The organism is Paenibacillus piscarius (genome assembly GCF_022234545.1).
Lineage (GTDB): Bacteria > Bacillota > Bacilli > Paenibacillales > Paenibacillaceae > Paenibacillus_AQ > Paenibacillus_AQ piscarius.
Genome location: NZ_JAIEUI010000002.1, coordinates 286,327 through 343,997, shown reverse-complemented (window position 1 = coordinate 343,997; position 57,671 = coordinate 286,327). Strand labels below are relative to the sequence as shown.

Annotated in this window: 45 protein-coding genes (1 of these 45 running past the window's edge); 26 read left to right on the top strand and 19 right to left on the bottom strand. The window is 55.0% G+C overall.

Features of this window, described 5'->3' with window-relative positions:
* From K1558_RS05185 to K1558_RS05175, 3 genes are all read right to left on the bottom strand, one after another.
* A protein-coding gene (locus K1558_RS05185; protein WP_238650328.1) for an RNA polymerase sigma factor crosses the window boundary here: on the bottom strand, positions 1–15 show its start. It extends 579 nt beyond the left edge of the window; the window shows 15 of its 594 coding nt (coding positions 1–15); its start codon is at positions 13–15; its stop codon lies beyond the left edge, outside the window.
* 156 nt (positions 16–171) lie between these two features.
* Positions 172–1,761, bottom strand: a complete 1,590-nt coding sequence (locus K1558_RS05180) for a response regulator (RefSeq protein ID WP_238650497.1) — start codon at positions 1,759–1,761, stop codon at positions 172–174.
* 255 nt (positions 1,762–2,016) lie between these two features.
* Positions 2,017–3,825, bottom strand: a complete 1,809-nt coding sequence (locus K1558_RS05175; RefSeq protein ID WP_238650327.1) for a sensor histidine kinase — start codon at positions 3,823–3,825, stop codon at positions 2,017–2,019.
* Positions 3,826–4,017: 192 nt separating this feature from the next.
* Between K1558_RS05175 and K1558_RS05170 the strand changes: the two genes are divergently transcribed.
* From K1558_RS05170 to K1558_RS05130, 9 genes are all read left to right on the top strand, one after another.
* Entirely contained in the window at positions 4,018–5,364 is a 1,347-nt protein-coding gene (locus K1558_RS05170) for an ABC transporter substrate-binding protein (protein WP_238650326.1), read from the top strand.
* Positions 5,365–5,445: 81 nt separating this feature from the next.
* Positions 5,446–6,336 (top strand): carbohydrate ABC transporter permease, encoded by an 891-nt coding sequence (locus tag K1558_RS05165; RefSeq protein ID WP_238650325.1) that lies wholly within the window; start codon positions 5,446–5,448, stop codon positions 6,334–6,336.
* Positions 6,337–6,348: 12 nt separating this feature from the next.
* Positions 6,349–7,173 (top strand): carbohydrate ABC transporter permease, encoded by an 825-nt coding sequence (locus tag K1558_RS05160; protein WP_238650324.1) that lies wholly within the window; start codon positions 6,349–6,351, stop codon positions 7,171–7,173.
* Positions 7,174–7,237: 64 nt separating this feature from the next.
* Complete coding sequence (locus K1558_RS05155) at positions 7,238–9,247, top strand: beta-galactosidase (protein WP_238650323.1); 2,010 nt, start codon at positions 7,238–7,240, stop codon at positions 9,245–9,247.
* A gap of 45 nt (positions 9,248–9,292) precedes the next feature.
* A complete protein-coding gene (locus K1558_RS05150; RefSeq protein WP_238650322.1) occupies positions 9,293–10,627 on the top strand; it encodes a glycoside hydrolase family 30 protein in 1,335 nt (444 codons plus the stop codon).
* Positions 10,628–10,926: 299 nt separating this feature from the next.
* On the top strand, positions 10,927–11,574 hold the full coding sequence (locus K1558_RS05145) for a FusB/FusC family EF-G-binding protein (protein WP_238650321.1): 648 nt from the start codon (positions 10,927–10,929) through the stop codon (positions 11,572–11,574).
* Between the two features lie 486 nt (positions 11,575–12,060).
* The gene (ltrA, locus tag K1558_RS05140) at positions 12,061–13,461 is read left to right on the top strand and encodes a group II intron reverse transcriptase/maturase (RefSeq protein WP_238650320.1); all 1,401 of its coding nucleotides are present in this window, start codon (positions 12,061–12,063) and stop codon (positions 13,459–13,461) included.
* A 216-nt stretch (positions 13,462–13,677) separates the two neighbouring features.
* Positions 13,678–14,094 carry a hypothetical protein gene (locus tag K1558_RS05135; protein WP_238650319.1) on the top strand — a complete coding sequence of 139 codons (417 nt, stop codon included), beginning with the start codon at positions 13,678–13,680 and terminating at the stop codon, positions 14,092–14,094.
* A gap of 256 nt (positions 14,095–14,350) precedes the next feature.
* Positions 14,351–14,887 (top strand): hypothetical protein, encoded by a 537-nt coding sequence (locus K1558_RS05130; protein WP_238650318.1) that lies wholly within the window; start codon positions 14,351–14,353, stop codon positions 14,885–14,887.
* Positions 14,888–14,931: 44 nt separating this feature from the next.
* On the opposite strand, the gene K1558_RS05125 is transcribed toward K1558_RS05130, so the two are convergent.
* On the bottom strand, positions 14,932–16,266 hold the full coding sequence (locus K1558_RS05125) for an MFS transporter (RefSeq protein ID WP_238650317.1): 1,335 nt from the start codon (positions 16,264–16,266) through the stop codon (positions 14,932–14,934).
* Positions 16,267–16,441: 175 nt separating this feature from the next.
* Between K1558_RS05125 and K1558_RS05120 the strand changes: the two genes are divergently transcribed.
* A complete protein-coding gene (locus K1558_RS05120) occupies positions 16,442–17,650 on the top strand; it encodes a helix-turn-helix domain-containing protein (protein WP_238650316.1) in 1,209 nt (402 codons plus the stop codon).
* A gap of 97 nt (positions 17,651–17,747) precedes the next feature.
* On the opposite strand, the gene K1558_RS05115 is transcribed toward K1558_RS05120, so the two are convergent.
* The 5 genes from K1558_RS05115 to K1558_RS05095 all read right to left on the bottom strand — a co-directional run bounded on the left by K1558_RS05115 (position 17,748) and on the right by K1558_RS05095 (position 24,917).
* Complete coding sequence (locus tag K1558_RS05115; protein WP_238650315.1) at positions 17,748–19,502, bottom strand: ABC transporter substrate-binding protein; 1,755 nt, start codon at positions 19,500–19,502, stop codon at positions 17,748–17,750.
* Between the two features lie 77 nt (positions 19,503–19,579).
* Positions 19,580–20,479 carry a carbohydrate ABC transporter permease gene (locus K1558_RS05110; RefSeq protein WP_238650314.1) on the bottom strand — a complete coding sequence of 300 codons (900 nt, stop codon included), beginning with the start codon at positions 20,477–20,479 and terminating at the stop codon, positions 19,580–19,582.
* Positions 20,480–20,491: 12 nt separating this feature from the next.
* The gene (locus K1558_RS05105) at positions 20,492–21,430 is read right to left on the bottom strand and encodes an ABC transporter permease (protein ID WP_420800413.1); all 939 of its coding nucleotides are present in this window, start codon (positions 21,428–21,430) and stop codon (positions 20,492–20,494) included.
* A gap of 105 nt (positions 21,431–21,535) precedes the next feature.
* Positions 21,536–23,134, bottom strand: coding sequence for a response regulator transcription factor (locus tag K1558_RS05100; protein WP_238650312.1), 1,599 nt, complete (start codon positions 23,132–23,134; stop codon positions 21,536–21,538).
* Positions 23,127–24,917 carry a sensor histidine kinase gene (locus tag K1558_RS05095; RefSeq protein ID WP_238650311.1) on the bottom strand — a complete coding sequence of 597 codons (1,791 nt, stop codon included), beginning with the start codon at positions 24,915–24,917 and terminating at the stop codon, positions 23,127–23,129. Before K1558_RS05095 ends, K1558_RS05100 begins: the two co-directional genes overlap by 8 nt.
* A gap of 555 nt (positions 24,918–25,472) precedes the next feature.
* Here K1558_RS05095 and K1558_RS05090 point away from each other — a divergent pair.
* Both K1558_RS05090 and K1558_RS05085 read left to right on the top strand, forming a co-directional pair.
* Positions 25,473–26,774, top strand: a complete 1,302-nt coding sequence (locus K1558_RS05090) for a GntP family permease (protein WP_238650310.1) — start codon at positions 25,473–25,475, stop codon at positions 26,772–26,774.
* Positions 26,775–26,797: 23 nt separating this feature from the next.
* Entirely contained in the window at positions 26,798–27,940 is a 1,143-nt protein-coding gene (locus K1558_RS05085; protein WP_238650309.1) for a glycerate kinase family protein, read from the top strand.
* A gap of 62 nt (positions 27,941–28,002) precedes the next feature.
* On the opposite strand, the gene K1558_RS05080 is transcribed toward K1558_RS05085, so the two are convergent.
* Together K1558_RS05080 and K1558_RS05075 are read right to left on the bottom strand one after the other, a co-directional pair.
* Entirely contained in the window at positions 28,003–29,031 is a 1,029-nt protein-coding gene (locus K1558_RS05080) for a CdaR family transcriptional regulator (RefSeq protein WP_238650308.1), read from the bottom strand.
* A 99-nt stretch (positions 29,032–29,130) separates the two neighbouring features.
* Entirely contained in the window at positions 29,131–30,042 is a 912-nt protein-coding gene (locus K1558_RS05075; protein ID WP_238650307.1) for a dihydrodipicolinate synthase family protein, read from the bottom strand.
* 94 nt (positions 30,043–30,136) lie between these two features.
* Between K1558_RS05075 and K1558_RS05070 the strand changes: the two genes are divergently transcribed.
* The 3 genes from K1558_RS05070 (at position 30,137) to K1558_RS05060 (ending at position 34,508) form a co-directional block, all read left to right on the top strand.
* Positions 30,137–30,895, top strand: coding sequence for an IclR family transcriptional regulator (locus K1558_RS05070; protein WP_238650306.1), 759 nt, complete (start codon positions 30,137–30,139; stop codon positions 30,893–30,895).
* A 74-nt stretch (positions 30,896–30,969) separates the two neighbouring features.
* Positions 30,970–32,925: a YjhG/YagF family D-xylonate dehydratase gene (locus tag K1558_RS05065; RefSeq protein ID WP_238650496.1), complete on the top strand. Its 1,956-nt coding sequence runs from the start codon at positions 30,970–30,972 to the stop codon at positions 32,923–32,925.
* Complete coding sequence (locus tag K1558_RS05060) at positions 32,922–34,508, top strand: glycoside hydrolase family 43 protein (protein ID WP_238650305.1); 1,587 nt, start codon at positions 32,922–32,924, stop codon at positions 34,506–34,508. The genes K1558_RS05065 and K1558_RS05060 overlap by 4 nt, the downstream gene beginning before the upstream one ends.
* A gap of 404 nt (positions 34,509–34,912) precedes the next feature.
* Here K1558_RS05060 and K1558_RS05055 read toward each other — a convergent pair whose 3' ends face one another.
* Together K1558_RS05055 and uxuA are read right to left on the bottom strand one after the other, a co-directional pair.
* Positions 34,913–36,529, bottom strand: a complete 1,617-nt coding sequence (locus K1558_RS05055) for a mannitol dehydrogenase family protein (RefSeq protein WP_238650304.1) — start codon at positions 36,527–36,529, stop codon at positions 34,913–34,915.
* Positions 36,530–37,606 carry a mannonate dehydratase gene (gene uxuA / locus K1558_RS05050; protein ID WP_238650303.1) on the bottom strand — a complete coding sequence of 359 codons (1,077 nt, stop codon included), beginning with the start codon at positions 37,604–37,606 and terminating at the stop codon, positions 36,530–36,532.
* A gap of 227 nt (positions 37,607–37,833) precedes the next feature.
* Here uxuA and K1558_RS05045 point away from each other — a divergent pair, with 227 nt between their 5' ends.
* On the top strand, positions 37,834–38,487 hold the full coding sequence (locus K1558_RS05045) for a GntR family transcriptional regulator (protein ID WP_238650302.1): 654 nt from the start codon (positions 37,834–37,836) through the stop codon (positions 38,485–38,487).
* A 98-nt stretch (positions 38,488–38,585) separates the two neighbouring features.
* Here K1558_RS05045 and K1558_RS05040 read toward each other — a convergent pair whose 3' ends face one another.
* Entirely contained in the window at positions 38,586–39,491 is a 906-nt protein-coding gene (locus K1558_RS05040; protein ID WP_238650301.1) for an AraC family transcriptional regulator, read from the bottom strand.
* 316 nt (positions 39,492–39,807) lie between these two features.
* On the opposite strand from K1558_RS05040, the gene K1558_RS05035 reads away from it, so the two are divergent.
* Positions 39,808–41,892 (top strand): alpha-glucuronidase family glycosyl hydrolase, encoded by a 2,085-nt coding sequence (locus K1558_RS05035; RefSeq protein WP_238650300.1) that lies wholly within the window; start codon positions 39,808–39,810, stop codon positions 41,890–41,892.
* Positions 41,893–41,983: 91 nt separating this feature from the next.
* Complete coding sequence (locus tag K1558_RS05030; protein ID WP_238650299.1) at positions 41,984–42,778, top strand: Nif3-like dinuclear metal center hexameric protein; 795 nt, start codon at positions 41,984–41,986, stop codon at positions 42,776–42,778.
* 352 nt (positions 42,779–43,130) lie between these two features.
* Here K1558_RS05030 and K1558_RS05025 read toward each other — a convergent pair whose 3' ends face one another.
* Entirely contained in the window at positions 43,131–44,153 is a 1,023-nt protein-coding gene (locus tag K1558_RS05025) for a sugar phosphate nucleotidyltransferase (RefSeq protein WP_238650495.1), read from the bottom strand.
* Positions 44,154–44,169: 16 nt separating this feature from the next.
* The gene (locus K1558_RS05020; RefSeq protein WP_238650298.1) at positions 44,170–44,970 is read right to left on the bottom strand and encodes a DUF6492 family protein; all 801 of its coding nucleotides are present in this window, start codon (positions 44,968–44,970) and stop codon (positions 44,170–44,172) included.
* Positions 44,971–45,194: 224 nt separating this feature from the next.
* Between K1558_RS05020 and K1558_RS05015 the strand changes: the two genes are divergently transcribed.
* The 6 genes from K1558_RS05015 (at position 45,195) to K1558_RS04990 (ending at position 52,289) form a co-directional block, all read left to right on the top strand.
* Entirely contained in the window at positions 45,195–45,953 is a 759-nt protein-coding gene (locus K1558_RS05015) for a YheC/YheD family protein (RefSeq protein WP_238650297.1), read from the top strand.
* A 269-nt stretch (positions 45,954–46,222) separates the two neighbouring features.
* Positions 46,223–47,242 (top strand): LacI family DNA-binding transcriptional regulator, encoded by a 1,020-nt coding sequence (locus tag K1558_RS05010; protein ID WP_238650296.1) that lies wholly within the window; start codon positions 46,223–46,225, stop codon positions 47,240–47,242.
* Between the two features lie 107 nt (positions 47,243–47,349).
* Positions 47,350–48,345, top strand: coding sequence for an ABC transporter permease (locus K1558_RS05005; RefSeq protein WP_420800405.1), 996 nt, complete (start codon positions 47,350–47,352; stop codon positions 48,343–48,345).
* A 27-nt stretch (positions 48,346–48,372) separates the two neighbouring features.
* Positions 48,373–49,248 carry a carbohydrate ABC transporter permease gene (locus K1558_RS05000; protein ID WP_238650493.1) on the top strand — a complete coding sequence of 292 codons (876 nt, stop codon included), beginning with the start codon at positions 48,373–48,375 and terminating at the stop codon, positions 49,246–49,248.
* A gap of 32 nt (positions 49,249–49,280) precedes the next feature.
* On the top strand, positions 49,281–50,918 hold the full coding sequence (locus tag K1558_RS04995; protein WP_338019670.1) for a type 2 periplasmic-binding domain-containing protein: 1,638 nt from the start codon (positions 49,281–49,283) through the stop codon (positions 50,916–50,918).
* Between the two features lie 15 nt (positions 50,919–50,933).
* A complete protein-coding gene (locus tag K1558_RS04990) occupies positions 50,934–52,289 on the top strand; it encodes a glycoside hydrolase family 30 protein (RefSeq protein WP_238650294.1) in 1,356 nt (451 codons plus the stop codon).
* A 196-nt stretch (positions 52,290–52,485) separates the two neighbouring features.
* On the opposite strand, the gene K1558_RS04985 is transcribed toward K1558_RS04990, so the two are convergent.
* On the bottom strand, positions 52,486–53,508 hold the full coding sequence (locus K1558_RS04985) for an ABC transporter substrate-binding protein (RefSeq protein ID WP_238650293.1): 1,023 nt from the start codon (positions 53,506–53,508) through the stop codon (positions 52,486–52,488).
* Between the two features lie 175 nt (positions 53,509–53,683).
* On the opposite strand from K1558_RS04985, the gene K1558_RS04980 reads away from it, so the two are divergent.
* Entirely contained in the window at positions 53,684–54,199 is a 516-nt protein-coding gene (locus tag K1558_RS04980; RefSeq protein WP_238650292.1) for a hypothetical protein, read from the top strand.
* 68 nt (positions 54,200–54,267) lie between these two features.
* On the opposite strand, the gene K1558_RS04975 is transcribed toward K1558_RS04980, so the two are convergent.
* Positions 54,268–55,542: an MFS transporter gene (locus K1558_RS04975; protein ID WP_238650291.1), complete on the bottom strand. Its 1,275-nt coding sequence runs from the start codon at positions 55,540–55,542 to the stop codon at positions 54,268–54,270.
* 10 nt (positions 55,543–55,552) lie between these two features.
* Positions 55,553–56,191: a TetR/AcrR family transcriptional regulator gene (locus tag K1558_RS04970; RefSeq protein WP_238650290.1), complete on the bottom strand. Its 639-nt coding sequence runs from the start codon at positions 56,189–56,191 to the stop codon at positions 55,553–55,555.
* Between the two features lie 207 nt (positions 56,192–56,398).
* Here K1558_RS04970 and K1558_RS04965 point away from each other — a divergent pair, with 207 nt between their 5' ends.
* On the top strand, positions 56,399–57,445 hold the full coding sequence (locus K1558_RS04965; RefSeq protein WP_238650289.1) for a LacI family DNA-binding transcriptional regulator: 1,047 nt from the start codon (positions 56,399–56,401) through the stop codon (positions 57,443–57,445).
* Positions 57,446–57,671 lie beyond the last annotated feature (226 nt).

Below are 57,671 nucleotides of genomic sequence, written 5' to 3'. Positions count from 1 at the left end.
GGTTTCATTGTCCAAGCTTCTCCCCCCTTTCAATGAGTACAACGGATGACGCAGCCGGATTGTGACCATGACCTTCAAAAAGCTCAACCCAAACAAACCCGCCACAAGCCCCTGCACCCATATGAAGCATCCGGTGCAGAGAGCGGGGCGGGCCGTATGAACTGTTATCCATTACTCCGTATTGCTGCGGAACTGGTTGGGCGTAACGCCTTTATACTTTTTGAATACTTGATAGAAGTATTTCGTGTCGTTGTACCCGGACTGGAGGGCGATGTCCTCGATCCGCATCCCGGGGTCTTTGAAAAGCTGGCAGGCGTGCTCGATGCGGACCTTGTGCAGATAGTCGATGAAGCTGATCTTAAGCTGCTGCTTGAACAGCAGGCTTAAGTAGCCAGGAGTGATATAGATTTCCCTGGCGACAATCTCGCGGTTGATATCCTTCATGAAGTGCTCGCCGATATAGCTCTTGGCCGCTTCCAGCAGCTTGTTGCTGTTCTTCTTCGAGGTCAGATGCTCGCTGACCCGCTCTGCTGTCTCCAGCAGCGACTGGAACAGATTATCCAGGCTGGAGCGGGACAGGACATGAATCAGCTCGGTCAGATTCTGTCCGAACACCTTGTTCACATTGACGTTGTTCTCGATGCACAATTTATAGAGCGCGAAGAACAGGGCGAAGCTGGACTTGATCACCTGGTCCCGGGATACGGTCTCCGGCTGCAGAGCCACGTTGAATTGCGTCAGCTTCGCGGCAATATCCTCCGACGAGCCGCCGCGCACGGCCTTCAGCACCTCCTGCTCCTCATGCAGGGGATAGGAGGACTGGGAGGAGTCGGCGTCGAATTCGCCGCTGTACTCCACGATTTTGGCGATGCCGGTGTAGTTGGTGGTATTCAGGGCCTGGGAGGCCTCCTGGAACGACTGGCGCAGATGCTCAATACTCTTGTCGATGCTCCCGATCCCGGCGGATACGGTGAACCTCAGGAAGCTGGCGATATTCTCCTGAATAATCCGGATATACCCGCTTAATTCCTCCTGGTCCGGCAGCTCGTCCATATTCAGAATCAGCACAATATCGTCCTGATGCTCGAAGGCAATACACAATACTTCCGCCGGCAGCGATTCCTCGCAAATATTCTTCAACCCGTACTTCAGCAGCTCCGTATCCTCATGCTGGTATTTCTGATGAAGCTGCTGGAAGTTGTCAATCCGCAGCAGAATGACGCCATACAGCAGATAAGGAAACACCAGATTGTTCATCTTCAGATTAGCCAGCAGGCGGGGATAGGAGGGACTCTCGGCCAGGATGAGCTGGCTTAAGGTTTTCTCCTTCAGCAGGGGCAGGCTCTCGCGGAAGCCTTGGCGCAGATGCTCCAGGGTGCTAAGCTCCAGCTTCTCCGACTGAATCTGCTCGGTGATGGCCAGCACCGTATCCAGAATCTCCTGCCTGCGGCTCGGCTTCAGCAGATAGTTGCTGACCCCGGAACGGATGGCCTGCTGGGCATAGGCGAAATCATCATAGCCGCTCATAATCACCGACTTGATCTGCGGATACTCCCGGGAGACGATGGAGATTAACTCCAGGCCGTCCATTTGCGGCATCCGGATATCCGTCAGCATGATATCGACATCCCATTTACCCAGAAACTCTAATGCCTCCAGGCCGTCTCTGGCCTCGGCAACAATATTGATCCCGTGCGCCTGCCAGTCAATCAGGGTGCGGATGCCGACCCGGGCCCGCTCCTCATCATCCACAATCATCATATTATACAAGGGCTTTCCCTCCGATTCTGTTCACTATATAAATTGAACTTGTATATTTTCTGTTACGGGATAGCCGTGACTCCAGAGAATGTTTGGACTTCCGGCCGCTGTTGTCTGCAGATTTCTTGATTGTATACCGCTGTTCGCGGTGGAAATCCGCATACAAAGGCGGACGCTACCGCTCCTCCAGTTCCAAAATTCCCCTCCGCCACTTTTCCCTATGCTTAAGCTCTCAAGTTCAATCTATATAGTCAGTTATTCCTGCACTTCATTCAATATCACCGGAACAACAATCTCCACCCGGGTGCCCTCTTCAGGGACACTGGTATAGTTCAGAGCGAAGTCCCCTTTATAAAAATGCTTCAGCCGCGCATACACATTCTGCACTGCATATCCGCCCACATCCCGCGCTGTGTACACATCCGTGTCATCGGGCATGGTGAGAATTTTCTGCAATGTCTCTTCGCTCATGCCGCTGCCGTTATCCTCAATTACGAAGATCAGGTTCTCTCCGCTGCGTTGTCCGCTGATGCTGACCCGTCCGCCGCCGCGCTTGCGTTCAATCCCATGGATCAGCGCGTTCTCGATGAACGGCTGCAGGCTGAGCTTCAGAATGACATAGTCGTGCAGCTCTGCAGGAATATCTATGACATACTCCAGCGTCTCCTGGAACCGCATCTTTTGCAAAGTCAGATACAGCTCGATCAGCTCTTTCTCCTTGGCCACGCTGGTGAAGCTTTTCCCCTGATTAAGGCTTAACCGGAACAGCCGGGAGAGGTTGATCACCATCTCGCTGATCTTGTCCTGCCCGGATGCCTCCGCCTCCCAGAATATCGTATCCAGCATGTTGTAGAGGAAATGGGGGTTGATCTGGGACTGGAGCGCCTTCAGCTCCGCTTCCTGCTCCTTCAGCTTCAGCAGATAGGCATCGTCCACCAGCGCTTTGATATTGCCGACCATATTGTTGTAGCCCCGGCTTAACTGGCCGATCTCATCCCAATACTTGATCTCGACCTTCTCGTCGAACTGCCCGTTCTGGAAGCGGCGCATCGACAGCAGCAGCGTCTTGATCGGCGCGGTCAGGAATGAAGAAAAAAACATCAGCAGGGGTATACTAAGCACCAGGCTGGCCAGCACCATCACCAGCACGGCCGACTTGATGGAATTAAGCTCCTGCGTCAGCGAGCTGAGCGGAACACTGTAGACCGTAATCCAGCCGCCCTCGTTGATATTGTAATTCAGCAGCGTGTCTTTTCCCTGGAGATTGACAATGTTGTTGCCGGCCGTAATGCCGTTCCGTGCCTGCTTCATAACGTATCCGACGGCTTCAGGACTGTAGGTCTCTTTACCGGCGGACAGCAGCTCTGCGCCCTGTTCATTCAGGATAAGAATACCGTGATCCTTGTCATACAGATTCGTCAGATAGGTCCGGCGGATCGTCTCCAGATTGATGCCGACGAACACGAAGCCGATGCGGTTTCCGTTCACAATATCGCGGATAATCCGGGTCATGCCAAGCTTGTCGTTGCGGTTACTCTGAATGAAAACATTGTTCTCTTCCGTCAGGGGGAACCAGTAGGAGGCGCCGTTCAAGGCAACCGACTCTTTATAAGTATTGTTTGCCTTGATTTTGTCCAAGCTATACGCACCGCTGCTGTCATCCGTGGCGACCTGAAACAGCGGTTCCTGCAGGCTGCCGTACAGGGCGAGATAATCGAAGCTTCCGGTGACCAGCATCTGGTTCATGATAGACGCGGTGGGCCCGTTATAGAACCGGTTCTCGATCTTCACCGAATCTGAGGGGTTGCTGCGCAGAGTGTCCTGAACCACCGGTGCGAGGCTGAATACAGTGACCCAGTCGGCCAGCGTTTTTTGCATCCGGCTCAAATTGCTGTCAATCTGCTTCAGCACGCTCTGGTTAGAGTTGCTCACTTTATTGATGATCTGCCGCTTCGAGATCGTATAGGAGTAGCCGCCCAGCGTGCAGGCCACTGCGGTAATCAACAGGAAGATCAGAATGGTTATCTTGTATCGCAGGTTCATATTCAAGTAATAGCGCAGCACAGGATCACTAACCTTTTTGTTTTTTATCTTATGCGTAATGCCGGACAGACACAAGAGAGCAGGTCCTGGAAGTCGACAATTTTCAACATTACTCTCTTTTTCTCTACTGACCCTGGCTCAGGGACTCTGGTACGATGTGTTCAGAACACAGAAGACAAGCGAGAGAAACACAACATTTAGGGGGATGATTACATGAATAAAAAGTCCACACGGAACATTTTGCTGGTCACTGCACTGGCTGCGGTCTCAGTCCTCAGTGCATGCGGAGGCGGCAACGACAAGAATAATGCTGGCACCAATGCCGGAGGCAATACAACTGGCGGCAATGCGGGCAAGGAAGTAACGCTGCGCCTGTTCTCGAACCTTCCTGACCGTAAATCCGGACAAGGCTTGGCGGAGCAGATGGTCATTGATAATTATGTCAAGGCGAATCCCAATGTCAAAATCGACATCGAAACCCTCGCCGAGGAGCCGTTCAAAAACAAGCTGAAAGCATACATGGCCTCCAACGAAGCGCTGGATGTAACTATGGTTCACGGCGGAGCGGAGCTGAACACCCTCGTTCAGGCCGGATATGTGAAAGAGCTGGACCCTAAGGAATATGAAGGCGACACCTTCAACTTCCTGCCGGGTGTGTACAAATCCTTCACCTTCAATGACAAGCTGTACGGCTTGCCGCGCAACAGTGACTACGAAGTGATCTATTATAACAAAAAGCTGTTCGATGACAATGGCATCAAGATTCCGACAACCTACGCCGAGCTGCTGGAAGCGGGCAAGCAATTCCGCGCCAAAGGCATTGAGCCGATGTCGATGAACGGGAAGGACCTGTGGAGCTTCGCCGCCTTCTTCCAGGATCTGGTGATCCGTGTGAGTGGGGATCAGAATCTGACGCTGGACGCAGTGGCCAAGAAAAAGAACTTCACAGGTGACGAGAACTTCACCAAGGCTGCTGAGCTGCTGGCCCAGGCCAGAGACAGCAAGCTGTTCCAGGAATCGTTCATGACAGCCGACTACGGCGCATCGCAGAACCTGTTCACGCAGGGCCGGGCAGCGATGTGGTACATGGGCTCTTGGGAAGCGGGGATGGCTACGAATGACAAGCTGTCGGAGGACTTCCGCAACAATGTGAATGTGCTGAAATTCCCGGTTGTAGAGGGCGGCAAAGGCAAGGACACCGACCTGCTAGCCTGGAACGGCGGCGGATACTCCCTGGTGAGCAGCTCGAAGCATCCTGAAGAAGCTAAGAAGTTCTTCGACTACATGATGTCTGCCGATCAATGGGCCAAAATTGTATGGGATACCGGCGCGGCTGTGCCTGCACAGAAGTATGAGCTGTCCGGCAAAGAGAGTGCGCTGCAGAAGCAACTGACCGACGTTCTGACCGGAGCCACCAGCACAGCAGGCGCGATCGCCCTCGACTCCGGCACACCGAAGTTCAAGGATGATGCCCAGAACGTGTTCGGCAAATTCTTCGCCGGCGGATCAACACCTGAACAACTGCTGGCAGAGCTGCAGAAAGCCGCAGAAACACAATAACCAATATAGAGAATGGAAGGAGACGGGGCGGGAAGCATTTTCTTGCCCCTCTCTAATCTTAAGGATGGAGCTGTGACTTCCATGCAAAAAGTATTCAATAACAAACTGGCCATCTTCCTGTTCGTCTTTCCGGGAATTCTCCTGTTCGCACTGACCTTTCTCGTGCCGATTGTGCTCAGCGGCTACTACTCGTTCAGAGATACGCTGTCACCGGGTACCCCTTCTGCATTCATCGGATTCGCCAACTATACGGAGCTGCTGTTCCACGATTCACGGTTCTGGCTGGCACTGAGAAATGCCGTGCTGCTTGGACTAGGCTTCATCCTGATCCAGCATCCGGTCGCGATCTTTTTTGCCATTATGCTGGACCGCCTGGGCGGTAAAGCAGAGAAGTGGTTCAGAACGATTTTCTTCATCCCATGCGTTATTTCTGTCGTTGTTATCTCGAAAATGTGGCTGTCCCTGCTGGACCCGACCTTCGGCGCCTTCAATAAAATGCTGGATTCCCTGGGACTCGGCTTCCTGAAGCATGCTTGGCTGGGGGACAGCAGCACTGCGCTCGTCTCCATGTTATTCATTCTGATCTGGGCCGGCTTCGGCTGGGGCTTGCTGTTCTATTACGCAGGACTTAAAGGCATTCCCGATGATATGTATGAAGCCGCTTCACTCGACGGAGCCTCCGGCTTCCGATTACACTGGCGGATTACCGTTCCGCTGCTGTCACCGGTCATTACGGTGCAGATTACATTGGCTATGATTACCGCCCTGAAGCAGATGGAGACCGTCTTCCTGACCACCAACGGCGGACCCGGCGACTCCACCCAATTCCTGGCTGTGTATCTCTATAACAAGGCATTCTCGGCGAGCCAATACGGTTATGCCAATGCCATCTCAATTCTTTTCATCGTCGTCTGTCTGCTGGCCACTTATCTGAGCAACAAGCTGACCCGCAGCGATGCGACCGAATTCTAAGGAGGAGCCACCATGAGCAAAAGCACAAAAACCATACTATGGGTGTTCTTCCTGATCGTCGCCCTGGTTCAGCTGTTCCCGTTAATCTGGCTGGTTGATTTCTCATTCTTGAGCAGCAATGAATTCTATTCTTCCAGCGTGCTGAAATGGCCCAGCGATCCCCAGTGGCAGAACTATGTCAATGCCTGGGTCGACGGCAAATTCCTGCGCTACTTCATTAACAGTGCCTTCGTGACTACAGTGACAATTCTCTTGACAGTTATTTTGTCCCTGACGCTGGGTTATGCGTTTACCCGGATGCAGTGGAAGCTGCGGTCCGTCTTCTTCACGATCATCCTGCTGGGCATCATGATTCCGATTCATGCGACCCTGCTGCCGAACTTTGCAATCTTCAAGGCGCTGGGCCTGACCAACTCCTATCTGGGGCTGATCCTGCCTTATACCGCCGTATCTGTACCGCTAGGCACCTTCATCCTGACCGGCTTCATGCGGAGCATCCCCAAGGCGATGGAGGAATCTGCGGTTGTGGACGGAGCGAATATTTACCGGATTGTGTTCCAGATCATCGCGCCGCTTACCGCGCCTGCGCTGGTGACGGTTATCGTAACAACGTTCCTGAACTGTTGGAATGAGTTCATTATGGCCTCGACCTTCCTCAGCAAGGATTCACTGAAGACGCTGCCGTTCTCAGTCATGAACTTTGCCGGCCAGTACTCCTCGGACTACGGCTCACAGTTTGCGGTCATGGTGCTGACCTCGATCCCGGCCATTATCATCTATGCCATCTTCAATGAGCAGATTACCAAGGGTGTTACTGCCGGAGCGGTAAAAGGCTAAATTACAGTCGCATATGTTACGATCGTTTCAAGCGTATGCTACCAACTTCTCAGGAGGACTATCAATGGATCACTTGTTATATGGTGTTGCTTATTACGATGAATATATGCCTTACGACCGCTTGGCCCAGGACATTCAGATGATGAAGGATGCGGGCATCAACACGGTGCGGATTGCCGAATCCACCTGGAGCACCCACGAGCCGCAGAACGGGGTATTCAACTTCAGCTCTGTGCAAAGAGTGCTGGATGCGATGCATGAGGCAGGGATTCATGTCATTGTAGGCACGCCGACCTATGCCGTCCCGGCCTGGATGGTCAAAGAGCATCCCGAGGTGCTGGCGGTCACTGTGAACGGGCCGGGCAAGTACGGAGCCAGACAGATTATGGATATCACCAGTCCCGCGTATCTGTTCTACGCGGAGCGGATCATCCGCAAGCTGATGGCTGTTGTACATAAGCATCCGGCGGTCATCGGGTATCAGATTGATAACGAGACCAAGCATTACGAGACAGCCGGACCGAATGTGCAGCTCCGCTTCGTGAAGTATATGAGAGAGACTTACGGTACGCTTGAAGCGGTCAACCATCAGTTCGGACTGGATTACTGGAGCAACCGGATCGACAGCTGGGAGGACTTCCCGTCCATGGTAGGCACGATTAACGGCAGCCTGGGGGCGGAATTTGCCCGGTTCCAGCGGGGACTGGTCAACGAGTTCCTGGCCTGGCAGGTCGGGATCGTGAACGAGTATAAGCAGCCGGGCCAGTTCACCACGCAGAATTTCGATTTTGAGTGGCGGGGGCATTCGTTCGGCGTCCAGCCTTCGGTGGATCACTTCAAGGCGTCACAGCCGTTCGACATCGCCGGAACGGATATTTATCACCCGTCCCAGGATCAGCTTACAGGTGCGGAGATTGCTTTTGGCGGAGATATGACCCGCTCGCTGAAGCAGGACAATTATTTCGTGCTGGAGACTCAGGCTCAGGCGTTCCCGGAGTGGACCCCGTATCCCGGCCAGCTGCGGCAGCTGGCGTTCAGCCATCTGGGCTCAGGAGCGTCGATGGTCGCTTACTGGCACTGGCATTCCATTCATAATTCCTTCGAGACGTATTGGAAAGGGCTGCTCAGCCACGACTTCCTGCCGAACCCGGTCTATAAGGAAGCGCAGACAATTGGCGCTGACTTCAAGCGGTTAAGCGATCAGCTGATCGGCCTGAAGAAGACCAGCAAGGTGGCCGTAATGGTCAGCAATGAAGCGCTGTCCGCGATGGAGTGGTTCAAGCTTCCCGGCGGTCTCAATTACAATGATGTGGTCCGCTGGATGTACGATGAATTGTACCGGATGAACATCGCCTGCGATTTCATCCAGCCCGGCAGCCCGCGCCTCAGCGAGTATGAGCTGGTTGTGGTTCCTGCGTTATACGCAGTCTCGGATGAGGCGCTGCAGCAATTGAATGATTACGTCCGCAGCGGCGGCCATGTGGTCTACTCCTTCAAAAGCGGGTTCACCGACGAACAGGTGAAGGTGCGCCATACCGCGCAGCCGGGAGTGATTCATGAAGCCTGTGGTGTTACCTACAGCCATTTTGCCACGCCGAATGCCCGTACAGGACTTAGCGGCAAGCTGTTCCCTCAGGGAGAAGCAGCAGGCGTTAACACCGTCAATACCTGGATGGAGATGCTTGTACCTGGACCGGCGGAGGTGCTGGCCCGCTACGATCATCCCCAGTGGGGCGAATTCGCGGCGGTTACACGGAATGCATACGGCGAAGGTACAGCCACTTATATCGGCTGCATGACAGAGCCTGCCGCGCTTGCCGTTATCCTGAAGGATACGCTGCAAACCGCCGGGCTGTGGGGTATGGATCAGCAGCTCTCGTTCCCGCTCATTGTCAAGTCCGGTGCGAACCGGCAGGGCAGCACGATCCGTTACTTTTACAATTATTCGGCTGAGCCGGTAACCTTCAAGTATCCGCATGGTGCAGGGCAGGAGCTGTTGAAGGGTACTCAGGTGGCTCAAGATGAGGAGCTTACCCTTGAGGCATGGGGTGTACAGATAATCAAGCAGGGATAGCATTCAGGCAACATTCATTCAGGCAGCACTCAGGAGGCTGAAAGCATGGACGTGACTGGACAAGTCTGGATATCGAGTACAGAGCATGAGCCGTGGGTATCCCGGACGGTGGAGAGCACCACAGGCGGGGCAGCGGAGCTGGCCTTCACCGGACAGGTGCATCAGGATGTGGAGGGGTTCGGCGGCTGCTTCAACGAGCTGGGCTGGGAGGCGCTGAGCCTGCTGCCGGAGGAAGAGCGGAAGGATGTGCTGCACGCGCTTTTTCACCCGGAAGGTGACCTCCGGTTCAGCATCTGCCGACTGCCGATCGGGGCCAGCGACTACGCGCTGGAATGGTATAGCCTGAATGAGACAGACGGCGACCTGGCGATGGAGCATTTTTCGATTGAGCGGGACCGTAAATTTCTCATTCCGTACATCCGGGAAGCACTCAAGCTGAACCCGGACCTGAAGCTGTTCGCATCCCCCTGGAGCCCGCCAACCTGGATGAAATTCCCGAAGGCCTATAACTATGGCACTCTGCGCTGGGATAAGGATATTTTGGAGGCATATGCACTGTACTTTGTGAAATTCGTACAGGCCTATGCCGAAGAAGGCATTACCATCCATCAGATCCATGTGCAGAATGAAGTGGTGGCCGACCAGAAATTCCCCTCTTGCGTATGGACGGGCGAACAGCTGCGCGAATTCATCCGCGATTATCTGGGACCCGCTTTTGAACGGCATGGGCTGGAGACAGAGATCTGGCTGGGCACGATCAACGCGCCGGAGCCTTGGGATGAGTGGCTGAAGCAGAAGGACAGCGGGTTCGATGCTTATGCCCATACGGTATTAAGCGACCCGGAAGCTTACAAGTATGTGAAGGGCGTAGGCTACCAGTGGGCGGGCAAATACGGCATTCAGCGTACCGTGCAGGCTTATCCTGAGCTGCGTTACATGCAGACGGAGAACGAGTGCGGAGACGGGGAGAATACCTGGTTTTATGCCAAATATGTGTTCAATCTGTATCAGCACTATTTTACTAACGGCGTGAATGCCTATATTTACTGGAATATGGTTTTGCAGCCGAAAGGCCGCAGCACCTGGGGCTGGGAGCAGAACGCCATGCTGACGGTAGACCCGGGGGATCGGAAAGCAGCGCCGAACCCTGAATTCTATGTCATGAAGCATTTCTCTCATTTTGTCCCTCCCGGCTCCCGCAGAATTGGACTGAAGGGCAGATGGTCGGGTAACGGGATCGCCTTCGAGACGGCGGAGGGCAGACGGGTGCTGGTCATCGCCAATCCGTTCAAGGAAGAGCGGACGATTGAGCTGTCCTGTGAGGGTTCGCAATACAGACTGGGGCTGGCTGCGGAATCTTTTAACACCATTGTTCTCTGAAAATGTTCTCTGAAAAAGCAGCCTCCCGCCGCTAACCGTCCAGCCGCCGCAGTGCAGAAGTGGAATTGTCGCCTTCGTCATTTCCTGCTATAATTCTCGCATGTAAGTGGATAGGGGGTTACAATGATGGCAATGAATTGCTCATTGGCTAGGAAGTCCTCATGCAGAGCCTGATCCGGGGCGATACTTTGCGTGGGGTGCGGCAGGATATTCTTGATCGCCCAAACTGATTTTATCGTTTCTAATCGCAGGCTCTGCCCTTATTGGATACACCAATATATATAAGGGGCTGAAGAGCTGTGAAGACAACATTTATTAGAAACCATCAATATAATTATGTGAAGAAACAAGCGGATTTCGTACTGAAGACACTGCGTACAGTAGCGGACCGGCGTGTGCTGGAGACCGTGCGGGCGGATGCCGAGATGAAGGTGACCGGAGCTTTTGCTTCGCTGAGCACCGAACAGGAGCAGTTGCTGCGTCCAATCTCGACGCTTGAGACGGCGGAGGAATTCCAGGAGTATATGAAGAACCTGGAGCCGCATCTGGAGCCGTTCCCGCCGATTACACTGAAGCAGATTCAGAAGCTGTTTCCGAAGAATAAGAAGATGAAGCTGCCTGATCTGCAAGCCATCGATTTCCGTTATGTGACGTATCTGGCCTGGGTCGATATCTCGACGAACAAGCTGTTCATCGTCTACCCGCATGAAGGAGAATTCATCGGGGTAGAGGGCCGCATCGTGCCGACCCACAAGAAGGGCTACTGCCTGTTCTGCAACCGGCAGCAGGAGCTCGCCTTCCTGACGGTTAAGACCAGACCGGAGGTGGCTGCGGCGGATAATTACGCTTCCGTCGGCCAATATGTGTGTATCGATAACCGCGGCTGCAATCAGAGCATTACCGATATCAGCGCATTAGAGAAGTTTGTATTGTCTGTGCGCAAATAGTCTGGAATACAATAGAGCAGCAATCCCCGGGTGGGGGATGCTGCTCTATTTTTGTATGTGCGCCCGGCATGGGCGATAACTTGGCGGTGAAAGTCCGCTACAGGCTTGGCAGTAGGAACTGTTAGCCAAAGGCAAGGGTGTCCGCCGCGAGGCGGAATCTGAAGGAAGCCGGAGGCAAACCCTCGGTCTGACGAACAGAAATCACATACGAGGCATGCCAGGACGGACGAGCTTGCATACCAAAGCGAAGTCCAATACTGCCCGAATCCTGGCATGTAAATGTGGCAGATAGATGAGGGGAAGGTTATCGCTCTTACCCGGGGAGGTCTCACAGACGTCCGGTAGGAAAAAAAAAAATCCGAACGATGGAGTAAAGCTTGCTGTGAGAAGTCAGCAGAGGCCATAATACCGGAAAGTTTTTTTTTTTTTCGGGAAGGGCCGAACAATCGTAAGTCTCAAGTACAAACCGGAAGGAGAATCGGCACGATGAAAGCAGAATACCGAAAGGGCTGCCTGCAAAGGGATAGTGTGGAACGCGAAAAGTATGCGGGAGCGCGGAGTGCCGGCACTCGGGAACGTAGAGAAAGAGACGGTGCAACGGATCTGCTTGAGCAGATTCTGGACAGAGACAATCTGAACAGAGCCTACAAACAGGTCAAGAGCAATCATGGAGCACCAGGAATCGACGGAATGACCGTAGAAGACGCGCTGCCATGGCTGCAGGAACACAAGGACGAACTTTTGCAAAGAATCCGGGAAGGCGAATACAAGCCTAGTCCGGTACGGCGCAAGGAAATTCCCAAACCAGATGGAAGCGGAATGCGGAAGCTTGGCATCCCCACGGTCATTGACCGGGTGATTCAACAGGCGATAGCCCAGCAGCTGCAGCCCTTATTTGAGCCACTTTTCTCAGACGGAAGCTACGGCTACCGCCCTGGGCGGAGTGCGCAGCAGGCCATCCGCAAAGTGAAAGAATATGCAGAGCAAGGCTACAGCCATGCCGTAGAAATCGACCTCTCCAAATATTTTGACACCCTGAACCATGAGCTGCTAATGAACCTCTTGCGTAAACAAATTCAAGATAAGCGCGTAACCGAGCTGATTAAGAAATATCTGAAAAGTGGGGTTATGGAGAATGGGGTTCACTGCAAAACAGAGGAAGGCTCTCCGCAAGGAGGCCCGTTATCTCCACTGCTTGCCAATATATACCTGAACGAATTCGACCAGGAAATGAGCAGCCGGGGAGTGAATGTCATCCGTTATGCCGATGACATTGTAGTACTAGCCAAGAGCAAACGGGCAGCGGCGCGGCTTCTGGAATCCTGCCGAAAGTATTTGGAGGATAAACTGAGACTCCAGATGAATAGGCAGAAAAGCAAGGTCGTCAGTGTAGTGGCGCGGAAGCATTTCAAATTCCTGGGCTTTGCGATGGGAAAGAATAGAAATGGGCTGTATATTCGAGCACATGGTCAATCCCTTGTTAAAGCAAAGAAGAAATTGAAAGAGCTGACGAGTCGCAGTCAGGGCAGAAATGTCAGGCAAGTGATGGAGAAGGTGAAAGTCTACATTCGCGGCTGGATTGGCTACTTCTATGTAGCGGATATAAAGCGAATCTTGCAAAGCTGGAGCCAATGGCTGCGTAGAAGACTGCGGATGTACATCTGGAAACAGTGGAAGAAGCCCAAAACAAAGGTGCAGAACCTGCAAAAACTGGGAATACCGGAGTGGCAGGCTTACCAATGGGGAAACTCACGCCTAGGCTACTGGCGAGTGGCCGGAAGCCCAGTACTGTCCCGTTCCATAACAAACGAAAAGCTCGCACAGGCCGGGTATTACGACTTCCCAGCACAGTACGAGCATTTACGAAAATTGCACTTAAGCGGTTGAACCGCCGTATACCGAACGGTACGTACGGTGGTGTGAGAGGTCGGCTGCTCAGTTAATGAGCAGCCTCCTACTCGATTAGTTTAGGGTATTAAGCCCCCGTCTGCTGCGAGTCTGGAATGTATTTTTTCTACGTATGGTATACAGGGTTAGGGAATGTACATACTGTACATTATGTACGTTTTTCGTTACGATAGGAGGTGAAGGAGGCTGATGATCATGAATACTGTTTTGAATGCGACAGAGGTACGGCAATCCTGGGGCAGCTTTATCGATGCGGTTACCCATGAACGCCCACAATTTGTGAGACGCAACCGAGACACCTTTGCTGCACTTTCGCTCAGTGAACTGACCACAATTTTGTCCGCCTATACATTTACATCTAACATCACAGAAGAGAAGGATGGTTCATTCACCGGTTCATTAAATGAGATTCCTGATATCCTTGCAATGGGGCCAACCCGTGAAGAATTGATGGAGGAACTGGCAAACAACCTGCTAGAATATGCCAAGGAGTATTTTGAGGAATATCCATTGTACAGCAAGTCCCCCAACCGGAAGTCCCACTCCCCCTACATTCTTCATGTTTTGACTAAAGATAATCTGGATGAGGTAATCAAATTAATCGATGCCTAGATGGAAAGAGCTCAAGCGTTTCTGTGACAATGACGGATGGGAGCTTTACAAGACCACGGATCACTATTTTTACCGCAAAATATTACCGGACGGCCGAATTCTAAGAACTAAGGTGTCTATGGGCAGCGGGGAGATCCATACTGGATTATGGCGTGAAATTCTAAAAAAACAATTAGAAGTAACACAAGAGTACTTCAATGAAAAAATATAAGCGCGGGAAGATTCCCGCGCTAACTGTTGGTAGAGCAGAAGGCAGGTGACTAATATTCAAACTATATATGTTAAAGTACGACATTGGTTATTCTGGTACGGGGTTTATGGTCTCTTCAGCAAGAGCAGAAATGATGAAATTACCCTTTATTCTGATGAAAATCAAGCAAACTTCTTGGGGTACTTTGAAATTACTACCGTGGCATCCCTAGTTAATCTTTTGAAGTACGATATGGATATCATTGGAGATGACAAAGAATACTGTGATGAAATTGAAAGCTTTATTCATGGAGATGAAGATATTCATTATAGTTACATATATCCAAGAGGCATAGAAGATGTAGATGACCAGGTACCTCATTCTGCTCCATTAAATATAGATGGTTATAAACCCGTGTATATTTATATGTGGTCAAGACTGTCTCAATCTTGGGACTTGGACGAGATTAGGAAGAGTGTGAAGATCATTGCCAGAGATTTCTTGGATTTAAATGCAGACCATATTGAATTTATAGATGTTCCATCGTACGAGGAAACAAAATTATCGTACGAGCGAGATTTCAAGCCTTATATAAACGAATAATTGAATTCGTTCAACAATGGTTATCCACTTTTCTTCCATTACCTCTAAGCCCCCGCCTCCCTAACCTCCACCCGTTGCTGCTCGGCGGTGTTGCTGCTGATTAAGCCTCTGCGGCGGATCAGGGTAACGACCAGAATCGCTGCGCCGGAGACGAGCAGGATCACTGAGCCTGGAATCCGGTCAAGCAGCACACCATAGAGCAGCATCCCCAGCGGGGCGATGGAGCCGGCGATGCCTTCCACCAGCCCGAAGACGCGGCCACGGTATTCCTCTTCGATGGTCTGTTGCAGGTAGACCTGCACCGGAATATTAATAACCATAATTAAGGCTCCGATCAGAATCAGCAACGGTATATAAAAGAAGAAAGTGGCGGATGGGCTAAACTGAAGCAGCAGCGGCAGCGCCAGCGTGAGGAACAGCATCCCCAGCGCGCTTAGACCGCCGATAATCGGCTTCACCGGGCTCTTGCTCTGGCGGAGAACCGTCAGCAGCAGCGACATGAGCAGCACGCCAGCCGCCAGCATCGCTTCCAGTATGCCATATTGTTCTGACGAGAGTCCCAGTGTCTGCACTGCGACATACGGCAGCACGACATTCAGCGCCACGAAGAAGAAATTTATCCAGAAAATAACGACCAGCAGCGAGCGGATCACGGGTCGGCGGATGGCATACGCGAAGCCGTCCTTCAGATTTGCGCGGACCTCGCCGGCTACACTGCCCAGACGTTCACGCAGCGGCTGGCGGCCTTCGGGTTCAGACTCACACTCGTTTGCGGTCATGGCCTCAGGCATCGGCTTGAATCTCAACATACAGCCCATAATCGTCGAAATGGTGAAGCCTGCTGCGTTCACCAGCATGAAATCCTGGAGCGGGAGGAAAGCGTACAGGATTCCCGCGAGAACAGGAGCCAGCAGATGACCGGCCGAGCCTGCCGTCTGGTTCAGCGATCCGGCCCGTTGTATGGAGCTGCTGTCCACGAGCAGCATCATCGAGGAGGAGACCGCGATGCTGTAGAAGGTTGCGCAGACAGACAAGAGAATGAGCGAGGTATAGATAACCGGCAGGGACATTCCCTCCAGCCATACAACCACAAAGGACAGGGACATAATCAGGGCGCTGGCCAGATCCGAGCCGATCAGCAGGCGTCGTCGGTTCACCATATCGGCGAGCACACCGGCAAACGGCGACAGTACAATCCCGGGCAGCAGGCCGCAGAGCAGCGTAACAGCGAAGCTGCTGCCTGAACCGGTCTGCTGGAGAATATACAAGCCGACAACGAAGGTGTACATGCTGGAGCCCAGAACAGAAGCGAGCTTGCCGGAGAAGAACAGGAAGATATTACGGTTCGAGGCTGCCGGGTCTGATGGATGATGGGTCATGAATAACACTCCTCTTCATACAAAAGTTAAATTTAATTAAACTTATTGTATGATCAATTAATCCGAATAGCAACAAAAAGTTAAATTAAATTTAACTTTATTTGAAATTCAGCTTTTGCTTACCCTTCCATTAGGCTATACTTGATAGAAAAGCTACGGAAAGTTGGCATCACAAATGACATCCAAACAAACTACCATCGGCGACAAGGTCAAGCAGCTGCGTAAGGCCAAAGGGCTCACGCAGACCGACCTGGCCGGAGACCATATGACCAAAAGTATGCTGAGCCAAATCGAGAACGGACGGGCCTTGCCCTCGATGAACAGCCTGCAATTCCTGGCCGGGCGGCTGGGGGTGGACCCGGGCTATTTCCTGGAGGGTGAGGATGAAGCAGAATTGGCTCCGCTTGTCCGTGAGCTGGAGATCCTGTTCAAGGAGAAAAAGTACGCAGAGATCATCAGCCGGGTGGAGCCGCTCACCGGACGGACACTGCCGATGACCATTGATGCAGCGCGTCTGCTCGAATTCTATGTCAGCTCTTGCTTCTATACGGGCAGGGGAGGAGGGGAGGCGGAGCTGGAGCGGGCCGCTCTAATCTATGAGCGCTTCGGTTTATTCGTGGAGCGGGCCAAGCTGCAGTATATCTCCTATGCCTTGATGTTCGCGCAGAGCAAATATGCGGAGGGGCTGGAGCTGATCCGCCGGGTGCGCAGGGAGTATGAGGAGAACAAGGTAGGTAATGATTTTATTTTTGAAATCGAGCTTCATTATGCGGAGAGTATTTGTTTATCTGCCCTGGGTGACTATGCAGGCAGCCGGGAAGCGGCCCTCGCGGCCCTTCATGTGTCTCGGGAGGAAGGGATCTATTATATGACCGATCATCTGCACCGGGTGCTGAGTACACTGGCGATTGCTGAAGGAGATGCTGAGACTGCGCAGGCGGCGTTGCAGAAAGCGAGAGCGTTCGCGGAATTTACGGAGATGCAGGAATCACTGCGGCTGGTGGAGCTTGGGGAGATCAGACTGGCGGTAGCCAGGGGTAATTATGCCGAAGCAGTGACCATGGCGGAGGCGTACCCGCTTGAAGACGCCGGGCATACCGCGAATGTGCAGCTTCTATCCGGAATTGCACTATATCACTTGGGCAAGGAAGACGAGGCGCTGGAAGCCCTAAGCAAGGTGGAGCTTGGCGGCCAGGTCTACCATCCGCTTGACCGTGCCAATCTGTTCACCGCCTATGCGTACCGGGCACAGATCAGTCAGCGTCAGGGCAAGGGGGATGAAGCACTACAGCTGTCACAATTCGCCTATGATCAGGTGAAAGAATACCCGCCTTCTGTATACACGGATATGATAAAGAAGACATATCACGAACTGCATGTTTGACTAATTTTATAATTGTTACGCCTTAGCATGAAGACACCCGTGCAGCTCCCCGCACGGGTGTCCTAATGCTTTAATGAATATAGGTTGAACTCTAAATCTACTTACTACTCCACAATTCTACACGGTCCTGCACATACTTGGTGTAGCCTGCTTCCATTTTTTTGACGCCGGCTTTTTCCAGGTCGGCCATGTAATCATCCCAGATTTTATCGAATTCTGCCGGTTTGGCCAGAATCGCCTGCGGGATGCGTTTCCAGGTAATATCCTTCATTTTATTGCCCAGAATGGACACTTCGTCCTCACCGGGAATTGAAATGTTCCAGGCGGCGCCGTAGGCTTTTTCCTTGAATTCCTCTTCTTTCGGGAACAGATCCTTCCAGGTTGTGGCGTTGTAAGCCTTCAGTGTCTCCTTCTCCACATCGCTATAGCCGACAACCAGCTGCTCAGGGAAGTTCTTGGTGTAATAATTGCCGGTCGAATCCTTGGCTCCGTCGCCGTAGTGGACCATCATGTTCCAGTAGAAGCCAATCCCTGTTTCCTTGGTAAAGGCAGTATTGTCATTGTTGATACGGTCCTGGACTTCCTTAGGCACCACGCGCTTGCCGTTCTCAACGACATAATGCTTGCCTTCGATGCCCCAGTTGTTCAGGATCTGTCCTTCATCGGAGGCCAGATAGTCCAGGAACTTGATGGTCCGGACCGGATCAGGGTTGGTGGTGGAGATGGAGATCCCGTAGCCGCCCATGAAGCCGGTAGGCCAGAAGCTGGTCTCTTTGTAATCCTTGGTTAAGGTGACTGGATAGTGTCCGTAGGTCTGATCGAATTTGCCGGCAGTTTTGAGTGCCTGCTGCGCGTCATTGTAGTCCCAGTCCTGATCAATCAGGCCCAGTACGCGTCCAGTCGCCACTTTGGCCTTGTACTGGTCATATTTCTGCACGAAGCTCTCCTTGTCAAGCAGGCCGATATCGTTCATATGGTTCAGCCAGCGGAAATATTCCTTCTCTTCCGGGCGGCGGAAGTGATAGATCGCTTCATGCGTCTCCTGATCGATGTAATACTCGCCGTCATCGGAGCCGCCGGTCGTAGCTACCGCAGGGTTGGTAACGGAAATGTACATATGCCAGTCATCCGCATTGAGGGATACGCCGATATTTTTGTTGCCGTTCTCATCGGTCGGATGCTTCTCCAGATAGGCTTTGATCACGTTCTCATAATCCTTCACCGTGCGGATCTCCGGATACCCGGCTTCCTTCACGACCCGGTGCTGCAGCTCGAAGCCGCCGCCTGCTACGAATTTCTTCTCATCTACAGCCGCCCAGGTCGGGATAGCATAGATGGACTGGTCTTCGTTCGTGTATTTGGCACGGGCCAGATTGTCGCCCAGTACCCGCTTGATATTAGGAGCATGTTTATCAATGAGATCGGTCAGGTCAATGACAGCGCCTGCATCCACCAGCTTGCCGATATCGCCCTTGGCAGAGATGATGTCGGGATATTCACCGCCGGCTGCGATCAGGGCGATCTTCTGCTGCGGATCACCGACTGCGAATTCAGCATCAAGAGTCACGCCTGTTTTCTGCGTAATCACCTTGCTGACCTCATCCTGCATATTGTTCCAGTTCGGATTGGGGTCTTCTGCGAAGAAGGATAAGGTCAGCGGACTGAGATCCTCTGCTGCTGGCGTAGCTTCGCTGCTGGCGGCAGGGGTGCTGCTGTTCGTGGCCTTGGCTCCGGTATTCTCGGCGGCATTCTTGGAATTGCCGTTATTGCTTCCGCCGCAGCCGGCCAGCACACTGAGCAGCAAGGTCAGAAGCATCAGCGCCACATACGGTTTCGCCGTCTTTCTTGTCATGAATAGAAACCCTCCCTTTGTCTGGTAGAAACATATTGTATGCACAGGCCTCAGCCTGGAGATACCGTTTAAGCAGACTAGCTTTTAACCGAGCCCAGCGTCATGCCTTTGACGAAATAGCGCTGCAGGAACGGATAGACCACCAGAATAGGGACCGTGACTACGATGGTTATCGCCATTTTGACCGATTCGGGGGAGATCTGGGCCATCACCTCAGTCATATTCCGGCCGCGGAAGTTATCCGCATTGGTCGTTGTGCTCTGAATGACCTTCATCAGCTCGAATTGCAGCGTGGTCAGAGAGTCCTTCGAGCCGTTATACAGATAGGTGTCAATCCAGGCATTCCACTGGCCGACCGCCAGGAACAGGGCAATGGTGGCCAGCGCAGGCTTGGTCAGCGGCAGAATTACCCGCCAGTAGATGGTGAAGTCATTGGCGCCGTCGAGCTTCGCCGATTCCTGCAGGGCATAAGGCAGGCCGTCGATGAACGATCGGATCACGAACACGTTGAAGGCGCTGACCAGACCGGGCAGAACGTAGACGCTGAAGGTACCCATCATATGCAGATCCTTGATCAGAATGTAGAACGGAATCAGACCGCCCGATACATACATTGTCAGCGCCAGGAAGGTGGAGACGAATTTACGGCCCTGGAAGTCCACCCGGCTTAAGGTGAAGGCCAGCATGGAGGCACTGACCAGCCCGAGCAGAGTTCCGACAACGGTCCGCAGCACGGAGATTTTGAACCCGGTCACCAGGCCGGAGAAGGCGAAGATGGTCTCATAGTTTTTGAAGGTGAACACCCGGGGGTAGATTGTGATTCCACCCTTGATGCTGTCCGTCGAGTCATTGAAGGAGATCGCCAGCACATTAAGAAAAGGATACAGCGTAGCTACAGTAACCACCGTAATCGCCAGATAAACCACCAAATCGAAGATGCGGTCCGACCAGGATGCCGCAGCCAGTTTTTTGATCATGAGCAGGGCCTCCTATATGATGCTTTCTTTGGTTATTTTTTTGAAAATGCCATTGGCGGTAAAGAGCAGAATCACACTCACCACCGAGTTGAAAATATTAATCGCCGTCCCGAAGGAGAACCGTCCCATGCCGAGCCCGTAATTGAGCGCATACAGGTCAAGCGTCTGGGAATAATCGCGCACCAGATTGTTGCCGAGCAGGAACTGCTTCTCGAAGCCGATGCTGATCAGATGGCCGATGGACATAATGAGCAGGATCACGATCGTTCCCCGGATGCCCGGAAATGTGATATGACGCACCTGCTGCAGCCGGCTCGCACCGTCGACTTTGGCAGCCTCGTACAGCTCCGGCCCGATCCCCGAGATGGCGGCGAGGTAGATAATCGTGTTCCAGCCGGTCTCCTTCCAGACATCGGAAGCGGTTACAATACCCCAGAACAGATTGCCCTTGGCCATGAACTGGATCGGTTCGTTGATAATATTCAGGCCCATGAGCAGATCGTTCACAGCGCCGTTGTCGGTGGAGAGCATCTTGGTGATAATCCCGGCAGCGACTACCCAGGAGACGAAGTGGGGCAGATAAGAGACCGTCTGCACGAAGCGCTTCAGCACCTGCAGCCTGACCTCATTGAGCAGAACAGCGAAAATAATGGGAATGATGAAGCCCGCCAGCAGCCCCATGATACTCATCGCCAGGGTATTGCGCAGGGCATTGAAGAATTGCTCATCCTGGAAGAGCTCCCGGAAGTATTGCAGCCCGACCCACTTTTGCTCGAAAAAGGATTTGCCCGGCTTATACTTCTGGAAGGCCATCGTCCACCCCCAGAGCGGCAAATAGCTGAAGACGAACGCCCAGAGGACAAAAGGGACAGCCATCATGTAGAGATACTTCTGCTGCCGGAACTTCGCCCAGAAGCGGGCGGCTGAGTTCCCCGGCTTAGGCTTCGCCATGGTAGTAATCGCTTTCATTTATGTCCCTCCTTCGATATAGCTCTATCATAAGGCCGCGGCAAATCAGGCAACACCCGAAGATTTAAGCGGAAAAACAGGGGGAAATCAGTCATTTTCGTAAGCGCTTTCTGAAAACTCGTCCTCCGGCTTTAGTCCCTGTCTGCGGTAGGCGGAAGGAGAGATACCCGCAATTTTCTTGAACTTTTCACGAAAATAATCCACGTCGCTGAATCCGACCCGGCTGGCGGCCTGGTGGATTTTGCTGCCCTGGTCCAGCAGCTCCTTGGCCTTCCCGATGCGGATGGTGTCCAGATACGTGTTGAAGGAGCAGCCCATGCTGTTCTTGAACAGCTTGCCCAGATAGGCACTGCTGTAGGTGAATACATCGGCCAGCGTCTCCAGCTTCAGATTCTCGGCATAATGCCGGTGGATCAGATGCACCATCCGCTTCATCAGCACATCCATATCATCGCGGATAATTTCCCCGGCATACTGCTCCAGCAGACCAGTGATATAGCGCTGAAGTGCGGGTAGAGAGGTATGTCTGTAGATTTGCTCAATCTGTCCGTCCATCCGGCTCTGTGCCGGACCCAGCTCCTTGTAATGAACGGAGAGCTTGCCGGAGATGGAGGTTACCGCCCGCACATAGAAGGATTTGACCGCCATCTCGGATAACCCGGCTGCGGTCATAAGCTCCCCCGCCTCCTGGATCAGGGCCGCGATTGCAGCAACGTTCCCGGTATCCATGGCGAAATACAGCCGGTCCATCACCGGGATTAACCGGCTCTCGGTCTCCTGGGGATTCGCGGGCTGCCCCAGCTTCAGCTTGCGTGAATCCGGGCCGATCATCCCTGGCTCGTCATAGAAGAAATGGTCCTTCATCCGGGCCAGCGCCGATTGATGGGAGTCCGGCAGTGCGCCCAAGCGTTCTACCCGGTCTCCGGCGGTGATGATGCATTCCAGCCCCTCTGCGGCGGCGGCCTCACGGATCTGCCGGACCATCATCTGGTGGACCAGCTCCTTCTGGTAGGAGGGCTGAAGCAGAACGCCGAGATAAGAGTCCAGCGAGAAAACGACGCCCCGGCGGCTGTCCTCCAGGCTGGCGGTCAGCCGGGTTTTGACTGCGGCCACTGGACCGTTGTCGGCATAATCCTGCAGCAGCAGGCGGATCAGGACAATCTGGTACGAATCCCAGAGGAGCCCTGCTTCCAGCGCTGAATCCATCAGAGCGGGCGCAGGGTCCGGGCTGCGCTCCAGCAGCAGGGACTGGACCAGCATCTCCCGGCTCCACACCTTGGCGGCCGAATGGTTCTTCCGCTTGGCCGCCTGCTCGGCCAGCAGTGCAGACAGACCGGTCAGGTAGCGCTGCAATTCCTCTTCATCCACCGGCTTCAGCAGATAATTATCGATGTCGTAAGACAGCGCACGCCGGGCATAGCTGAAGTCGGCATAGCCGCTCAGAATGAGGATATGCATATCCAGCTTAGCCTCGCGCAGCTCGCGTACCAGCTCCAGCCCGTCTTTTCCCGGCATCCTTATATCGACAATCATCAGGTCCGGGCAGTACAGCTCAGCCTTATGCCGGGCTTCCACTGCATTGGCTGCGGTATCCACCACCTGGTAGCCGAGGCTCTCCCAGTCGAGCAGTGTAGTCAGTCCTTCCCGGATGGATAATTCATCATCAACGATTAACACGCTATACATAGGAATCACTCCTTAAGGGGATGGCGAAGCTGATCTGTGTGCCGTATCCGCTCTGGCTGGCCAGGCTCAGGCCGCATTCCGGGCCGTAGGTCAGCTTCAGCCGCAGATGGATGTTGCGCATTCCGATACTGTGGGTCTCATAATCATCATTGTTGTCCAGCATCTCCCGGAGCTCTGCCAGCCGTGCCGCCGGGATACCGATTCCGTTATCGGATACCTGCACCTTAAGCATCGCTTCCTCCACCCGGATATCCACCCGGACCATTCCGCCGTCCATCCGGTCCTCCAGGCCATGGATCACGCAATTCTCCACCAGCGGCTGGATGATCAGCGGCGGGATCTGAACTTCGTTAGCTGCCGGATCGACATAGAGTTCATAGGCAAGCCGGTCATTATAACGGAATTTCTGGATTACCAGATAGCAGTTCACCGTCTCCAGCTCGCTCTGCAGCGAGATCCGGCCGCCGGCGACCTCCAGATTCTTGCGCATCATCTTCCCCAGCAGCCGTACCACCTGGGCAATATCGGTCTGTCCCCGGGTATGGGCCTTCATGCGGATCGATTCCAGCGCATTGAACAGGAAGTGGGGATTGATCTGGCTGGCCATCATTTTGAACTTGATTTCATTCTGCTTCAGCAGGATGGCATTCTTCTGCCGGTTGGACTCCTGCACCTCGCTCATCAGGTCGTTGATATTGCGCACCATATGATTGAACTGCCGGGCCAATTGGCCGATTTCGTCTTTGCCGTCGATCACCAGCCTGGCACCCAGGTTCCCGGAAGCGACCTTGGAGATGTGTTTGCTTAAGTGCAGCATCCGTCCCGTAAGCAGGCGTGAGAAGTAATAGATCAGGATGATTGCGAGAATGAGGGAGGAGATAATGACCGTGGTGGCCAGTGAGATAATCCGGTTCGGCTCGCTGACAATACTCTCCACTGAGAAAATCGAGATAATCCGCAGGCTGTTCAAACTGCCCTCGGGATGCCAGTCATCGACCAGCATTTTGAAGGATTGCCCGTCAATCGTAATATCTGCAGGCCCGTGTCCGGGAAGGGGGGACGGTGGCTTGAGGTTGATGTCCTGCAGTGTTCTGCCTAGTGTTCCGGAACGGTTGGAGGCGACAATGTTGTCATTCTCATCGACAATAATGGTCTCGAAGGTCTCCTGGTTCAGAATGCTGCTGAGCTGCTCTGAATTCACATTAATGACCAGCACGCCGGTGGTCCGCTGCTTGAGGAAATCGACCTTGCGGATCAGGCTGAGATAATACTGGCCGTTGCGGGAATCGGGGATATAACTCCAGAAGGCCAGGGCCTTCTGGCTGAGGGCCAGCTGGTACCACGGCTCCCGGGTGACCGCTGCATCGGCCTGGAGGAACTCCCAGTTGTCCAGCACCGTCGGGTTGTCGATATACAGCCGGATGCTGGAGATTTCCTTGTACAGCCGGACGAAATCGCGGAAGTCGGGATACTTCCAATAGGCCTGGACCACATCGTAGACGGATTCATAGCGGTGGTTCGCGGCCTCCTCCAGCCGGCTGTCATTGGACAGGCGGTAAGCGATATCCAGCGGGATGTTCAGCATCTCGCTGGTCCGTTTCTTCACCCGGTCCACATTCGCCGCCACCTGCTTCAGCGCATTGTTCATCGCCATGTTCCGCAGCTCACTGGTTAGAAATACCCCCACAATGAGCACCGGAATCAGCACGACGCTGCCGAACGAGAGGAAGAGCTTAGTCCTGAGTCTCAGGTTGTTCATCAGGGTGATGATGCGGGTATACACGAATACAATCCCCTCCGTAAGCACATGAGTGTAAGAACGCTTACAATAGAGTATAGCGCGAAATGTTTAGCCAATATATGTAATGTTGCGGGGAAGAGATAATTTTTTTGATAGCATTTCGTGCCGTAATCCATCCGCCGCACCCATCCACGCAAAACCCCCAAGCCGCAGCAATCGTCGCCTAATCTTCGTCAAACCTCGTCCAAACCTCGCTGCCTGCGGACTGAGATGCGCTTATTGCAGCAATTGTCAGTCAAATGGACCCTCCATATGGAGGATAACGGCCTCACGGTCCGCGAACGGCTCACAAACCCGGTAAATTCACAAATAGCGTACTGTGAGTCCGCGGGCGGGATATGGTCGAAAAATCGAACACATTAGACACGTGGGAGGGGCCGAGCCGAATGTACTCAACCTCCGCCAACCTGTGCGAAACATCACTTTTCCCGTTGGTCACTTGCACAATGCATTTCGTCCGTTCATCAATATTCTTTTGCGGCTGCGGGGACTTATAATGAGAGCGTGTTCAACAAGTTCTTAGGGGGATTTTTGAAAATGGAAGGGTTAATCATTGGTTGGTATGGAGCACTGGCAGGACTGGCAATTGCCATTATCCTGATTCTGAAGAAACTGAATCCGGTCTACGCTCTGTTCCTGGGGGCCATCGTGGGCGCGCTGATCGGCGGAGCCAATCTCGAACAGACGGTAAGCGTTCTTGTAAGCGGTACTCAAAGTGTCATGGGCACGGTGCTGCGGGTGCTAGCCGCCGGTGTGCTCGCCGGTGTGATGATGGAGTCGGGAGCAGCGGAAGCCATAGCCCAGGCGATTGTGAAAAAATTCGGCGGAAGCAAGGCCATCCTGGCTCTGGCGCTGGCAACGATGGTCATTACGGCAATGGGCGTGTTCATCCCGGTAGCGGTATTGATTGTAGCGCCGATTGCTTTGTCGGTCGGCAACAAGATGGGAATCTCCAAGCTGGCGCTGCTGCTGGCATTGTCCGGCGGAGGCAAGGCAGGGAACATCATCTCGCCCAATCCGAATACGATTGCTGCTGCGCGCGGCTTCGAGCTAGACTTAAGCCATGTGATGCTGGCAGGCGTCATTCCGGCCATCTGCGGATTAATTGTAACCGTTATCCTGGCCTCGATGCTGAAGACCAAAGGAATTAAGGTTACCGACGAAGAAGCAGCTAACGGCAGCAATAGTGCAAGTAACTCCGTGTACCCGCCGCTCGGCAGAGCCATCGTGGCCCCGCTGGTTGCGATTGTGCTGCTGATGATCAATCCGATCGGCTCGATCTCGGGCATCGAAGCGCTGACCAAGCTCAAGGTGGATGCGATGTACATCCTGCCGCTGGCGGGCATTATCGGAATGCTGGCGATGGGCCAGGGGAGCAAGGTGCTGCAATATACCTCCTCCGGTCTCAGCAAAATGACAGCAACCGTCCTGATCCTCATCGGTGCGGGCGGCATCGCCGGGCTGATCTCGGCTTCCAATCTGTCCGCGCAGGTGGTGCATCTGATTGAGCTGTCCGGCATCTCCGGCACCTTCCTGGCGCCGATCTCCGGGATTCTGATGGCCGCGGCGACTGCCTCCACCTCAACGGGTGTTATTGTGGCGACCGGTTCCTTCGGACAAGCCATTCTGAACATGGGCACCGCACCGCTGGCTGCAGCTGTGATGGTCCATACCGGGGCGACGGTTATCGACTCGCTGCCGCAGGGCACGTACTTCCATGTCACCGCTGATAGCATGAAAATGACGATCAAGCAGCGCATGGGCTTAATCCCTTACGAGGCGCTGGTCGGCGGGACGATGACGGTTGTGGCTACAATCGTATACGGATTTTTACTATAATAATGGATAGATGAGGTGTGGAAATGAGCGAGAGAACCTTTGTACTGGCGCCGGATTCCTTCAAGGAGAGCATGACCGCTAAGGAAGTGTGCACAGCGATGGAAGCCGGATTACGCAAAATATACCCGGAAGCAACCTACATTCATGTTCCGATGGCGGACGGGGGCGAAGGGACCGTTCAATCCCTGGTCGATGCTTCCGGCGGAGAGATTCATGATAAAGAGGTAACAGGGCCGCTGGGCCAGCCGGTCATGGCCAAATTCGGAATTCTCGGCGACGGGCAGACGGCGGCGGTCGAGATGGCTTCGGCCAGCGGCATTCAGCTGGTGGATAAGGCGGAGCGCAATCCGCTAATCACCACAACCTACGGGACGGGCGAGCTGATTCTGGAATGTCTGAACCGGGGTATCCGCAAAATTATTATCGGCATCGGCGGCAGTGCCACCAATGACGGCGGTGCAGGAATGGCCGAAGCGCTCGGCGCAAGATTCCTGGATGAAGACGGCGGTCAGCTTCCGCGCGGCGGCGGCGCTCTGGGCAGACTGGTGAATGTGGATGTTAGCAGCCTGGATGCCAGACTGAAGGAGACGCAGCTGATAGTAGCCTGCGATGTGACGAATCCGTTATGCGGGGAGCAGGGGGCTTCGGCAGTATTTGGTCCGCAAAAAGGGGCCACCCCTGCCATGGTCCAGCAGCTTGACGCCAATCTCGCCCATTATGCGGAGGTGGTGAAGGAGCAGTTGCACATGGATGTGCGCGACCTGCCGGGAGCGGGAGCGGCGGGGGGACTGGGCGCGGGCCTAATGATCTTCACCCAGGCAACGCTGCAGAAGGGGATCGAGATTGTGATCGAATACACTGCCCTTCAGCAGAAGCTGGAGCAGGCGGACTGGGTCTTCACCGGTGAAGGCGGAATCGATTTCCAGACCAAATTCGGCAAAACGCCATACGGCGTCGCCCGTACTGCCAAGGCCAGCGGCAAAAAGGTAATCGCCCTGGCCGGATACATCGGCGAAGGGATTGATACGCTGTATGCCGAAGGCATTGATGCCATATTCGGCATTGTGCCGGGCGCATCCAACCTGGAGCAGCTGCTCGCGGACGGACCGGCCAATGTCGAGCGGACCTGCGAGAATATCGCCAGACTGCTGAAGCTGGCTGAATAAGCACTTGCAATAAAGATAGCCCCGGGGAACCGTATCCCCGGGGCTAGACTTTTAATAAAAAGCTACTTGTACAGCGCCAGCAGCTCATGCGTCAGCTCAAACAGCTGCAGCAGATCCCGCGGGTCCTTGCCGGTAATACTCTCAATCCGTTTCAGCCGGTATTGCAGCGTGTTGCGGTGGATGTTCAGATGCTCGGCCGTCTGCGAGACGCTGCAATTGTGATTGATGAAGCTGCGGAGCGTCTCCAGCAGATCGGCGGTATCCTCCAGCTTGATCACCGTGCTTAGCTTATCCACCAGCCTAGCATGGCTGAGCTTCACCAGGAATTCCGCATCCTCGTAGCGGATCGACCGGGCAGCAGGGCGGAGCGCCAGCAGCACGCCAAGGGAAGCCTTCGCCTGGCGGTAGCCTTCAGCGATGCTGGCTTCCAAATGGCTGGAAGCGACCAGCAGCTGCGGCTGGCTGTGCAGCAGCTCGTCAATCAGCCGGCTGCAGTCCGGCCGGTTCTGGACCAGCATCACCCATGTATCCTCATCAAGCTGGAAGGAGGGATGAGTGAACAGCAGCTTGGTCTCATCCGGCTCAGGCCGCACATGCGTGAGATAGAGAACAGTGGTCCTCAGCAGCAGGTCAATCTGATAGAGCGCCGCTTCTTTGCGCAGCTTCTGGGAATAAGCCCCCTGGTGGGCGAGCAGCATCTCCAGCAGCGCCTTTTTGCGGTTCGCCTCATTGGCGAGATGCTCCAGCGTATGCCTCTGTTCAATCAGCAGGGAGACCGTAGTTCTGACGATATTGCAGAAGGGCCGGACCTCCTCCGGGCTGCCGGAGATGCCGATCACACCAACGCGGGTATTGCCGATAACGATCGGTTCGTTGGTGCCTTTTTTCTCATAGAGACCATCCTCCATCACCTCGACCATCTGCCCGGTGGACAGCGCCTCGATCGCCCCCTGATGTACCGTGCCGATTCTGGCCTTGTTCCCGCTGCCGATAATAATTCCCTCATGGTTCATAATGTTGATGTTATAGGGAATATCCATCATCATCTTGTCCACAATCTCCTGCGCCTGCTTGCCTGATAGCTGAAACAACCAGGATTCCTCCCTTATGCTGTGCAGTTGTGCATCTGAACAAAAGTATAACCGATCAGGCACAGGGAAGGAAGGTGTACCGCGTCAACACCGACGGAGTTAATGAGCAATACCTGCCCGGCTGAAAATCTGCTTCAGCCTATCCTCATGATCCGCACTCCATACCCCAGGCGAAGCCAGACTGTAAGTCGATACCGGCAGGCCGGATAGACGGACGGCTTCTTTAATAGAAGCTACGAACGGATCATCGATGGCATACAGCGCCGGAATCTCAATCAGACGCTTCTGGAATTCGAGCACTCCGGCCAAGTCGCCCCGCTTGAAGCTGTCATACACACCCAACATCAGCTCGGGAGCAAAGTTGGCGCTGGCAGCAATTGCCCCGTCTCCACCCGCAGCCAGCGTAGGCAGCAGGTATTCGTCGAACCCGCAGAAGACGGAGAAGTCAGGGCTGACCGCCTTAACCTGCATGATCATCTGGCGGATATGGCTAAGCTGATCCACGGTATCCTTGATGCCGAGTACATTCGGATAATGGGCGGCCAGGCGGGCAACGAAGGCCGGACTGAGGTCCTGGCCGGTCATAGCCGGGAAGTTGTACAGCATGAGTGGCACATCGACGGCTTCCAGCACAGCGGCAAAATGCGAGAACAGAGCGTCCTCGCTCAGCTTGTAGTAATACGGATTCATGATAACGATGCCGGTAGCTCCATGCTCGGCAGCATGGCGGGACAGCCGCAGAGTCTCAGCTACCGTGTTGCTGCCGGTGCCGATCCAGGCCGGAATGCGGCCGTCCGTATACTCCAGGCATGCTTCTGCAATCTCTTCGCGCTGCTCTGCGGTGAACAGGGTGAATTCTCCGGCGGTTCCTAAGAACAACATTCCGTGAACCCCCTGCCCAATCAACCGGTCAATCAGCAGCTTCATACCTGCACGGTCGAACTTTCCGGTAGAATCAAGAATCGTCGGAACGGGAGGAAAGACACCTGCGTTCGGGCGGCTAAGTTTCATTTTATTTTTGCCTCCTGGTTTGTTATTATAAACATAAGATTATTATAGTGAACTAAATACGCTTAAGCAACGCATTTATGAGAGGGGATAGAGTGTGGAGCAGAAATACTGGGTTCCGGCCTTGGAGAGGGCTGATCTGATTCTGAAGGCCATTGCCAGGCAGCCCGGAACGTACAAGATGACCGATCTGTGTGAAGAGACCGGCATTAACAAAAGCTCAATGTTCTCGCTCCTGCGCACGATGGAAGCTCTGCAATGGGTGGTCAAGGGCGCGAATGAGGGATATGCGCTTGGTGCCGGAGTTTCCTACTTTAATACGGTCTACAATGATTCCCTTAAGCAGAATATGAATCTGGTGGAGCGGTTCCTGGAGGAATCGGCGCGTAGTGTCCGCGAGGTGGGGGAGACCTTCCAGCTGTCGGTGCTTGACCGCAGTGAGATTATCTATCTGGCGAAGCAGGAAGGACAGTCCCTGGTCAGGCTGGAGTCCAGTCCCGGGATGCGGTTTCCGGCCCATGCCACTGCAATGGGCAAGATGATGCTGGCGCTGCTGCCGGAGGAAGAGCTGGAAGGGCGTTATCCGGCTAAAATATTGCCTGCGGTCACTGCCCGCACGCTGACGGACTGGTCTGAGTTCACCGCAGCGCTGGCGGCCATCCGCAAGGACGGCTTCGCGCTGGATCAGGAGGAGATTATTCAAGGCATCAGCTGCGCCGCCGCGCCGGTTCTGGATGCGTCAGGACGGGCGGTTGCGGCGGTGAGCACCTCGATGCTTCAGCATGCATTCGAGGCGAAGCGGGAGATTGCGCTGCGGGAGGTAAAGGCACTGGCAGACAAGCTATCGCTGTCTTAGCTTAGGCATCCGGGCAAGTTCGTTCATACTGAGGGAGAGAAGGGGTTACTGTGAAACTGAGTGTGCAAGAGTTAATGAGGGAAGACATCATTGAGAATGAGCCTGTACATACCGCTGCAGAGGGACCGGCGGGCCAGCTGCCGATTACCGGAGAGGTGCTGCGGAATGCGCCGAGCGGAGAGATTTTTGGGATGACCCAGAATGCCGGGATGGGCTGGAATCCGCTGCTGCTGAACCGGCCCCAGTACCTGATTCTCGGAACGATGGGCGGCATCCGCCGCGAGGACGGCAGTCCGCTGGCGCTCGGCTATCATACCGGCCACTGGGAGATCGGCGTCATGATGGAAGAGATCGCGGAAGAGCTTACGGCGAATGAGGCGATTCCGTTTGCCGGATATGTCAGCGATCCCTGTGACGGCCGTTCCCAAGGCACCAGCGGCATGTTCGATTCCCTGCCTTACCGCAATGATGCGGCCATCGTGCTGCGGCGGCTGATCCGCTCGCTGCCTACCCGCAAGGGTGTGCTCGGCGTAGCCACCTGCGACAAGGGCCTGCCCGCCATGCTGCTGGCTCTTGCCGGGATGCATAAGCTGCCGGGGATCATCGTGCCCGGCGGCGTGACTTTGCCTCCGATAGAGGGAGAGGACGCAGGCAAGGTGCAGAGCATCGGGGCGCGCTACAGCAACGGGGAGCTGTCCCTGGAGGAAGCTGCCGATCTCGGCTGCCGGGCCTGTGCGACGCCAGGCGGCGGCTGTCAATTCCTCGGCACAGCCGCGACCGCCCAGGTGATCGCCGAGGCGCTGGGCATGGCGCTGCCGCACTCGGCGCTGTCGCCTTCGGGCCAGCCGATCTGGAAGAACATCGGCCGCCAGTCGGCCCGGGCTCTCCAGCATCTGGATCAGCACGGGATCGTCATGAGCGACATTCTGACCGATAAGTCCATACAGAATGCAATGGTGCTGCATGCTGCCTTCGGCGGCTCAACGAATCTGCTGCTGCATCTGCCGGCCATTGCCCATGCCGCCGGACTGAAGGTTCCGACCGTCGAGGACTGGAACCGGGTGAACCGGATGGTTCCGCGCCTCGTCAGCGTGCTGCCGAATGGTCCTGTGCCGCATCCGACCATCCGCGTATTCCTCGCAGGAGGAGTCCCTGAGGTCATGCTGCACTTGCGGAAGCTGGGGCTGATTGACGAGTCCGTGCTGACGGTAACCGGACGCACACTGGGTGAGAATCTGGACTGGTGGGAGACCTCCCAGCGCCGGACGGATATGCGGCAGCGGCTGCTGGAGGCGGACGGTGTAGACCCGGATTCCGTGATCATGAGCCCGGAAGAGGCCAAGCGCCAGGGTATGGCGTCCACGATGACCTTCCCGATCGGGAATCTCTGCCCCGAAGGTGCAGTCATCAAATCGGCGGCGATTGATCCCTCCGTCCTGGACAAAGAGGGTGTATACCGCCATATTGGACGGGTGAAGGTGTTCACTACCGAGAGAGCGGCCATCCGCAGCATCAAGCTGGGCATGGTCCATGCGGGAGATATCCTGGCCGTTATCGGCCGCGGGCCGAGCGGAACGGGGATGGAGGAGACCTATCAGCTCACCTCGGCGCTCAAGCATCTGCCTTACGGCAAATATGTCACCCTGATCACAGATGCCCGCTTCTCCGGCGTATCCACTGGGGCCTGCATTGGCCATATGGGGCCGGAGGCGCTGGCCGGCGGCCCGCTTGGCAAGCTTCGCGATAATGACTGGGTGGAAGTACGCATCGATACCGTGAACCTGGAAGGAAGCGTGAATCTGGTCGGTGAAGGCGATGAGCCGCTGACCAAGGAAGCGGGAACGCTGATCCTGGCTTCGCGGACACCGCATCCGGGCCTGGCGGTCGACCCGGGCCTGCCGGAGGATACCCGGCTGTGGGCTGCGCTGCAGGCGGCCAGCGGCGGAACCTGGAAGGGCTGTATCTACGACACTGACAAAATCATTGCCTTACTGGAAGCAGGACGGCAAGCACTGGAGGAGAAACTATGAGCCGAAATCTGATTCACAACCCGATTCTGCGCGGATTTCATCCCGACCCGTCGATCTGCCGGGCAGGGGATGACTATTACATCGCCACCTCAACCTTCGAGTGGTTTCCGGGCGTACGGATTCATCATTCGCGCGATCTGGTGAACTGGCGGCCGCTGACCTATGCGCTCACCCGCAGCTCGCAGCTGAATATGGAAGGGGACCCCGATTCCGGCGGCATCTGGGCACCTTGCCTCACGTACGACAATGGACTCTTTTATCTGATCTATACCGATGTCAAAAGCCGCCAGGGTGCCTTCAAGGATACGCCGAATTATCTGGTGACGGCCGAGAACATTGAAGGCCCCTGGTCCGAGCCGGTCTATCTGAACAGCAGCGGCTTCGACCCCTCGCTGTTCCATGACGAGGACGGACGCAAATGGCTGGTCAATATGCTGTGGGATCACCGCACCGGCCGTAACAGCTTCGCCGGGATTGTGCTCCAGGAATATTCGGTGGAAGAGCAACGCCTGATCGGCCCGGTCGCGAACATCTACAAGGGAACGGAGCTGGCGCTGACCGAAGGTCCGCATCTGTACCGGAAGGATGGCTGGTATTACCTGATTACGGCTGAGGGCGGTACGCAGTATGATCATGCGGTAACGGTAGCCCGGGCGAAGCAGATTGAAGGCCCTTATGAGACCGCCCCGGTTAATCCGCTGCTGACCTCTGCCGGCAACCCTGAGCTGCCGCTGCAAAAAGCTGGCCATGCCAGCCTGGTCGAGACCCAGACCGGTGAATGGTATATGGTCCATCTGTGCGGCCGTCCGGTCAAGGACAAGTACTGCAATTTGGGCCGAGAGACGGCGATTCAGCGCGTAGAATTCACGGAAGACGGCTGGCTCGCTCTATCCGGGGGCGGGAATGCCCCGGCACTGACAGTGGAGGGCCCGGATCTGCAGGTGCATCCTTTTGAACCGGCCGCTCCGCGCGACGACTTCGAGGCTCCGCAGCTGGATGTCCGCTGGAGCACCCTACGCGTGCCGGCCGATGAATCCTGGCTCTCGCTTCAGGAGCGTCCCGGCTATCTGCGCCTGAAGGGTAGAGAGTCGATGAGCTCCATGCACCGCCAGAGCCTGGTTGCCCTGCGCCAGCAGGCCTTCCGTTGCAGCGCTGAGACCTCGCTCGACTTCGAGCCGCAGCATTTCCAGCAGATGGCAGGCCTGATCGTCTATTACGATACGAAGGATTACCTCTATCTGCGGATCACGCACGATGAAGTCCTCGGCGGCCGAACTCTGGGACTCATCCGCTCCAAGGACGGAGTCTATGAAGACACTCTGACGCCTGAAGTGCCGCTGCCAGCCGGAGGAAGCGTTGTACTCAAGGTCGTCATCGACGGCGAATTCGCCCAGTTCTACTACAAGGTTGGCGAATCCTCTTGGGAGCAGATCGGCCCGGCTCTGGAAATCTATCATCTGTCCGATGATTTCCCGGCCTACATCCGCTTCACCGGCACCTTCATCGGCATGTGCGCCCAGGACCTCGCCGGCACGTTCCAACCGGCGGATTTTGATTACTTTGAGTATTTGGAGCAGGAGTAGGGCGGCCTGTAGCTGGAGCATCAAAAAGGATGCTTCAATAAAGCTAAGGCTATAAAGGAAAACTAGCGGAATGAACAATTGAAAAGGAAAAATCCCTTTTAATTCGCCGAAAGTGGACAGGAGGAGGAAATGAGAGGGATAAATCCCTTTGAATTCGCCAAAAGTGGGCGTGAGGAGGAAATGAAAGGGATAAATCCCTTTGATTACTCAGATGCGCGCCAACTGAGCGAATGAAGAGCACAAGTGCACCTGAATTCGCCGGAAGCAGGCGAAACTCCGCAGGTCTAATGTGATTGGTGCAGCAGAAACGCAACGCTCACCATAAAAAAAGCCAGGCCCTCCTTATTCAAGGAGAGCTTGGCTTTTCTACTTATGTTCGCGTGTTCGCGCACACCCGCCCATCCTCAGGCGGTGTACTTCTCCAGCGTAGCCCTTACAGCGCCCGGACCAGCCACCATCTCGGTGAACATGCCCTCGATCGTCTTGCCCAGCCCGGCGGCGTATAGGTCCACGCCGAAGATGGCCTGATCCTCCAGCACCGCGCGTACGCCAGCGGCCGTAGCGGCATCCGCGCCCAGCGTAATCCCAGCAAGCCGCGCCTGCAGCGATTCCAGCAGCGGGTCGGGACTAAGCGTGAAGGCAGCGCCTTCATCGTTCACGCCGAGCAGATACCGGCACCACGCCGCAATCGCCAGTGGGATCGCAGTCAACTCGCTAGGGTCAAGCTCCTCACGCCGGATGTACGACTTGATCGTCTCCCCGAAGCGGATGCCGACCTTCTGCGAGGTATCCGTAGCGATCCGCTGCGGAGTGTCAGGGATGAACGGGTTGGCGAACCGTTCCTGCAGCACCTCGTCCAGGAATTGCTTCGGACTCAGGATGCCCGGATCAACGACAACCGGCAGGCCTTCCTTGTAGCCGATGGTCTCGACAAGCTTGCGCAGCGTGGCATCCTGCATCTCGTCGGCGATCAGCGTGTAACCGAGCAGACAGCCGGTTACCGCGAGTGCCGTATGCAGCGGGTTGAGGCAGGTGGTTACCTTCATCGTCTCCACATTGTTAACCGTGTCACGGTCCGTGAAGATAATGCCGGCTTCCTCAAGCGCCGGACGCCCGTTCGTGAACTTATCCTCAATGACCAGATACTCGCTGATCTCCGCATTAACGAAGGGAGCGGTGTACGTGTTCTTGGAGGTGACGATCACATCCATACCGCCGATGCCCTGCTCCAGCAGTGCGGCCTGGACGGATTCGGACGGGCGCGGGGTGATTTTGTCGATCATGGACAGCGGGAAGGTGATCTTCTGCTCATCCTCCAGATAAGCTACGAATCCTTCCTCGACATGGCCCTTCGCCGCCCATTCCTTGGCGATCGTGACCATGCCCTGCTTCAGCTTGTCGCCGTTATGCGAGCAATTGTCCATGCTGACGAAGGTCATCGGGTACTGGCCCTTCAGGTAACGCTTGTAGGCGAAGGAAGCTACGATGCTCATCGCATGAACCGGATGCGCCGGCCCGCCGGCAATGTCCTTCTCCACGATACCCAGATACTGTCCGTCCGGTCCCGTGAGGGAATAGCCCTTCTCAGTAATCGTGAAGCTTGCCATCTGCAGGCTCGGATTCTCAAAAATCTCCGTCAACCGGCTGTAATCCGCTTCCCGCGTCTTATCTGCGGTGATGCCTTCAACGATGCTGCTGACGATCCGCTTCTGGAAGTCGCCCGCCGCATTCATCAGCACCAGCAGGGTCAGATTATCGTAAGGCTTGTAGACCTTGTCGATCATCTCGAAGTCGAAGGTCTCGGCCGCGATGATGCCGGTATCGGCCTTGCCGCTGTCCAGCAGCTTCTGGTGCGCATTCGCCACGAAGCCTCTGAAGATATTGCCCGCTCCGAAGTGAACCCACTCCGGCTTCTTCAGCGTATTCGCCGCCACCGCCTCATAATCGAACTGCGGCAACGCCACGCCTGCGGCTTCCCAGGCGGCCCGGTCCGCAATGCTGCTTCTGTTCAGACTCAGCATTTACTTGGCCCCCTTGACATTCTCCAGGCTGTCCCATACGCCCAGTAGATACATGATACCCATCGCCCGGTCGTAGAGGCCATACCCTGGACGGCAATTTTTCTCCTCGCCCCAGAGATGTCTGCCATGGTCCGGACGCACATAGCCGGTGAAGCCGCTCTCATGGTACGCCTTAACAACCTCAGCCACATCTACGCTGCCGTCTCGTCCGCGGTGGGATACTTCAATGAAGTCTCCGTTATCGAACACCTTCACATTGCGGATATGGGCGAAATAAATCCGGTCACTGAACTCGCGGATCATCGCCGGCAGATCATTCTCAGGGTTCGTTCCGAGCGAGCCGGTGCAGAAGGTCAAGCCGTTATACGGGCTGTCCACCATGTCCAGGAAGCGGCGGATCGTATCGCGGCTGCGGATAATGCGCGGCAGTCCGAAGATCGGCCAGGCCGGATCATCCGGGTGTATTGCCATTTTGATATCCACTTCTTCACACACCGGAATGATACGCTCCAGGAAATACTTCAGGTTGTCGAACAGTTTATCCTCTGTAACGTCAGCATAAGCTGCGAACAGCTCATCCAGCTTGGCCAGCCGCTCCGGCTCCCAGCCCGGCATGGTGAATTGTCCGGCACCCTTCAGGATGCGGTCGACCATCTCGCGCGGATTATCGGTAATGGCAGCCTTTTCATAAAAGAGTGCGTTCGAGCCGTCCGGCAGCTCCTTATACAGCTCGGTACGGGTCCAGTCGAACACCGGCATGAAGTTGTAGCAGATCACCTTAACGCCGACCTTGGCCAGCTTGCGGATCGTATCGATATAGATGTCAATGTATTTGTCGCGGGACGGCAGTCCGATTTTGATATCATCATGAACGTTGACGCTTTCAACAACCGCTGTGCTGAACCCCTTGGCAGTAATCTGATCGGCAACCTTCTGGATCTCTTCCATTTCCCAGACCTCACCGGCCACCTTGTGGTGCAGCGACCAGACGATGCCCATAACGCCCGGGATTTGACGGATGTGGTCAAGGGTGATGTTGTCGTTGCCCTCGCCGTACCATCTCCAAGTCATATTCATTGTCATTTTCCTCCTTAAGTAAGATAAGCATAAATACAAATGATAACCATCTGATGCCTTGTGACAATTGACCTTACAGAATCATCGGTACATGTGGCATAATCTTGTATACAAGATTGGATTCGTAATGATCATAGAATATGCGTTCATCTTTGTCAATGAAATTCATATCCCTTTTCTATATAATGGGGGGAAGAACAATCCCGAACAGAAAGTTGGTCCATTCCATGACTTCCAAAAAAGAAATAATGGCCTATCTCAAGCAGGAGATTCTCTCCCTTGAGCTGAAGCCGGGGGCGATGATCAGTGAGACGGCTCTGTCCGAGCGCTTCCAGCTGTCGCGTACGCCGATCCGCGATGTGCTGAAGCAGCTGTCCCTGGAGCAATACGTCGATATCTATCCCAAAAAAGGCAATCTCGTATCCTACATAGACCTGGAGTCCGTGGAACAGATTATCTATCTGCGCAATGTGCTGGAGAAGGAGATTATGAAATCGCTGGCCGGGAATATCCCGCTGAAGGGGCTGCATGAGCTGAGGGATAACCTGGCGAAGCAGCAGCAGTGTATTGAGCAGGCGGAGGGAGCGGAAGTGTTCCTGCAGCTGGACGACCAGTTCCACCGCACGATGTTCGGCTTAGCCGGGCGCGAATTCCTGTGGGGCGTGCTCCAGCAGTTCAATGTGCACTACATCCGCTACCGGAAGCTGCACATGCTGAAGGACGAGAAGCTGGCCGCCATCCGGCAGGAGCACCAGCAACTGCTGGATTATATCGTGCAGGGCAACAGAGCTGGGATCGACGAACTGCTGCACCATCACCTGCGTGCGGATATCGATTCCAAGAATCTTCAGGAGCACTTCGCCACATTTATCAAAAAATAGCGCAAGCCTTCAATCAGGCCACCCGTAGCAGCACAAAAAAGCCCGCCTTCATCAGCGATGAAGGCAGGCAGTATACGCGCCCGGCCCACCCGGCCGCTCTACTCCTGGCCCTCGCGGTATTCACGGGGCGACTGGCCGCTCCATCGTTTGAACTGCCTGCTGAAATGGGCAATGTCGCGGTAGCCGAGCAGGCCGGAGATCTGGCTGACGGACAGGCTGTGGTCATCCAGCAGCACCTTGGCCTCATGCAGCATCTGCTCGGACAGGAAGGCGCGCGGCGAGATGCCGAATACCTGGCGGAATACCCGGTAGCAGTGCGAAGCGCTGATGCCCAGCTCGGAGGCGATATCATCGACTCCATAGTGGCTGTCGTCAGGCAGGTCCAGCTTGAATTGCTGGTAGACCAGACCCTGCAGGCGGCTGCGGATCTGGTGGGCCAGCTCGATCTTCTCATAGGTGCCGGGAGTGGAGACATCGGCATCGATGGAGAACACATCCCACAGCTGGGCGAACAGCTCGAAGACGGCGGATTGCAGCCTCATGCGCTGGGACATCGTGAGACTGCCTGAATCGGAAGCAGAGATGTCCACCAGTCTGGCCAGAATAGGGCCCAGCCGGTGGGCGATATTGCTCTCCGAAGTGAACAGTACATGATTCAGGCGGCTGAGCAGGGAGATCAGCAGCTTGTCATTGATATCAAAGTGGATACAGAAATAGGTAAAAGGTCCGCCGTTCCCGCTGCGGCTGGAATGGGCATCGCCCGGCCGCAGCAGCACCAGGTCTCCGGCGCGCTGGAGGTAGCTGTGGCCGTTCACAATCAGCAATTGCTCCCCTTCAAGCACATAATTGAATTCATATTGCGGATGGACATGCTGCGGATAATCCCAGTCCCCGCTGACCTTGCGCAGATGCATCCCGAACAGGTTAAGGGTAGTCTTCACATCCGGGATGATCGTTTCGCTGAGGCTTTGACCCGGTGCGGGCGGTAAAAAAGCTGAAGCCAATACTATGTCCTCCCTTTTGAAAATGTACAGTCATGGAAAGTGGCGGAAGCCAAACATTCCCACGAGTCACGGTTATCATATACTGAATGGTTCTATGATTAGTATACAGAATTTCTGCTTGATTTGGGTAAATAATAGCCTGATTTGACAATGTTCCCGCCCTGCAAGAGCGTGGTAGGATGAACCTGAACAATAACTAGTATACAAGATGGGTGCAGCTGCCCGGCCTGCCGGCCATGATCAGGAAGGAAGACCGGCGCAGCCGGACCGTTATATGACCGCTCAAGATTGTTTACAGAACTGGAGGAGAGAATACATGAGACAACAATCCGGGAACGGGAATACCGCTGTATATGAGAGCGGATACAATGCGTGGCTGAGCTATCCGAAGCTGCCGCAGGGAGCTCTACATGAGCAATATACGAAATGGTGCGGGGCCGTATCGGTCACGGAAGACCATGATACGGTTCAAGCCGCACTCCGTGAATGGCAGCGGGGAATTGCTTCATTGCTGGACGTACAAGCGGTGTCCGCGCCGCAGCCGGAAGGATACAAGGTAGCCTTCGGCACATTCGGCGGCGGTAATCCGCTGATCGCGAACGTCATTGATGACAAGACAGCCCAGGCAGTGCAAGCGGAAGGATTCGTCATCCGTACCAGCGGGTCCATGAAGTGCATCGCTGTGGGAGCTTCCTCCCCGGCAGGCGTACTGTACGGCGTCTTCCATCTTCTGCGCCTGATCGCCAGCGGACAGGAGATCGACCATCTGGATGAAGTGGTGAATCCTGTGAATTCGCTGCGGATGATTAACCATTGGGACAACTTCGACGGCAGTGTGGAGCGGGGATATTCCGGCCGTTCCTTCCTGTATGAGAATAACGAGTTCACGAAGGATATGGACAGAATCACGGATTACGCACGGCTGATGTCCACTGCCGGTATTAACGCCATTGCGATTAACAATGTCAACGTCCATGCCTTGGAGACGCTGTTTATCTCTACTTATCTGCCGGATGTGGCCGGAATCGCTGATATCTTCCGCATCTATGGCATCCGCCTGTACCTCTGCGTGAACTTCGCCGGACCTATGCATGAAGGGGAGGTGGGCACCGCAGATCCGCTGGATGCCGGCGTGCGGGAATGGTGGAAGGCGAGAGCGGCTGACATCTATGAGGCAATCCCCGATTTCGGCGGATTTGTAGTCAAGGCTGATTCGGAGAACCGTCCCGGACCATTCACTTACGGACGGAACCATGCAGACGGAGCCAATATGCTCGCGGAAGCTCTGGAGCCTTACGGCGGTATTGTGATCTGGCGCTGCTTTGTATACAACTGCAAGCAGGACTGGCGCGACCGCAAGACCGACCGGGCCAGAGCTGCCTACGATCATTTCAAGCCGCTGGACGGCCAGTTCCATGATAACGTCATTCTGCAGATCAAGAACGGGCCGATGGACTTCCAGGTCAGAGAGCCGGTATCTCCGCTGTTCGGGGCGCTGGAACGCACCAACCATGTAATTGAATTCCAGATCGCCCAGGAATACACCGGGCAGCAACGCCATGTCTGTTATCTCGTTCCCCAGTGGAAGGAGATATTGGAATTCGATACGGAGGCCAAGGGCGGACCGGCTCCGGTGAAGCGGATCGTGGACGGCTCGCTGTGGGGCAACCGCCTGAGCGGGATTGCAGCAGTATCCAATGTGGGGAATGACCGGAACTGGACCGGCCATCTGCTGGCCCAGGCGAACCTGTACGGCTTCGGCCGGCTGGCCTGGAATCCCGAGCTGAGTGCGGAGGAGATTGCGGCGGAGTGGATCGCATTAACGTTCGGTACGGACACAGCGGTAGCTGGGGTTATCAGCCGGATTCTGCTCGATTCATGGGAAATCTATGAATCTTACACCTCTCCGCTTGGCGTGGGCTGGATGATCAATCCTGAGCATCACTACGGCCCGAATGTGGACGGATATGAATATTCCATGTGGGGGACCTACCATTATGCTGATCATCAGGGCATTGGGGTAGACCGCACCGTAGCGACTGGAACAGGCTACAGCGCGCAATACATGGGCAGCAACGCCGTGCGTTATGATTCGCTGGAGGAGTGCCCGGATGAGCTGCTGCTGTTCTTCCACCATGTTCCTTACACCCATGTCCTGCATTCCGGCACAACCGTTATCCAGCATATCTACGACACCCACTTTGAGGGTGCAGAGCGTGCTGAAGGACTGCTGGAAGCGTGGAGCGGACTGAAGGGCAGTATCGCGGAGGGCCTGTACACTCAGGTGGAGGAACGTCTCAAGGGACAAGCAGCCCATGCCAAGGAATGGCGCGACCAGATTAACACCTATTTCTACCGCAAGAGCGGGATTGCCGATGCATTAGGCCGGACCATTTATTAAGGGAGCGTCTGCGTACCGGATGGCAATGTCCTGTCTCTTGACAGGGTGAGCCGGGGACTCATTTGGGTAATATCAAGGAGGAAAAGATCTCATGGCACTGACTTTCAGTGATGTGCTGGAGCACTTGAACGCAGGGGTGCAGCTGCCCGTGAATACGGTAGACAAGCTGGAGCCGGAGACAGCGGTAGCGGAAGTGCAGGGAATCGTGACTGCCTTCGCCGCTTCGCAATATGTGGTTGAACAAGCAGCCGTGCTTGGTGCGAATCTCCTGATCACGCATGAAGGCTTGTACTATAGCCACCAGGGTAACGGCAGCGGATTGGAGCAGGATGCTGTCTATCGGCAGAAGTCTGCGCTGATCAGCCAGAGCGGGATAAGCGTCTACCGTTTCCATGATGGTATACACCGCTATACGCCGGACGGGATTATGGAAGGACTGCTGCATGAGCTGGAGTGGGAGCCGTATGCAGAGCGGCATTTGCCTGAGGTGTCGATCCTCACAATCCCTGAGATGACCGTTTCTGAAGTGGCCGCCCATGTGAAGCAGAAGCTGAACATTCCTTATGTCCGCGCGGCGGGTAACCTCTCTGCGACATGCTCCAGGGTGGGGGTGCTGGTCGGTTACCGGGGTAACGGCAATACGGTCATTCCGCTGTATGAGCAGGAGTCGCTGGATCTGGTCATCGCCGGTGAAGGGCCCGAATGGGAATTGCCCGAGTATATCCGTGACGCTGGGCAGCAGGGCTTGGACCGGACGCTGCTGATGCTGGGCCATGCCGAGAGCGAAGCGCCAGGGATGAAGCTGCTGGCCTCACGGCTGGCCCGGCAGTTCCCGGAGGTGCCGGTGCATTATATTCAAGAGAAGCCAGTGTTTCAAATTCTATAATTAGTGTGGCCCAGAGATATCCCGATCCGCCTGCCAAGGCCGTTTGGGATATCTTTTTGTATTTGTCTATGCTCGCAAGCAGGCCCACGGACTGAACGTATGTTAAAAACAGCATACGTTTGCTCACAAGCAGGCACAAGGACCGAACGTATGTGGAAAACAGCATACATTCTGCTCGCAAGCAGGCACACGGCCCGAATGTATGTGGAAAACAACATACATTTGTTCACAAGCAGGCACACGAACCGAACGTATGCGGAAAACAGCATACAGCACAGGTTTCTAGAAACGCGACTAATATAAAAACGCTACTGACATAACGTTCATAACGTTGCCAGCAGCGTTTTTTTAATCAGGGGCAGTCGCGCCTCTGCTGCCTATCCTCCATATCCTCCGCCAGAATCTCCTTGATCCGGTTCGCTTCCTTTCTGTCGGCGATCAGGATGCCTTCGGGACCAGCTATAGCAACTATACCGGAGACCCCAATGACATGCAGCGGCACCTCCAGCTCGTTAATCAGCTGGCTGTTCCCGCATTCTCCCCATAATCCGCCTGCTCCAATGACCGGTGAGGGCAGCCGGTCCGCCAGCGTATCCCAGCTTCCCAGGTCGGACCACTCCCCAACATGACTGACGACGACTGCTGTGGTGCAGTGCTCCGCCACCTCCTTGTCGAAGCTGCGCACCGGGAGATCCGGGTACTGGGCAGTCAACGCCGCCCATTCAGCAGGCAGCCCCAGCCGCTCCAGATGCTCCAGCAGGAAGCTCAGCCGTGAAGCGAATACCCCGCAATTCCATAAGGCCTGTTCCCGCATCAGCTCCAGGGCTGTAGCCTTATCCGGTTTCTCTGCAAAAGATAACACCAGAGCATACCCGCCTGGGTCCTCCTGTGCCGGGACGATATAACCGTATTGCTCCGAGGGATAGCCAGGTCTCGTTCCAACCAGGAGAAGCTCCGCTTGCGAGGCGGCCAGGACCGCTTCAAATTGATGAAACTGAGCGAAGAAATCATCGTCCGCGAACATATCCGCCGGAGCGATGCAGATGATGTCCTCCGGCTGTGCCTTTCCGGTGCCAAGCAAGTGCAGGGCACCCGACACGGCAGCAGTGAAGGTCCCGCGTTTGCACGGCTCCCCGATCACCGGATACCGGCCTCCGGTATGCTGCCGGATGAGTGGCAGCTGCTCCTGATGGGCGACAAGCAGCAGCGATTCATCCAGTCCGGCCTGAGCGAGCTGGCGGCATACCCGCCCGATCATCGATTCGGTGCCGCCGTCCGGTGCAGGAAGCAGCGGCAGGAACATCTTGGAGCGGATGCTGCCGGACAGAGGCCACAGCCGCTGGCCGGAGCCTCCGCACAGCAGAATAATATGCATCACATTTCTTGCCTCCTTAGGGCTTGCCCGGAATGGAGTATCCCTTCCGCTGATGGAAGGACAGCGAACGGTAAGTACGGGCGTACTTGCTCAGTTGCTCTTTCCCCAATGAGGCAACCGGGGTCTTCAGCGATTTATTAAGGGCATTCTTGAGCAGCACAGAGCTGCGGTTTGTGCTGTACACATAGTTGGCATAGGTTTCGTATTCAGAGAAGCCGAACTGCCGCTGCTTGTTAATGGAGCGCAGAATAGCGGCGTGCCAGGACATGCCGTGACGGGCTTCGATTTTTCTTTTGAGGCTGGCCAGCTTCGCGGAATCAAACAGCATATAGTGGGTCACGAACGACTTGGGCGAAGGCGCAGGGGAGCCGAGCAGCTTGCGGTAGGTGCGGAAATACTCCGGCTGGCTCCAGCTGCGGCAATAGAAGATGCTTTTTCCGCCAGAAAGGAAGCGGTGGGGGCGAATCAGCACCGTATCGGCATCGATGACCAGGAAATACTTCTCGCGGCACACCTGATCCCCATTCATCTTCAGCAGCTGCTGATACAGCCAGCCGGAGCGGTTCCAGCGGGAGGAGGAATAGCGTATGGCTTTCTTGGTGAACGGCAGAGCAGTGGTTTCATTGACAAAGATGCAGCTTTTGCGGGAGCACAGCTGTCTGATGCTGCTATTCTCAGGCGAGACAATGTAGATATTGCTGATTGGGTGCCGGACATAACGGCGGAGACTATCTATGGCATAGGGGAGGGTGGCGAGATCTTTTGCGATCGCAGGGATCAGGACGTCGATTGGAGGAGCGCTGGAAGTAGCAGACATGAGTTCATCTCCATACATATATTGACATTTGAGCGTCTTCCCTAGGGTATGCCTGCGGGATTGCAGTGGAGAGGGCAAATATCCTGCACGAGTTAATTTTTTCCATACGGGACATCTGATCTACTCCAGAGCACTTCCGGCGGCATAGGATGCTGCGTATGTGAGTATGTAATTTTATGTAAAAATGGAGCCGAGATCTCCAACCCGGACAGGAGAGTGCATAAGTGACAGCCAAACAGGTTCATTCAGGAGTGAGCAAGTGGTATAAGACACAGCTGCTGCTTAAGAACGAGACGGTCAAGTCTTTCATCCCCGACACCCGGAGATTCAACAGGCGCAATCTGGAGCAGATGATGCACAGCTATGGAATGATCTACATCAAGCCGGAACGGGGAACCTATGGCAATGGCGTGATCCGCGCCGAGCGGGTGAACCAGCAGGGGTACATGTATCAATATGAGGAGAGCGTGCGCCGGTTCGCTACGTTTGATGCTTTTCATCACAGTCTGGCGAAGCGAATCGGCAAGCGGAGCTATCTGCTGCAAAAAGGCATCCACCTGCTGAAGCATAACGGGCGGCGCTTCGACATCCGGGTCATGGTGCAGCTCAGTCCCAAGGGGGTATGGGAAGCGACCGGAATCATCGGCCGGCTGGGGCATCCGCGCAAGATCGTGACCAATTACCACAGCGGCGGCAGACCGACCGCAATAGAACAGCTGCTCTCTACCCATTTGTCTGCGCAGCAGCTCGCACAGCTTAAGGGGGACATGAACCGGCTTGGCGTCCGCATCGCGTCACAGCTGCGGAAGACCTATCCGCACCACCGGCAGTTCGGGGTAGACATCGGACTGGACCGCGCATTGAAGCCGTGGATTATCGAAGTGAACATGAACCCGGACCCCTACATTTTCAATCAGCTCAAGGATAAGTCGATGTACCGCAGAGTGATGAGATACCGGGGGCTGGGCCAGAAGCGGAAATGAGAGTACAACACTCGGCTGGCGACATTGTGAAAGAGAGCATGTCTCCAGCCGAGGCTGTCTGCCCTATAAGACATAGCGGACTTCCGGTATTTTATAGTAAAATAAGATAAATTTGATGACGGGTCCTCCCCTGAAGGGCGGATATTCAAGGCAATCACTAAGCGTATAAAGGTGGCAGGACAAGCTCATGAGAAAAAGGGTTGTGTTTAAAACGGTTTCATGTTACTTTAGAGTCAATAAAAACGTTTTTATTACAGAGGAACATTGATATGGGAAAGATAACGATCAAGGATGTGGCCAGAGAGGCCGGAGTGTCTATCTCCACCGTCTCCAATGCCCTGAATGATGTGGATGTGTTAAGCCCGGAGACAAAGTCCCATGTGCTGAAGGTAGCGCAGCGGCTGAACTATGTCCCGAACCTGAACGGCAAGCTGCTGAAGTCCGGGACGACCAAGATGCTGGGATTTTTCACTACAAGTGTGTCCGGTCCTTACTTCTACAAGCTGGTAGAGTCGATGGCCCGGCAATGCGACCGTCTCGGGTATGGCCTGAACGTCTTCGTCACCAAGGACAAACAAGTGATTATGAGCAATATTCTCGGGCGGCGCGTGGACGGCGTCATTATCTATGAAGAGCTGGGCATCGACGAGCAGGACATTGCTGCTATGCGGAAGGATAAGATCAAGGCGGTTTTTCTGGACCGGGTGCTGGAGAATGAGGGCATGGGCAGCATCATCTTCGATTCCTATGAATCCGGTTATGAGGCGACGAAGTATCTGGTCAGCCTGGGGCATAAGCACATTGCCTATATCTCCGGGGTGGATACGATGTTCGACAGCGTGCAGCGGCGGGAGGGGTATCTGGCGGCGCTCCGCGAGTATCAGCTTCCGGTGGATGAAGATTACATCATTCAGGGCTACTTCGAGGAGGACAGTACCTACAATGCGGTAAAAGCCTACATCCGCCAGCATCCCGCGAAGCTGCCCGATGCCTTCCTGGCCGGCAACGACATCAGCGCGATGGGCTGTATCCAGGCGCTTAAGGCGTGCGGCTATGAGGTTCCGCAGGACGTCAGCGTCATGGGCTTCGATGATATCGATATTGCCCCTTACTACTCGCCTCCGCTTACCACGGTACGGAACCAGATTGCCCGGCAGGGAATGCTGGCGATTGACCATCTGGTCCGCCTGATTCAGGAGAAGGAGCAGGGCGCTGTGCAGAAGCTCCAGGGAGAGCTGGTGGTCAGAGGCTCAAGCCATGTGAAGCTGGACCGCAGCGGGCGCAAGTAGCAGACTGATTTTTACTATATTTCATTCAGGGGGGATTTTCTGTCCAAAAATAAAAACGTTTTTATCATATTGAATCATTCAATTCTGCATCAGGAGGGGAGCCGAACGTGAACAAATCAGCAAACGTAATATCCGCCCCGGCAGCGCCGGATTCCAGGCCGCCAAATGCGAAGAAGCCCATGGGGCAGCGCTTCAAGGAATTTGTAACCGATTACAAAAGACAGTGGGAAATTCAGTCGATGGTGCTGCCGGGCGTTATTTTTATGATTATTTTCTGCTACATACCCATCTACGGGCTGACCATCGCCTTCAAGAACTACACAGTTATCGACACGCTGTCCTCCGCGCCTTGGGTGGGCCTGGACAACTTCCGCATCATTATGTCAGACGAATATTTCTGGGATGCGGTCATCAATACGCTGGGGATCAGCTTCCTGAAGCTGGGCATCGGGTTCATCATTCCGATTATCCTCGCCATTATGATCTACGAGCTGAACATGGGCCGCTTCAAAAAATTCGTCCAGACCATCTCCTATCTGCCGCATTTCCTGTCCTGGATCGTCCTCGGCGGGATGCTGATTACCTGGTTCTCCACCTCCGGCCTGTTCAATGAGCTGCTGCTCAGCCTCGGGCTGATCTCGAAGCCGGCCAACATCCTGCTGGATGCAGGCAAGTACTGGTGGATTGCCACGCTGTCGGATATCTGGAAGGAAGCCGGCTGGGGCACGATTCTGTATCTGGCCATCATGGCCAAAATCGACCCGACCTATTATGAGGCGGCCCGTATCGATGGAGCCAGCCGGCTGCGGCAGATCTGGAATATTACGATTCCGAATATGAAGGCGATTATCAGTCTGAATCTGATTTTGACGGTAAGCGGACTGCTTGGCTCGAACCTGGACCAGACACTGGTGCTGATGAACTCGCAGAACCGTGAGAAAGCAGAGGTCATCAACTCTTATGTCTACCGTATGGGGATGACGCAGGGCGATTTCTCTTATGCCACCGCTGTCGGGCTCGGTGTCTCGATCGTATCGGTGATTCTGCTTGTTGCCGCCAACTCCGTCACCCGTAAATTAAACGACAATCAATCTGTGTTATAAGGGGAGGTCTTGCTTGTGAATCGGAAAATGGTTGCAGGAGACCTCGACGGCCGGATCTTCGATGCGGTCAATAAGGTGCTCCTGGTTGTATTCATGGTCGTTATACTCGTTCCGTTATGGAACGTGATTATCTCATCGTTCAGTTCGGGCCGGGCGCTGGCTGAGGGCGGCTTCATCTTCTGGCCCAAGGAATTCTCGCTGGAGAATTACCGCGCTGTGTTCAATGACAGCAGTATCGGGCAATCCTTCCTCGTCTCCGTTGCCAAGACTTTTATCGGCGTCATCACCCATGTATTCTTCTGCGCCATGATCGGCTACGGGCTCAGCAAACGGTACATCCGCGGCCGCAAGCTGTATGTGGCGATGGGTGTAATTACGATGTTTTTCTCCGGGGGCATGATTCCGACTTATCTGCTCATTAAATCGCTTGGACTGCTGAACACCTTCTGGGTGTACATTATTCCGGCACTATTCAGCTACTACGATGTGGTGATTCTGATGAACTTCTTCCGCAACGTACCGGATTCGCTGGAGGAATCGGCCAAGATTGACGGGGCGGGGGACTGGCATATTTTTCTCAAAATCTTCATTCCGCTCTCCATGCCCGCCATGGCCACGATCGCCCTGTTCAACGGGGTGGGACAATGGAACGACTTCATGACCACGAAGCTGTATGTGACGAATCAGGCGCTCTACCCGCTGCAGATGAAGCTGTATGAGATTATCGTGCAGTCGCAGACCCAGTCGATGCAGAACATCGGGGGCTCTGTCGTGATTGAGACCACCACCAAAGGGGTGCAGCTCGCGACTATTGTCATTACCACCCTGCCGATTATCGCCATGTATCCGCTGCTTCAGCGGTATTTCATCTCCGGCATGATGGTGGGCGCGGTCAAGGAGTAAACATTAACTATAATTTGGGAGGTCATACGATGATGACAAGAAACAAAGTTCCGGGACACAAGGCGGTTAAGCTCATGCTGCTTCTGCTCGCGGCGATGCTGGTTGTGGCAGGCTGCGGCTCGGGCGGCGGCTCCAAGGAGGCCAGTGAAGTGTCTATTGAGGACCGGTATACTCCGGACCCGGAGACTCCGGCCTGGCAGCTCGATAAGAAAAGCGAGACAACGCAATTAACCTGGTATGTCAACGCGGACTGGTGGAATACGGATTTTGGCAAGGATGTGGTGACCAAGAAGATCAAGGAGGATCTGAACATCGACATCAAGTTCATTACCGGGGATGATACGAAGCTGAACACCTTCTTCGCGGGCGGCGATATGCCGGATCTGCTGACGATCTTCGATTCCAACTCTCCGGTTGTGCAGAAGGCGGCGACTTGGGCGCAGCCCCTGAACAAGCTCGCTGAGAAATACGATCCGTATTTCACCAAGGTGGCGGCAGCCGATACACTGAACTGGTTCCAATCGAAGGACGGCAATACGTACGGCTATCCTAACTATTCCAATACGCAGGCGGATTATGACAGCGGCAATATTCCGGCGAAGACGGCTTTTGTGATCCGCAAGGATGTGTATGAGGCTCTGGGCAGCCCTGATTTCGCGACCCCGGAAGCGTTCCGCAAGACGATGAGCGAGATTAAGAGCAAGTTCCCGGACATGATTCCCTTCGGGTTCAACGCTGTCGGTGAAGGCACCGGCTCGCTGGGCGATGTGCTCCAGGACTTCCTGGGTGTACCGCTGGAGACCGAGGACGGCAAGTTCTACAACCGCAATCTGGATGAGGATTATCTGACCTGGCTGCGGACGCTGAATGCCGTGTACCGGGACGGGGCGATCAGTGATGACAGCTTCGCGGATGACGGAACCGGCTTTGAGGAAAAGGTCAAGTCCGGCAAATACGCGACAATGCTGCTTGATGGTACGCCGCAGCAGGGCGGGAATCTGCAGATTTTCATGAGTGCTAATCCAGGCAAGGAATATATGGCCGTTGACGGTCCGCAGAGCACCGTAGGGCATGAGCCGACGCTGAACCAGTCCGGCATTACCGGCTGGATGATCAGCTATATCACCAAGAATTGCAAGGACCCGGCCAAGGCGATTCAGATCTTCACGTATCTGCTGAGCGAGGAAGGGCAGAAGCTGATGAACTACGGTATTGAAGGTGTGACCTATAAGACCAACGCAGACGGTACGGTGGAGCTGCTGCCTGAGGTGAAGGACCTGCAACTGAACAACGCGGATAAGTTCAAGAAGGACTACCGGATGGGCGAATTCATGTTCTTCGGGCATGACCGCCACAAGGCGCTGAGCAAGGATGCCTTCCCGGAAGCGATCAAGCAGATGCAGGAATGGGGCAAGGGCAAGCTGAAGCCGCATTTCATTCTGGAGAACACCAACCCGGATCAGGGGACGCCGGAAGCGCGCGGTCTCACCGCGATTAATACGAACTGGAATACGACGCTGGTTAGTATGATCCGGGCCAAGGATGATGCCACCTTTGACAGCGTTCTGGCGGAGCACAAGGCCTTCCTGGATAAGAACAGCTGGGACAAAATTGTAGAGGTCCGCAGCGAGAAGATGAAGGCCAATAAGGCCAAGCTCGGCATTCAATAAAAGGGAGGGGACAACATGCCGGATATCATCATATACCGTTCCAGCGGGGAGAACAGCCTGTTCGTGGAACAGCCTGCTGCGGCACTGCCGCAGGCTCCCGCTGGCAGCGTTACGGTCACCGTAGACATCGATCCGGGCCGGACGTATCAGGAAATGGATGGCTTCGGAGCCTCCTTCACTGATTCGGCAGCTTACCTGATCCATCAGGTGCTCGGCGAGGACCAGCGGACAGAGGTGATGCGGAAGCTGTTCGATCCGCAGCAGGGCATCGGCTTGTCCTTCCTGCGCAATCCGATGGGTGCATCGGACTATGCGAGAACGGTCTACAGCTATAACGATCTGCCTGAAGGCGGGAGCGATCCGGAGCTGGCCGGTTTCTCGATCGCCCATGATGAAGCGGATATTATTCCGCTGGTGCAGCAGGCTTTGAAGCTGAATCCTGAGCTGAAGCTGATGGCTTCGCCCTGGAGTGCGCCGGGCTGGATGAAGACCAGCGGCTCGATGATCGCCGGGCGGCTGAAGCCGGAATATTACGGGGTGTATGCGGAATATTTTGTCCGCTACATTCAGGCCTATGCCGCATACGGCTTGCCGGTCTATGCCGTCACGGTGCAGAATGAGCCGCTCTATGAGCCTCAGCATTACCCCAGCATGCTCATGCTGCCGGAGGAGCAGCGGGAGTTCATCACGGATTATCTGAAGCCTGCCTTCAGACAGTACGGGCTGGCTGCCAAAATCTTCTGCTACGACCACAACTGGGACCGGCCGGATTATCCGCTGTCGGTGCTGGAGGGAGCCGCGTCCGAGGTGGATGGGGTAGCCTGGCATTGGTACGGCGGTGCGGCTGCTGCACAGTCGGAGGTGCTGGCGGCGTACCCGGAGCATGAGGTCCATTTCACCGAAGGCTCCGGCGGGGAATGGATTCCCCCGTTCGAGCAGGCCTTCTCCAATGTGATGCGTACCGGGATTGAGATTCTGCGCAATCACAGCAGGTCGTTCGTGCTGTGGAATCTGGCGCTGGATGAGCAGAACGGCCCCACCGTCCCGGGCTTCGGCGAGAGCACCTGCCGCGGCGTGGTGACTGTCAACCAGCAGACCCGGGAGCTGACGTATACCCTGGACTATTACGCGCTGGCACATTTCAGCAAGGTGATCCGTCCGAGGGCGGTCCGCCTGGCCTCTGACGCCAGCCGGGAGCACCTGCGCTCCGTCGCCTTTCGCAACAGCGACGGCACGCTGGCCGCCGTGCTGTTCAACGACAGCGACGCCGAAGAGACCGTGTCTGTACGGCTGGCAGGGGAAGCGCTGCTGACGCTTACCATCGCGGCGAAGGGTGCGGTATCGGTGAAGGTTGGCGGCGAGCGGGAGTAGGAATTTTGTGTAGACAAAGACATAGGCTGCCGGGATTACTCCGGGCAGCCTATGTCTTTATTGGGATGAGTGTGCTGGTGCGTAAGCGGAATGTATGCGGAAAAGCGAATACATTCGGCGTTACATGTGCGCGTGGTCCAAATGTATGCGGAAAAGCGAACATATTGGTTAGTGGGCCAGCGCGATATTTTTCTAACTACTGTTTAGCTTTGAAAATACCCGCGATTTCATCCAGCAATCTATCCAGCGTAATCGGATCGTCGAAGTTATATTTGCTGTCAAGGATATGCACGCGGCCTTCCTTGACGGCGGGAATAGCCTTCCATAAGCCGCTGTCCATCAGGGCGGCCTGTCTAGCAGCGGTCTTGTCGCTGTTGTCGGTAAGGAGGAAGAGATGGGTGCCGATATACTGCGGCAAAACCTCGTCAGATATGGTTACGAACCGTTCATCGGCAGTAATCAGCTTCTGCACGCCTTCCGCCGGCTTGAAACCGAGGCGTCCGAACAGCGTTTCGTTCAGGCCTTGGTTGCCCATGATGTACAGATCCTGGCCCAGGACAAGCAGGGAGGTGGCTGTCTCGCCTTCCTTCAGGTTAAGCTGCTTCTTCACAGCGTCTACCTTCGCCTGATAATCCTTGAACCACTGATCCGCAGCATCTGTGCGGCCGAACAAGTCCGCGATTTGCCGGACACGCTCCTCCGTCGGGAAGGTGCCGTCCAGTCCTACCACCACGGTCGATGCAATTTTGCTTAACGCTTCGATTCCGGTCTCGTCCCAGTCGTCGAAGATAATCAGGTCCGGGGACAGGGCCAGAATCTTCTCGGCGGAGAACGGGTATCCGACATCTTCAATCCCTTCTAGCAGGTCAGGATAGGCCACTTGTGTACCAATGACGCTTAAGGTAGCTCCGGTCGGCTTGATACCCAGCGCCAGCAGGTCACCCGGGTTTCCGCCGACATAGACTATTTTCTTGGGATCGGCCGGAATCTCAACCTCCCGTTTCTTGTAATCCGTGAACATCCGTGTGGTAGCGGCGGCTTCCGTTGCAGCGGGGCTGGCGCTGGCGGCAGGGGATACGGCAGGTTCGGTAGCGGCAGTGCCGGCAGTGGCCTCGGCAACGGCGGAATTTGTATTGCCCGGCTGGCCGCAAGAAGCTAGGACAAGTGTGAAGAGAAGAAGAGTGAGGGGCCAGAATAGAGTTTTTTTGGGGCTTTTCATAAGTTGTTCTCCTTTGAGGTTTGTAGTGTATGTATTGATTATGATAATCATTATCATATAGTGATATGCTCATATCATAGAGAGGAATCCAGGAGTTGTCAATCAAAATGGAAGCACTGGCGGCCGTAAAATGATAGAATAGTAGTCATAGTCTTTTACGGGGAGTGAATTTCTTATGAAAAAGATTGCAGCCGGCGTCATTGCCGGAGCAATACTGATGGTGGGGGCACAGGCGCTGGGCGCTTCGTCTTCACTGGTAGGAAAGGCCATTCAAGCGGAGTATACGGTAAAGGTGTATGGCAAGAAGCTGGCTGATCCGGCCATTGTCATTGACGGCAAGAGCTATGCACCCGTCCGGGCGATTGGCGAATTGGCAGGATTCAATGTGTCGGTGAAGGGCAAAACGATCAGTCTGGACGATAAGGTGCAGCAGGCGCCTCCGTTGTCTGACGAGAGAAGCTCTCTGGTCGGCCCGGCACCGGTGAGTACCCCTGATCCTGCGCTGACTGCGGCTAAGAGCAAGATCGAGATTATTGACGAGAAAATTGATTCCGTGGTAGATAATATCCTTGCCACCAGCAGCCTGCTCAAAGCAAGCCCCGGCAATGCCGATCTGAAGCAGAGGCTGGAGCAGTACAAGGCAGACTACGCGGATCTGCTGAAGCAGAAGGACCAGGAACTGCAGAAATAAACAGGATGCCCCGCAGCCGTGTTGCGATTGATCACGGTCTGCGGGGTATTTTAACGCCAAAGGATGCTCTAGCTTGCCCGCTCAGCCGCTGAAGTGCTGTTGTTATTCGAAGTCAGCCTGCGGACCAGCGGGGGCAGAGCGAACGCATAGAACACACAAACGAGCAGCGTACATACCGCGAGAAGATAGTGCAGCCAGGTGACGGATACGATAGCCGGAAAAGCCAGAGCAACCAGCCCAAGCGCCAGCGAATGGCCAAGCATCATGGCGGGCTCAATCAGAGCATTGACGCGTCCCATATTCCTCGGGATGACCAGCTCCGGCAGCCAGCTGCCGATGGCAATGTTCACCGGAGCAATGCAGAATCCTTCTATAAGAACGAGCGGAAGATAGACCCAGACGCTATTCGCCGAGCCAAGGGCAACAATAAGCAGGCTGGACAGCAGCAGTCCGGTGACCAGCACCCGGGTCCGTGTGAACCGGCGGATCAGCGGGGAGGCAGCCAGACTTCCGGCCAGAAATCCGGTGCCCAGGCACAGAGTAATAAGAGAGGCATGAAGCATATAGGAATCGGGGCTGAGCTTGTATTTCATCGTGAAAATGGGCAGAACCGCAAACACGCCATTGACGATCCCGAAGAACAGGAAGCCGGAGATGAGCGTCAGGAGCAGCTTGTGGCTTAGGATGTAGCGGAGACCTTCCAGGAAATCTCCGATAAGCCGTGGGAAACGGATATCCCCCAGGGCGTGGCGGCCGCCGGGCATCCGCACATCCTCATGGAACCGGCAGCTTAGAATAAGCAGTCCGGAGAGGAGGAAGCTGATGCCGTCGATCAGAATGGCGCCCTCAATGCCAAGGAAGCGGTAGGCGAATGCGCCGAGGCTCATGCCGAACAGCATGAACAGCCCCATCACCATCTGGTTCAGGCCGGCGGCCTGCACATATTGCTCCTGGCCGATGCTGCCCTGCAGCAACCCCATCTCGGCAGGACCGAAGAACTTCGCCACCGCGCTGCGCAGGAAGAGCAGCAGGAAGCACAGGGTCAGCAGCTCGTAATGCAAGGCAGCGAGGAGCAGCAGCGTTAATCCGGCCCTGATCCAATCGCTGTATACTGCTATTTTGGCGCGGTCAAGCAGATCGGCGATCACTCCTACCAGCCAGAACACGGCCAGAGTAGGCAGAGAATACATCAGCTCAGCGGTTGCCGCCAGCGCTGGACGTGTACTGAAGTGATCGACCAGATAGTAGGCAAAAGCCATATTTCCAACTACCGTTCCAAGCTGGGAAGCAAAGTTAGCCAGGAACAGCCTGGTGAAGACAGGGTTGCGAAAAAGCGCGGACATATATTGCCTCCTATTCCTGAACCGCCGGATGGAGCGGTGGATTCAGCAGCAGCTTCAGATAATCAAGCAGTGCTTCGATCTGCAATTCCGTATGGGCTAGCTCCGGCCCGACCGCCAGGGTATGTGTGAAAATGCCCTCCTGATATGCGGCTGCAATCCTTGTTATTTGGTCGAGTGGCAGCACCGGGCTGAATTCTCCACGCTCCACTCCTGTACGAAGCACCCCTTCTAAGCGTGAAAGTCCTGTCTCGTACCGCTTCAGCAGCAGGCTCCGCCGCCGTGCATCCCTTGAGCCGCCCAGGAAATACTCATAGAAGGCTGGCATGAAGCTTCCGCCCGGCATCCGCATAAGATCCGTCTTCTGATCCGCGTACATCCGGGTAACAGCATCCCAGATTGTAGGCTGCTTAGCTGTCAGCTCCGCCAGATATGCCTCATATTCCATGTCCTGCTGGTCCAGCAGCGCCTCGAAGATTTCCTCCTTGGTCTGAAAATACAGATAGATCCAGCCGCGGCTCATTCCTGTTTCATCCAGGATATCCTTGAAGGTAGCGGCTTCGTAGCCTTTGGCGGTGAATACCAGCTTCGCAGCATTCAGGATTTTGGAGCGCCGTTCTTCCTTCTGCTGATCGGAGATTCTTGGTGACATCCGGATTCCTCCTTGATTATAATGACACATGCGTCATTTTTATTATAATGACACGGTTGTCATTTTACAAGCGGCGATTGCAATTGCTGGAGGAATAATGTGAGCTGGGGGAGGAGACGTGTGAGGAGAATGATATGGAGAGTTTTGCAAGAGAGCGCTATACATTATTTTATAACACGTGTTATACTTCCCTTGAGGTGCTGAACTATGGGCAAAAAAAGAGTGACCAGCTTCGATGTAGCCAAACGGGCAGGCGTGTCCCGCAGCGTCGTCTCTGCGGTGCTGAACGATACGCCAGGCATAGGGGTTGGGGCAGATACACGCGAGGCGGTGCTGGAAGCGATCCGTGAGCTGAATTATCATGTGGATGCAGGTGCGCGCAGCATGAAGACGGGAAGAAGCATGACGCTTGCCGCTTACGGGGATACACGCCATCCGCTGTTCATCCGGCTGCTGGAGGGGATGCAGCAGGAGTCTGAGCTGAGCGGGTATCATATCCTGCTCTGCTCGCCGCGTCCCAAGGGGAATGATGGCGGCAGGGCCGAGCTGCTTGAGCTGTATCACCAGCGGAAGATCGACGGCATTGTTACCCTGGACCACACCAGCTACCGGGATGAGGAGTGGGCCTCCCGCGTCAGCGCTGCGGGAGTTCCTTACGTCTCCGTGGAAGGGTACGCAGAAGTGCCGGATGTACACTCTGTACTGGCTGATTATTCAGGCAGTGTGGCGACCGCATTGGATTATCTCATGCGGGAGGGTGTAGCCCGGCAGCCTGGACCGGTCTACGCCGAGGTCTATCATGAAGCTGAGGGTGATAACTGGGCGGAGCGGAACCGGCGCGACGCCTACACCGGCTGGTGTGAGGCACACGGGGTGGAGCCGGAGGTTATCCGCATCAAGGAGCATGGCGGCGCGTGGACAGAATGCCTGCAGGGGCTAGCGGGAGAACCCGTCCAGCCGAATGCGCCGCTCCTGGTCAACTGGTCGAGCGCGATCCCCGAGCTCTACCGTGCAGCCCATAAGCTGGGCCTGCGGATCGGCGAAGATGTGCGCATCATGGCCGCCGACAATACGATCCAGGGCCACCGGCTCAGCCTGCCCTCCCTAAGCTGCGTTGAGATCCCCTATGTAAGTATGGGGGAAGAGGCGGTACGCTGCCTGCTTCAGCAGTTGAGCGGCGCGAACGGGAACAAGGCAGTTCAGGCCAAGAAGATCTGGCTCCCGGCCGTCTTAAGGGCGGGGGAAAGCGCGTAGAGGCTGGTGAGAGTGGAGCTAAAGCGGTTGGATGCCGGGGAGTGGAATTAAAGTGCTTAGATGCTGGGTAGTGGAGTTAAAGTGCTTAGATGGGAACGGTAATGGAGATAGTCCCGTTGGCAGCGTGGAGTGCGCCGGATGGGCTGGCGGCTGAGAGTAAGAGGGATAAATCCCTCTGGCCCGGCTGAAAGTGGGCTGGATGCGGGAATGAGAGGGATAAATCCCT

Bases quoted from the DNA above. Each gene is read 5' to 3' on its own strand.
- K1558_RS05180 (WP_238650497.1), bottom strand. From the start codon at position 1,761: ATGATGATTGTGGATGATGAGGAGCGGGCCCGGGTCGGCATCCGCACC.
- K1558_RS05170 (WP_238650326.1), top strand. From the start codon at position 4,018: ATGAATAAAAAGTCCACACGGAACATTTTGCTGGTCACTGCACTGGCT.
- K1558_RS05165 (WP_238650325.1), top strand. From the start codon at position 5,446: ATGCAAAAAGTATTCAATAACAAACTGGCCATCTTCCTGTTCGTCTTT.
- K1558_RS05160 (WP_238650324.1), top strand. From the start codon at position 6,349: ATGAGCAAAAGCACAAAAACCATACTATGGGTGTTCTTCCTGATCGTC.
- K1558_RS05155 (WP_238650323.1), top strand. From the start codon at position 7,238: ATGGATCACTTGTTATATGGTGTTGCTTATTACGATGAATATATGCCT.
- K1558_RS05150 (WP_238650322.1), top strand. From the start codon at position 9,293: ATGGACGTGACTGGACAAGTCTGGATATCGAGTACAGAGCATGAGCCG.
- ltrA (WP_238650320.1), top strand. From the start codon at position 12,061: ATGAAAGCAGAATACCGAAAGGGCTGCCTGCAAAGGGATAGTGTGGAA.
- K1558_RS05135 (WP_238650319.1), top strand. From the start codon at position 13,678: ATGAATACTGTTTTGAATGCGACAGAGGTACGGCAATCCTGGGGCAGC.
- K1558_RS05125 (WP_238650317.1), bottom strand. From the start codon at position 16,266: ATGACCCATCATCCATCAGACCCGGCAGCCTCGAACCGTAATATCTTC.
- K1558_RS05120 (WP_238650316.1), top strand. From the start codon at position 16,442: ATGACATCCAAACAAACTACCATCGGCGACAAGGTCAAGCAGCTGCGT.
- K1558_RS05115 (WP_238650315.1), bottom strand. From the start codon at position 19,502: ATGACAAGAAAGACGGCGAAACCGTATGTGGCGCTGATGCTTCTGACC.
- K1558_RS05110 (WP_238650314.1), bottom strand. From the start codon at position 20,479: ATGATCAAAAAACTGGCTGCGGCATCCTGGTCGGACCGCATCTTCGAT.
- K1558_RS05105 (WP_420800413.1), bottom strand. From the start codon at position 21,430: ATGGCGAAGCCTAAGCCGGGGAACTCAGCCGCCCGCTTCTGGGCGAAG.
- K1558_RS05100 (WP_238650312.1), bottom strand. From the start codon at position 23,134: ATGTATAGCGTGTTAATCGTTGATGATGAATTATCCATCCGGGAAGGA.
- K1558_RS05090 (WP_238650310.1), top strand. From the start codon at position 25,473: ATGGAAGGGTTAATCATTGGTTGGTATGGAGCACTGGCAGGACTGGCA.
- K1558_RS05085 (WP_238650309.1), top strand. From the start codon at position 26,798: ATGAGCGAGAGAACCTTTGTACTGGCGCCGGATTCCTTCAAGGAGAGC.
- K1558_RS05075 (WP_238650307.1), bottom strand. From the start codon at position 30,042: ATGAAACTTAGCCGCCCGAACGCAGGTGTCTTTCCTCCCGTTCCGACG.
- K1558_RS05065 (WP_238650496.1), top strand. From the start codon at position 30,970: ATGAGGGAAGACATCATTGAGAATGAGCCTGTACATACCGCTGCAGAG.
- K1558_RS05060 (WP_238650305.1), top strand. From the start codon at position 32,922: ATGAGCCGAAATCTGATTCACAACCCGATTCTGCGCGGATTTCATCCC.
- K1558_RS05055 (WP_238650304.1), bottom strand. From the start codon at position 36,529: ATGCTGAGTCTGAACAGAAGCAGCATTGCGGACCGGGCCGCCTGGGAA.
- uxuA (WP_238650303.1), bottom strand. From the start codon at position 37,606: ATGAATATGACTTGGAGATGGTACGGCGAGGGCAACGACAACATCACC.
- K1558_RS05045 (WP_238650302.1), top strand. From the start codon at position 37,834: ATGACTTCCAAAAAAGAAATAATGGCCTATCTCAAGCAGGAGATTCTC.
- K1558_RS05035 (WP_238650300.1), top strand. From the start codon at position 39,808: ATGAGACAACAATCCGGGAACGGGAATACCGCTGTATATGAGAGCGGA.
- K1558_RS05030 (WP_238650299.1), top strand. From the start codon at position 41,984: ATGGCACTGACTTTCAGTGATGTGCTGGAGCACTTGAACGCAGGGGTG.
- K1558_RS05025 (WP_238650495.1), bottom strand. From the start codon at position 44,153: ATGCATATTATTCTGCTGTGCGGAGGCTCCGGCCAGCGGCTGTGGCCT.
- K1558_RS05020 (WP_238650298.1), bottom strand. From the start codon at position 44,970: ATGTCTGCTACTTCCAGCGCTCCTCCAATCGACGTCCTGATCCCTGCG.
- K1558_RS05010 (WP_238650296.1), top strand. From the start codon at position 46,223: ATGGGAAAGATAACGATCAAGGATGTGGCCAGAGAGGCCGGAGTGTCT.
- K1558_RS05000 (WP_238650493.1), top strand. From the start codon at position 48,373: ATGGTTGCAGGAGACCTCGACGGCCGGATCTTCGATGCGGTCAATAAG.
- K1558_RS04995 (WP_338019670.1), top strand. From the start codon at position 49,281: ATGACAAGAAACAAAGTTCCGGGACACAAGGCGGTTAAGCTCATGCTG.
- K1558_RS04990 (WP_238650294.1), top strand. From the start codon at position 50,934: ATGCCGGATATCATCATATACCGTTCCAGCGGGGAGAACAGCCTGTTC.
- K1558_RS04985 (WP_238650293.1), bottom strand. From the start codon at position 53,508: ATGAAAAGCCCCAAAAAAACTCTATTCTGGCCCCTCACTCTTCTTCTC.
- K1558_RS04980 (WP_238650292.1), top strand. From the start codon at position 53,684: ATGAAAAAGATTGCAGCCGGCGTCATTGCCGGAGCAATACTGATGGTG.
- K1558_RS04975 (WP_238650291.1), bottom strand. From the start codon at position 55,542: ATGTCCGCGCTTTTTCGCAACCCTGTCTTCACCAGGCTGTTCCTGGCT.
- K1558_RS04970 (WP_238650290.1), bottom strand. From the start codon at position 56,191: ATGTCACCAAGAATCTCCGATCAGCAGAAGGAAGAACGGCGCTCCAAA.
- K1558_RS04965 (WP_238650289.1), top strand. From the start codon at position 56,399: ATGGGCAAAAAAAGAGTGACCAGCTTCGATGTAGCCAAACGGGCAGGC.